The organism is Roseovarius salinarum (assembly GCF_002834145.1).
In the GTDB taxonomy this organism is placed as follows: Bacteria; Pseudomonadota; Alphaproteobacteria; order Rhodobacterales; family Rhodobacteraceae; genus Roseovarius; species Roseovarius salinarum.
The window spans coordinates 1-56,994 of sequence record NZ_PHNT01000010.1; the positions used below are offsets into that span (position 1 = coordinate 1).

Sequence of the window (56,994 nt, forward strand, 5' to 3'; positions counted from 1 at the left end):
CGCATCGCGCGCAGCGCGGGCCACTGCCCGCGGCGGCTGGCGCGCGCCATGCCGCGCCGGTCCGGCGGCGCGCCGGGCGGCCAGGCCTTCATGGCGAAGCTCGACGGCCTCGACGGGGTGGAGCGGGACCGTCACGTGTCGCGCCAGATCCTGCAGGGCAACATGCCCTCCTTCCTGCGTGACCTTGCCCCTGTCAGTTTCCAGGGCCGGACCCGCGACGGGAATGCCGTGCAGCTCACCATCTGCGTGACACCCGATTACCTGGCTCTTGGCAGCGACCGGGATTACGTGCGCGTCCCGCTCGGGCTGCGGGCCGCCACCCGGATCGGCGAACGGTTCGACATGCTGCTGCCGACCACCCAGATGGTCGATCTGATCTACCGGGCCGCGCGGGTGCGGCTGGCGCCGCAGCCCATGCAGCCGGGTCCGCAGATGACCTCGACGGATTACCTGCTGCGCCACAACGCGACCGTCCAAGCCCAGAGCCGGCGTGCCGGTGCGGCGCGCGGCACGCTGCTCTCGGGGCACAAGAAGGATCTCGTGCTGACCAACCGCATCACCGAGCGGCGCGGTCGCGTTGCGATCTACGGCTGGCACCGGCGCAACGGAACGCCGATCCAGCCGCTGAGCACCGTGCATGGCGCGGGCTACGCCGACTACAGCCATGGCGTCCGGCTGGTCAGCCGCACGGCGTTCCTCGATGGCCGTCCGATCGACTTGCGCGACCTGATGGCCAATCCGCGCTACGCGGGGCTGCTCAGCGACGAAGGCCCGATCGGCGGACCGCGCCTGCTGATGGCGTCGCTGGCCGGCAACTGATCGGCTGAGCCGGGGTCGTCGGCCGAGACGCCGGATGCATCACCGGGCGCCGGGCAGAGGCCCATGGCGCGCCGGACGCACTGACATGCCACGCCCCGCGTCTTGTTTTTGCGCAGCGCGGCATCACCGGCGACCCTGACAGGAAAACGCACAGAAAAAAAAGGCCGCGGCGTTCTGGCGCCGCGGCCGCATGTCGTGTCCCGGCGGGGCCGTGCCCCGGTCCGGTTTCACGCCATCACTTCACGTCCTTGAAGCAGCGGAAACCCAGGTGGTAGTTGCGGTGGCTGTGCCCCGCCATCACCCGGCTGCCGTGCCAGAAGGGCGCGCGCCAGCGGCTCCAGTGGGTGTGCGCGCGCACGGTGTCCCAGATGAACCAGCTTCCCTTCATCTCGGTCACGCCCAGCTTGCGGCTGCCGCGGCTGGCCATCTCGTCGGGCGCCATCGGCAGGTTCATGTGCTCGGCCGCATTGCCGTCGATGTCGTAGACGCCCAGCGGGCTGCGGCATTTGGGAAAGCTGCCGGCGGGGTAGGTGTTGGACCCGCACCCGTTGTAGCCGCCGCCGTTGCAGCTGGCGTTCTTGAAGCTGCCGGTGGCACAGACGCCCGCGCGCCACTGCTTTCCTATGCTGTAACGTGCCGAGGAACGGTATTTCGCGTTGTGGCGCTGCCGGGCGGCCTGGACGCTCATCCCGAAGAAATAGTCGGGATCGGTCAGCGCCCCGTGCGAGGCACCTTCCCACTCGTGCGCGTCGCCGATGCGCTTGCCCTCGGCCCAGCACAGTTCGGCGGCTTCCTTCGCGCGCACCCAGACGACGGGGTAGACCATCGGCACGTTGGGATACTCGAACATGTCGGCGCAGACTTCGGCATCCTCGGGCTGCTCCGTCGCCGGATCATAGAGAGGGACCATGTAGCGTTCGCCGCAGATCCGTTCGAACCGTGAATTCCGGTAGTATTTCAACGGATCGCCCGGCACCCGCTTGGCCGCTTCCTGCGGCGTCATCGGGTGGCGTGTGATCGCCGGGTTGCCCTGGCCGATGAAGCGCGAGCCGGCGAATACCTCGCGGATGCGGCGCATCTCCGCGTTGCTCAGGTTGCGGGCCGCCTGCATCTGCCGCAGCATCTTGTCGTTGTTTTCCTGCAGCGTGGCAGCCGCGCCCGGTGCGGGCGGTGCCATCACGGCCATCAGCGCCCCGAAAAGGGCACCCCTGAATAATACGCGCATTTTCATCCCCTCATTTCCTCAGCAGATAGAAAAAGTCCCGGTTGTCCGAAAAGCCCACGAAACGCGGGATCGGGGTGCCGTCGCGGCGGCGGTCATCGATCTGCGCCATCCCGCTGACCAGGTGGTGCGGCACCAGCCGGTCCTCTTCCTGCGTGTAGAGCGCCATGTAGGTATGTTCGAGCGAGTTCATGTCCAGCAGCATCGCGTAGTCGCAGCCGTAGGCCTGGAAGGTGCGCGCCATCGCCGAGGGCGTGGCCGTCGAGAAATAGGCGTAGATCAGGAACTGGCGCCCCTCGACCGTCTTCATGCAGGCGCCCGCGCGCAACGTGCGCAGGTCGGCGTTGGCCGAGCCCGACCAGTTGCCGCCGCCCCAGCTGCGCACGAACTGCCCCGGCACGCCCTCGCCGGTCTCTGGGTCGGGTGCGATCAGCGGCACGCCGTTCTGGCGCGCGAACAGGATCCGTGGCAGCAGGTCCTCGTCCTCTTCGCGCCATGTCCGCATGTGGATCGACCCGTCGTCGAGCACATAGAGCGTGGACAGGTTGGGTTGCAGCTTGCTCAGCACAACGCCGTTGGAGATGAACCCGTAGTGGTGCCCGTGGTTGAAGGTGGCGTAATTGCTGTACTTGAACGCCCCGTGGTCACGCTTGAACCCGCCGGTGAAGGTGGCCGCCACGCGGTCGGCCATCGCCGGGCTGAGCATGCCGGTGCGCACCAGCGGCGCGGCGCTGTCGATGCCGTCCGGGCCGGGAATGTTCCAGTTGCGGCCCGCCCCGTGCGGCCGCGACGACCAGCCCAGTCGCGGATGATCGGTGCCCACCTCGTAGCCGATCTCGAACTGCGACAGGTCGAAGGCCACCAGGTAGACGTCGGCGCGCCGCTCGATGTTGTCGAGCCAGTTGGTCTCGCCCTTGCGGTTCAGGATGTCGGGATGGATCATGCCCGGCTGCATGGCGCTGGCATAGATGCCGGGCGCGTCCTTGATCGCGTACCAGCTGCCCGCCTCCATGCGGCGCCCCTGGGCGCCCTCAAGCTCGAAGCCGAAATAGGTGTTGATGACCGGATGGCGGGACAGGGTCGCGCGGCCCAGCGATCGGGCCACCTGGCCGGCGTCGGCGTTGTCCACGACCTCGCCCGACTTCATGAAGGCGTCTTCGTAGAAGGCCCCCTTGATCAGCCCGACGATGCTGTCGCCGAAGGCGACGTTGTCACGCAGGAATTCAGCGACGGCCTCGCGGTTGGTGCGCGAGCCCCGCACGCGGTTGCGCAGGTAGGCGCGGCTGTCGCAGATCGGCGCATAGGGCAGGGCGGAGGACTGTGCTGCCTCCAGCGACGAGGAGTTCCCGGCCCAGGGGCGGCATTCGTGCCGCGTCTCGCCGCGCTCGAAGATCAGCGCCGGATCGTCGCCGCGCGCCAGCGTGAGCTTCCATTTCTCGGGGGATGCGGCCTCGATGTGGTAGCTGCGCGTGCGCTGCCGGCCTTCGCCCGGGGTGATGTCGAGCAGGAACCAGCGGCCGAAGTTCGGGTTCAGCGAGACCAGCTCGATACGCGTGCCATCGGCCCGTTCGGCCTGCGTGCTTTCGCGGAAAGGCTGCAGTTCGCGGATGCTCTTCGTCGCGACAACGTCGTACTGCTGCATCTGGCGCGCGAGCTCGCTGTCGCGCTCGCCCTCGGCCGCCGCAGCGGGCAGCCCGCCCAGAAACGCCGCCGCAACGCATGCGGCATGCCGGAAAATGCCGGCCGTGACACTGGTTCGGAAATCCAATTCCCCCTCCTCAAATCGCCGTGGCGGACGGGCAGCGCCCCCGGCACCGGGGGTGGGGCCGGCAACGCCCCGGAATCGTCCGCGTCTGGTAATGAGAGCCTATGTCGACCCCGCCCACATCTCAAGCGGTTGCGCAACGAACGGGGTGCATGAAGGTGCCGATGCGCACGATCCTTGTGCACCGCGCGCGGGTTGGCCGTGACATGCATGACCATTGGTGCCGTAACCCGCGTGATCGGGTCCGGAGGGCGTTGGCAATGCGACCTTGTTCGCCGCGCGTTCCACGAACCGCGACTTCGCTTCCTGTGCCTGCAAGACCCCTGCCGAGGCCGGCCCAGCGCGATGGCGCCGGGCCGGTGCGGGGCGTCAGGCGTTCGCTTCGCGGATCTTTTCGGCCGCCTGCTTGTCGTAGGCCACGCCGTTCTGGTCGAAAAGCTGGTCAAGCTCGCCCGAGAGCGTCATCTCGGTGATGATGTCGCAGCCGCCCACGAACTCGCCCTTGACGTAGAGCTGCGGGATCGTCGGCCAGTCGGAATAGTCCTTGATGCCCTGGCGGATGTCCTCGTCGTCCAGCACGTTGATGTCGGAGAACTCGACGCCCATGAAATTCAGCACGCCGGCCACGCGGCTGGAAAACCCGCACTGCGGCATGTCCTTCGTGCCCTTCATGTAGAGCACGACGTCGGAGTTCTTCACGGTTTCGTCGATCCGGGTCTTTGCGTCGGTCATTTGCGCTTTCCTTGCTCTTTCTCGTCCTGTTCGTCTTGCGTTGTGGAGGTGTCGGGCTCGGGTAGATCGTAACTAGGGGCTGTCGGGTCGATCGGAAAGGCCGCCCGCTTGTTTTTGGCCGGGCCGTAAATCCACCAGCGGCGGAATTCCAGCCATGCCGCCCACAGGAAAACCAGGATAAAGGGTGTGAGCACGGCAATCACCCAGGGATGGCTCGCGATCTCGACCGCCTCGGTCCTTTCGAAAGGATATCGCGTGGCGTCCTCCGCTGCCAAGTCGTGCTCCTTTCGCGCCTTGTGCCGTGCAGGATTGTCCTGCGGAGGTCAGCTTTCGTCACCGTCCTCGTTTTCGTCGCCGTCCTCGTTGTCGCGATCGGGTTGCGGCCTCTCGCGCGGGCGCCGCTTGCCGCCGGGTACGAAACCCTTGGCGTATTTCTGCGGATCACGCGGGATGCGGGTCACGCTGCTGTGGCCACCACCAAGGCCTCCGGCATGGTAGCCGCCGTCGATCAGCACGTCGCCCTCGCCGGGCTCGATGCCCCTGCGATCCTTGCGTTCGGTCTTGGCGCGCGCCCGGGCCAGAAGCACGACAAGCACCACGATCGCGACGACGCCGCCTATGGCATACGCCAGATCCATGCCTTATTCCGGCGCCTTGGTGGTCAGCGCCAGCGCGTGCAGGTCGCCGGCGGGGCCGTCCATCTTGCCCTTCAGCGCGGCGTAGACGGCGCGCTGCTGTTGCACGCGGTTCTTGCCGCGAAAGCTTTCGTCGATCACCTCGGCGGCGTAATGGTTCCCGTCGCCCGCGAGGTCGGTGATCGTGACCTTTGCTTCGGGAAAGGCGGCGCGGATCAGATCTTCGATTTCCTGGGCTTGCATGGCCATGCGGCATCTCCCTTTCTTGCGTTGAAGATGTAAAGCCGTTGGCCCGGTGCGGCAAGAGGCGCGGGCGACAGCGGCCGCCCGCGCCGTTTCCGCGGCGGCCTCAGCTTTCGGCCGGACGGACCGTGATCGGCCCGTGCATGCCCGCTTCGTAGTGGCCGGGCACGTTGCAGGCGAACCGGAGTTCCATCGGTGCTTCGAACGTCCAGGTCAGCGTGCCGGTCTCGCCGGGGTTGAGCAGGACGGAATTGCCCGCCCCGCCATGATGATGGCCGCCTTCGTCCATGTGGTGGGCCGACAAGGTGCCTTCCTCCATCATGTGCTGCATCTCGTCCTGATGCGCCTCGTGCATCTTCTTCGTGCCGATGTTGAATTCGTGCACGAGCGCGCCGTCGTTGCGGACCTCGAAGGTCACGGTTTCGCCGGCGCTGACCGTGAGGCTGTCGATGGAGTAGGCGGTGTCGGTCATCACCACCTTGACCGTCCGGTCGGCCTGCGCGGGCTTGGCGGGCGCGCCGATGTCGGCGGTTGCGTCGCTGTGGCCATGCCCGCCAGAATGGTCGCCGGCCGCCGATGCAGGCGCGGTGCCAAGGGCTGTCGCGAGCATCGCGGCAGCCCCCGTGGCCCGCACGATTTCGATGTATGTCATGGTATGTCTTCCGTGTCTGTTCCGTAGGTCGTTCGGCCGGGCCGGGCGGCCCGGCGGGGACGGGTTCACGGTTCAGGCCCGCGGCGGCGGTGTCGCCGGCTTGTCGTGCAGGGACCGCGCCGGGCTGCGCGCGCCGCGTGCTCTGTGAGCCAGCGGCGCCGGCCGTCCCGCAACTGCCGTTGCCACCGGGGCAAGGAACACGTCGCCCGTGTGGCAGCCGTGTGGTTCGCGACAGTCCGGGTCGGTGGCGTGACCGGCGCCGGGATGCCCCGGTTCGTGATGCACGTGATGGGCTTGCGGGGCAGGTGACGACGTGCCCGGGCTTTCCGCCGGGTGACTGGCCAGCGCGTGCCCGAGAAAGGCCAGCGTGACCGCGACGGCGTAGACGATGACCGTGGCCCGGCGCCCGGCGGCGCGCCATGTCGCAAGATGCTGCGTTTCCCGTGCCACGCCGATCCTTGGCCTGTTCGCGTCCGTGGCTGTCAGGCTACGGTGCCGCGTGGCAGGGCGTCAACGTCCGATGCCCGGACGGCGAGGCTCAGCCGAAGGTATTGCCGAAGGCGCCGCGGTAGAGTGCCGAAAGCTCGCTCAGCAGCGCTTCCGATCCACCGATTCGCACGGTCTCGCCGGTGAACCGGCCCACCGTCTCGATCGTCACGCCGGCCCGGCCCGCGGCGATCATCAGCGCCTCGGCGGAATCGAAGTTGCAGGCGATCAGGTAGCGACCCTGGTCCTCGCCGAACAGCGTCGCCGTGTCGTCGGTATCAAGCTGCACGCCCACGCCCGCGGCTTCGGCCATCTCGAAGGCTGCCAGCGCCAGCCCGCCGTCGGACAGGTCGGTGCAGGCGCGGATCCAGTCGCGGTTCTGGCGGATGAAATCGCCGTTGCGCCGCTCGGCGTCAAGATCCACCGCCGGCGCGGGGCCGTCGGCGCGGTTGAACACCTCGGCCAGCAGGGCGGAGCGGCCCAGGTGGCCGGTCGTCTCGCCAACCAGCACGGCGACATGGCCCTCGCGCGCCTCGCCCATGATCGCATCCTCGGAACGTGCGATCAGGCCTACGGCACCGATGGTCGGCGTGGGCAGGATCGCCTGGCCGTCGGTTTCGTTGTAAAGGCTCACGTTGCCCGACACGATCGGCATGTCCAGCGCCGCGACCGCTTCTCCGATGCCTTTCACGGCGCCCACGAACTGGCCCATGATCTGCGGTTTCTCGGGGTTGCCGAAGTTCATGTTGTCAGTGGTGGCCAGCGGCGTGGCGCCCACCGACGTCAGGTTCCTGTAAGCCTCGGCGACGGCCTGCTTGCCGCCCTCGACCGGGTCGGCCTGCACGTAGCGCGGGGTCACGTCCGCCGTGAAGGCCAGCAGCTTGTCGGTGCCGTGCACGCGCACGACGCCCGCGCCAGCGCCCGGCGGGCGCGCGGTGTCGGCCATGACCATGGTGTCGTATTGCTCGTAGACCCATTGGCGCGAGCAGTAGTTGGCGCTGCCGATCAGCGCGCGCAACCCGTCGACGGGGTCGATCTGCGGGATCTCGGTGCCCTCCAGCGGGGCGGGGGCGGGCGTTTCCTCCCACGGGCGGTCATACTCGGGCGCGTTGCCCGACAGCGCCTTGAGCGGCAGATCGGCCTTGCAGGTGTTGTGATGCATCACGACGAACCGGTCGTCGGCGATCGTCTCGCCCACGATGGCGAAGTCGAGGTCCCATTTCCGGAACACCGCCTTCGCCTCGGCCTCCTTTTCCGGCCGCAGGACCATGAGCATCCGCTCCTGGCTTTCGGACAGCATCATCTCGTAGGCGGTCATGCCCGCCTCGCGGCAGGGCACGTTCTCGAGGTTCAGCCGCACGCCCAGGTCGCCCTTGTCGCCCATCTCCACGGCCGAGCATGTCAGCCCGGCCGCGCCCATGTCCTGGATCGAGATCACCGCGCCGGTGGCCATCAGTTCCAGCGTGGCCTCCATCAGGCGCTTTTCCGTGAACGGGTCGCCGACCTGCACGGTCGGGCGCTTCTCGTCGATCGTCTCGTCGAACTCCGCGCTGGCCATGGTGGCCCCGCCCACGCCGTCGCGGCCCGTCTTGGCGCCGAGGTAGACGACCGGCATGCCCACGCCCGACGCGGCCGAATAGAAGATTCTGTCGGTCTCCACCAGGCCCGCGGCGAAGGCGTTGACCAGGCAGTTGCCGTTGTAGGCCGGGTCAAAGCGCACCTCGCCGCCCACGCATGGAACCCCGAAGCAGTTGCCATAGCCGCCGATGCCTTCCACCACGCCGTGGACGAGCTGCCGGGTCTTGGGGTGTTCGGGTTCGCCGAAACTCAGCGCGTTCATTGCCGCGATGGGGCGCGCGCCCATGGTGAAAACGTCGCGCAGGATGCCGCCCACACCGGTCGCCGCGCCCTGGTAGGGTTCGATGTAGGAGGGGTGGTTGTGGCTTTCCATCTTGAAGACCACCGCCTGCCCGTCGCCGATGTCCACGATGCCCGCGTTCTCGCCGGGCCCGCAGATCACCTGCGGGCCTTCCGTGGGCAGGGTGCGCAGCCATTTCTTGGAGGACTTGTAGGAACAGTGCTCGTTCCACATGGCCGAGAAGATGCCGAGTTCGGTGAAGCTGGGCTCGCGGCCGATGATCTCGAGGATGCGGTCGTATTCGTCGGGCTTGAGGCCGTGGGCCTCGATCAGTTCGGGCGTGATCGCCGGCTCCTGCATGTCAAGACGTTCCCCAAAGGTGATGTTGCGCGCCTCTTTAGGCCATCGGGGCGCGGGGTGAAAGAGGGGCAGGCATCTGCCGGGGCTTGACCCGCCCGGGCGAGCCGGCATTGTGCACGCACACGCGGGAGGCCGGATGGATATCCTCGAAAACCCCTGGGTCGGGACGGGCCTTGACGAAAGCGTGCTTGCCGGTGCGCCATGGCCAAGCACCGACGCGGCCGCGCCCGAGGCGCTGCTCGCCCGTTGCCCGGTGGCGGCGGAAACCCCGTTGCTGGCGCTGTCGGGGTTCGGGCCGGAGGTCCTGGCCAAGGACGAGCGCGCCCGCATGGGGCTGGGCAGTTTCAAGGCGCTCGGCGCGGCCTATGTCATCGCGCAAGAGGCGCTGGCGACGGGAACCGAGGACCTGTCGCGGGCGCTCTCGGGGCGGACTTACGTCACCGCCAGCGCGGGCAATCACGGGTTGTCGGTTGCCGCCGGCGCGCGCGTCTTCGGCGCGGCGGCCGAGGTCCACATCGCCGACACGGTGCCCGAGGGTTTCGCGGACCGGCTCCGCGCCAAGGGTGCGCGCGTGGTCCGTTCGGGCGCGGATTACGAGGCCGGCATGGAGGCCGCGCAACAGGCGGCCCATACCGAGGGCGCGATCCTTCTTTCCGACAGCTCCTGGCCGGGATATTTCGACCGGCCGCACCGGCTGATGGAGGGGTACCTTGCAATGGCGGCCGAGATCACGCGGCAGATGCCGCAGCCGCCCACAGTCATCTTGCTTCAGGCGGGCGTCGGCGGGCTGGCGGGCGCCTGCGCCGCCTTTTTCCGCGCCGCCTGGGGGGATGCGCCCCGTATCGTGGTGGTGGAGCCGGCGGCCGCGCCCGCGCTGGCGGAAAGCATCCGTGCCGGCCGGCCCGTGGCCACGACCGGGCCGGTGTCGGCGATGGGGCGGCTGGATTGCAAGGCGCCGTCGCTGATCGCGCTGAAGGGGCTGGCGCGCGACGCCGACGCCTTTGCCACGATCACCGAGGACGAGGCCGCCGCGGCCCTGCCGCGGCTGGCCGCCCGGGGCGCGGCGACGAGCGAATCGGGCGCCGCCGGGGTCGCGGCGCTGATGCAGATGGACCTGCCCGCCGACGCGCGGGTGCTGTGCATCCTGTCGGAGGAGGCGGAGACGGCGTGACGGAAGGCTTTGCCGACGCCGAGTACGATGCGCGCGTCGCGGCGGCACAGGCCCGCATGGCCGAAGAAGGCCTCGGCGCGCTGCTCCTGACCGACGCGGCGGATTTCCGGTATTTCTCGGGGTTTCTCACCGCGTTCTGGGAAAGCCCCTGCCGGCCGTGGTTCCTGGTCGTGCCGGCGGAGGGGGCGCCGGTCGCCGTGGTGCCGACGATCGGCGCGCCCGTGGTCGCGCGTTGCCGGGTGGGCGAGGTCCGCGACTGGGACGCGCCGGCCGGGGACGGCATCGGCCTTCTGGCCGACACGCTGCGCGAGTTGGCGGGCGGTGCCCCCGTGGGGCTGCCGGCCGGGCCGGGAACGAAGGTGCGCATGCCGCTGGCCGACCTGGACCGCCTGCGCGCGGCCTGGGGATTGGCCCTTGGCGACGACCGCGGCATCGTGGCCGCGTTGCGCGCGGTCAAGTCGCCCGCAGAGATCGACCGCATTGCCGCGGCCTGCACCATCGCCGGGCGCGCCTTCGACCGCGTGGGCGAGGTGGCGGCGGCCGGCGTTTCGCTGACCGAGGTGTTCCGCGGTTTCCAGCGGCTGCTGCTGGAGGAAGGGGCCGATGGCGTGCCCTACCTTGCCGGCGGTGCGGGACCGCATGGTTACGCCGATGTCATCTCGCCGGCCGCGGCGGTGCCGTTGCAACTGGGCGATGTGCTGATGCTCGACACCGGCGCGGTCAGCGGCGGGTATTTCTGCGACTTCGACCGGAACTTCGCGGTCGGCGCTGTGGCGTCGCACCTGCACGATGTGCACGCCCGCCTGGTCGAGGCCGCGCAGGCCGGGCTGGCGGCGGCGCGACCGGGTGCACGGGCCTGCGACGTCTGCGCGGCGATGGCGCGCGAGCTGGGCGGGTTCGATGGCGGCCGGCTGGGGCACGGGCTGGGCTTTCAACTGACCGAAGGCCTGTCGCTGATGCCGGGCGACGAGACGGTTCTGCGTCCCGGCATGGTTGTCACGTTGGAGCCGGTGACAGGGGTCACGCGCGGCCGGATCATGGTTCACGAGGAGGTCATCGCGATCACGGAGGATGCGCCGCGCGCCTTGTCGCCGCTTGCGGGGCCGCGGATGCCGGAAATCTGACGTCAGAACAAAAAAAGGCCGAGCACTAAGCCCGGCCATAGTCCAACAGGGAGGTATGATGGTAACCGCAGTGCTGCCGTTACCGTCACACCGGGCAAATATTAGGCATTTCGCGTGTATTCAAGAGAAACAATGCCGCACATGCAGCATGTCCGGTATGCGTGTCCTGCATGACACGGTTTCGCGTCAGCCGGCCGCGTCCTCGCGCAATTTGCGGCGGTAGGCGAAGATCTCTTCCTGCACGAAGTCGCGGAAGGCCGCGATGCGCTTGGAATGGCGCAATTCCTCGGGGTAGGCGAGAAATACCGGCACCTCGGAGGATTCGACATCGGGCAGCACGCGAACGAGGTCGGGAAAGTCGCGCGTCAGGTAGTCGGGCAGCACGCCGATCCCCAGGTCGTTGAGCACGGCCTGGAGGACGCCGAAGTAATTGTTCACCGTCAGCAGCGACGGGATGTCATGGGTCATCAGTTCGTTGACCAGTGTCGCGCCGGCGCCGACCTGCGCGGACCGCGGGTTCTGGCAGATCAGCCGGTGCGTGTGCAGCGCCGCGATGGCGTCGGGCATGCCCTTTTCCGACAGGTAACGGGGGCTTGCGTAAAGGCGCATGTGCACGCCCATCAACCGCTTTCGAATCAGGTCGGCCTGGCTGGGCTCCTTCATGCGGATGGCAACGTCGGCCTCGCGCATCGGCAGGTCGAGCACGCGTTCCTCGAGCATCAGGTCGATATTGAGGTCGGGATACTTCTCGTAGAGATGCGTGAGCCGCGGCGCGAGCCAAAGCGTGCCGAAGCCGATGGTCGTGGTTACCCTGAGTTCGCCGAAGACCTCTTCCTCGCTGTCGCGGATGCGCGCGGTCGCCGCGTCCAGCCGTTTGGCCATGGCGCGGGTGGCATCGAACAGCAACTCGCCCTGTTCGGTGAGAATCAGCCCCCGCGCATGGCGATGGAACAGCGTGACGTTGAGCGCCTCCTCCAGCGCGCGGATCTGACGGGACACCGCCGATTGCGACAGGTGCAGCAGGTCCCCGGCATGCGTCAGGCTGCCGGCGTCCGCGACCGCGTGGAATATTCTGAGCTTGTCCCAATCCATGACGGAAACTTTCGATTCAAGGGGGGCGCATGACCGCAATAGCAAAAAACCGACCGATATACAGCTTGTCGACGACGCCGGGACGCAAAAACGTGGGGTTAGGTCATAGAAATTGACCTATAATTGATATATATTTGATCCCATATTCCGCCACGAGGAGGAGCGCGCGCGATGAGCAAGCAGAAGATTTCGCTGAACGATCGCCTTGACCTGAGCAAATCCCCGGTTCTGCTCAACGGCACGCAGGCGCTGGTGCGGCTGATGATGATGCAGGCGGCGCGCGACCGGGCGGCTGGCCTGGACACCGCCGGCTACGTCACCGGTTATCGCGGTTCGCCCTTGGGCGCGGTGGACATGCAGATGAGCCGCGCCGAAAAACAGCTGGCCGAATCCAACATCAAGTTCGAACCGGGGCTGAACGAGGATCTTGCCGCCACCGCGCTGTGGGGCACGCAGCAGGCGGAACTGCGCGGCGAGGGCAGGTTCGACGGCGTGTTCGGCCTTTGGTATGGCAAGGGCCCCGGCGTTGACCGCTCGGGCGACGTGATGCGCCATGCCAACATGGCGGGCACCTCGCCCCACGGCGGCGTGCTGATGGCCATGGGGGACGACCACACGGGCGAATCCTCGACCACCTGTCACCAGTCGGACTGGGCGATGGTCGATGCCTACATCCCCGTGCTGTCGCCGGCGGGCGTTCAGGAAATCCTCGATTACGGTCTCTACGGTTTCGCCCTGTCGCGCTTCGCGGGCGTTTGGTGCGGACTCAAGACCATGAAGGACACCGTGGAGGTAACCAGCGTGGTCGATGGTCGTCCCGACCGGATGCAGTTCGTCACGCCCGACTTCGAGATGCCCGAGGGCGGGCTGAACATCCGCCTGAACGATCACTGGGTTCCGCAGGAAGCCCGGATGATCGACTACAAGCGCTATGCCGCCGAGGCCTTTTCGCGGGCCAATCGGATGGACAAACGTGTCTGGGGCAAGCCGGGTGCGAAGATCGGCTTCGTCGCCGCGGGCAAGAACTGGCTTGATCTCAGCCACGCGCTGGACCTTCTGGGCATCGATGCGCCGGAGGCCGAGCGGCTGGGGCTGACCACCTACAAGATCGGCCAGACCTTCCCGATGGACATGGCCAGCTTCCACGAATGGGCCGAGGGGCTCGACCTGATCGTGGTGGTCGAGGAAAAGCGCAAGCTGATCGAGATCCAGATCAAGGAGGCGATCTTCGACGACCGGCGGGGCCGCCGCGTTTACGGCTGGTACAAGGGCGGCGCCGGCGGCATGCACACCGAGGAGCTGTTCCCGACGCGCATGGCGCTCGACCCGGTGATGATCGCCGAGAAGATCGGCGGCATCCTCGTGGAAGAGGGACGCGGCACCGACAGCGTGAAGGCCGGCCTGCAAGAGATTGAAGAGGCGAAGAAAGCAGACAACGCCGAAGATATCGCCAAGCGGCTGCCGTATTTCTGCGCGGGTTGTCCGCACAACACGGCGACCAACCTGCCCGAGGGCTCGCGCGCTTATGCCGGGATCGGCTGCCACATCATGGCGATGTGGATGGACCGTGAAACCAGCGGTTACACCCACATGGGCGGCGAGGGCGCCAACTGGATCGGCGAGGCGCCGTTTTCCACCCGCGATCACGTGTTCCAGAATCTGGGTGACGGCACCTACAACCACTCCGGGCTGATGGCGATCCGGGCGGCCTTGGCCGCGGGCACCAACATCACCTACAAGATCCTCTACAACGACGCCGTGGCGATGACCGGCGGCCAGGGCAACGAGGGCGGCCTCGGCCCCGACCAGATCGCGCGCGAGATCCGCGCCGCGGGCGTGCGGCACATCGCGGTCGTCTACGACCCGAAGGAGGAACCCGCGCGCGAAGGTTTTCCCGGGGATGTGGAATGGCATGAACGCGACGACCTGCAGGATGTTCAGAGGAAGTTTCGCGAAATCAAGGGCGTATCGGCCATAATTTACGTGCAGACCTGCGCCGCCGAGAAGCGCCGCCGCCGCAAGCGCGGCAATTTCCCCGACCCGGACCGCCGCGTTTTCATTAACACCGATGTCTGCGAGGGCTGCGGCGATTGCGGCGTGCAGTCCAACTGCGTGGCGATCACGCCGGTCGAGACCGAACTCGGCCGAAAGCGCGCGATCGACCAGTCGGCGTGCAACAAGGATTTCAGCTGCCTCAAGGGGTTCTGCCCCAGTTTCGTGACGCTCGAAGGCGCCACGCCGAAAAAGGCTGCCACGGCCGAACTGGAGTTGCCCGACCTGCCCGAACCGGAGCTGCCGGGGATCGACGGCACCCACAACGTCGTCATCACGGGCGTCGGTGGCACCGGCGTGGTCACCATCGGCGCGGTGATGGCGCAGGCCGCCCAGATCGACGGCAAGGGCGCGGGCATGATGGAGATGGCGGGGCTGGCCCAGAAGGGCGGCGCGGTGCACATCCATTGCCGGATTGCCGAAAAACCGGAGGACATCAGCGCGATCCGCGTCGCCACCGGCGAAGCCGACGCCCTGATCGGCGGCGACCTCGTGGTCAGCGCCGGTGCGAACACGCTTGGTCTGACGCGGCGCGGCCGCACCGGCGCGGTGGTCAACAGCCACGAGATCATGACAGGCGACTTCACCCGCGACCCGGAGTTCCGGATCCCGAGCGAGCGGCTCGACCAGGCGCTGCACGCGCGAATCGGCGAGGCGGTACAGTTGTTCGACGCCTCGGACCTCGCGCAGGCGACGCTGGGCGATTCGATCTATTCCAACATGATGGTGTTCGGTGCGGCCTGGCAGCGCGGGCTGGTGCCGCTGAGCCGCGAGTCCATCGCGCAGGCGGTCGAGCTCAACGGCGCCGCGGTGGAGCGCAACCTGCGCGCCTTCGACATCGGCCGCTGGGCGGCCGCTTTCCCCGATGAGGCCGAGAAGCTGCTGCGCCCGGCCCAGGTGGTCGAGATGCCCAGGAGCATTGAGGAAAAGATCGCCTACCGCGCCGATCATCTGGAGGCCTACCAGGGCAAGGGGCTGGCGCGCCGCTACCGCAAGCTGGTCGACGGGATCGCGGATGACACGGTGAAGGCGGCCGCCGCCGAGGGCTATCACAAGCTGCTGTCCTACAAGGATGAATACGAGGTCGCCCGCCTGTTGCTGAAAAGCCGCGACAAGGCGGCGGAGGAATTCGACGGCGATTTCCGGATGTCCTTTCACCTTGCCCCGCCGCTCCTGGCCAGGACTGGGCCGGACGGGCGGCCGCAGAAGCGCGCGTTCGGCCCGTGGCTCGAGCGGCCGCTGCGCTGGATCGCCAAGATGCGCAAGCTGCGCGGCACGCCCTTCGATCCCTTCGGCTACACCGCCGAGCGGCGCATGGAGCGCAAGCTGATCAAGCAGTACGAGCAGGACATGGCCGAGGTGCTGCCCAAGCTCGACGACAATACGCGTGACGTCATCGTGGCGCTCGCGCGGTTGCCGCTCGAGATCCGCGGCTTCGGCCCCGTCAAGGCCGGGAACGAGGCCAAGGCGGCCAAGCAGCGCGAGGCGCTTCTGGCGACGATCCGCGCGGGCGGCACCCAACCCGCCCAGGCCGCCGAGTGAACGGCGAAAGGGGGCTGCGGCGACGGGACTTCATGAAACTGTCACGAAAGCTGGTCAGACCCGTCGCACACCCGTAAAAGGCGCGCGAATCGCAGAGCAGGAGCCCCCATGCGCCCCGAACGTCACATTGCCCGTGACATCAGTTATTCACACTCCGCGGAAACCCGGGGCGGCCGGGCGATGATCCGCACGATGGAGAACCTCACGGGCCGCATCGGGCTGATCAAGCGGGCCCGCGGCTACGAGCACGAGGTCGCCAGCGGCCGCAGCTTCTGGCAGGTGATGGTGGAACGTTACGGGCTGACGCTCGACGTGATCGGCGGCAGCCTGGCCAGCATCCCGCGCGAGGGGCCGCTGATCCTGATCGCCAACCATCCCTACGGCATACTCGACGGCCTGATGATGGGCCACATTCTCAGCCAGACGCGGGGCGATTTCCGTATCCTCGCGCATCACGTGTTCCGCAAGGCCGAGGATCTCAACCGCGTGATCCTGCCGATCAATTTCGACGGCACCAAGGAGGCGTTGAAGCTCAACCTCGAAACCCGCAGGGAATCGCTGCGCTACCTCGGGTCTGGCGGGGCTGTGGGCATCTTCCCGGGCGGCGCGGTGTCGACGGCGGCCAAGCCGCTGGCTCAGCCGATGGACCCCGGCTGGCGCGGGTTCACGGCGCGCATGGTCGCCAAGTCGGACGCGACCGTGGTCCCGGTTTTCTTCGACGGTCACACCAGCCGCCTGTTCCAGATCGCCAGTCACCTGCACTACACCCTGCGCATGGGGCTTCTGATCAAGGAGTTCCGCAAGCGGGTGGACACCTCCGTGCGCGTCGTGGTGGGCGCGCCGCTGGGTCGCGGCGCGCTCGACGCGCACGCCGGTGATACCAAATCGCTCATGGATTTCCTGCGCCACAAGACGTATGAGCTCAGCCCGAGGCCGGTGAACCCGCGGGAAATCGGCTTCGAGTTCGAGTGATCTTCGCGGACGGGCGCACGGCGACATGGCAGTTGGAATCTTCGACAGCGGGCTGGGCGGCCTGACCGTGCTCGAGGCGGTGCGCAAGCGCCTGCCGCACGTGCCGTTCGTCTACTACGGCGACAACGCGCATGCACCTTACGGCGTGCGCGATGCCGAAGACGTCTACGAGCTGACCAAGGCTGGGGTCGAACGGCTCTGGGCGGCGGGGTGCGACCTTGTGATCCTGGCGTGCAACACCGCCTCGGCGGCGGCGCTGCGGCGGATGCAGGAAAGCTGGGTGCCCGCCGACAAGCGTGTTCTCGGTGTCTTCGTGCCGCTGATCGAGGCGCTGACCGAACGCCAGTGGGGCGACAACAGCCCGCCGCGCGAGGTCGCGGTCAAGCATGTCGCGCTGTTCGCCACGCCGGCCACCGTCTCCAGCCGCGCCTTCCAGCGCGAACTGGCGTTCCGCGCTATCGGCGTGGATGTCGAGGCGCAGGCCTGTGGCGGCGTCGTCGACGCCATCGAGGAAGGCGACATGATCCTCGCCGAGGCACTGGTGCGGTCCCATGTCGACGCGCTCAGGCGCAAGATGCCCGCCCCCGAGGCGGCGATCCTGGGGTGCACGCATTACCCGCTTCTCGAAGGCGCGTTCCAGGCGGCGTTGGGGACGGGCGTGCAGGTCTATTCGCAGGCCAACCTCGTGGCGGAAAGCCTCGCCGATTATCTCGAGCGGCACCCGAACATGCTGGGGCCGGGGCAGAAGAGCCTTTTCCTGACCACCGGCGACCCCGCGCGGGTTTCGGATCGGGCGACGCAGTTCATGCACCGTCCGATCGCGTTCGAGGCCGCCTGAGCCCCCTTGGCGGCGGGCCGCGTGCGGCATAGAAGGGCGGCAAACCGCAGAAGGGGCACAGATGACCCAGAAGATCGCTATCCTCGGCGCGTCGGGCTACACCGGTGCCGAACTCGTCCGGCTTGTCGCCACCCACCCGGCGATGGAGATCGCGGCCCTCGGGGCCAATGCCAGGGCCGGCCAGAGCATGGCGCAGGTGTTTCCGCACCTGCGTCACCTCGACCTGCCGGTGCTGGCCAAGGTGGACGAGATCGATTTCTCGGGGATCGACCTTTGCTTCTGCGCGTTGCCGCACAAGACCAGCCAGGAGGTGATCCGGGCGTTGCCCCGCGATCTGAAGATCGTGGATCTCAGCGCGGATTTCCGGCTGCGTGATCCGGCGGATTACGAAACGTGGTATGGTAACCCGCATTCGGCGGTGGAGATGCAGAAGGAAGCGGTTTACGGGCTGACCGAGTTCTACCGCGAAGAGATCAGGCAGGCGCGGTTGGTGGCGGGCACGGGGTGCAACGCGGCGACCGGCCAATACCTGCTGCGCCCGTTGATCTCGGAACGCGCGATCGACCTCGACGAGATCATCCTGGACCTCAAGTGCGGTGTTTCGGGCGCGGGGCGCAGCCTGAAGGAGATGCTTCTGCACGCGGAGCTGAGCGAGGGCTACCATGCCTATGCCGTCGGTGGCACGCACAGGCACCTGGGCGAGTTCGACCAGGAGTTCAGCAAGCTGGCCGGGCGCGAGGTGCGCATCCAGTTCACGCCGCACCTGATCCCAGCCAACCGCGGGATTCTCGCCACCGGCTACGTCAAGGGCGCGGCGGACACCATTCATGCCGCGCTGTCCGGGGCTTACGCGGGCGAGCCCTTCGTCGAGGTCCTGCCTTTCGGCGAGGTGCCCAGCACACGGCATGTTCGCGGCTCGAACTTCTGCCACATCGGCGCCGTGGCCGACCGGCGGCCGGGCCGCACGATCGTCGTGGCCGCGCTGGATAACCTGACAAAAGGTAGCAGCGGGCAGGCCTTGCAGAACGCGAACCTGATGTTAGGTAATTGCGAGACGACAGGCCTGATGCTGGCGCCGTGTTTCCCGTAGGCAAGCAAGATTTTTCCACAAAAATCTTGCCAAAACTTTCGGGAAAAGTTTTGGCCCGGCACATCGGGGAGGGACGAGACCGATGAAATCGCTCAAGAAGAAACGCCGGATCCAGGTCATCGCGCTGGCGGCCGTCGCGCTCGTGGCCTCCACGGCGTTGATCGGCTATGCCATGCGCGACGGGATCAACTTTTTCCGCTCTCCGAGCCAGGTGCTGGAAGAGCCGCCCCAGCCCACGGAGGTGTTCCGTATCGGCGGGCTGGTCGAGGACGGCAGCCTGGTGCGCGGCGAGAGCGAGGTCATCCGTTTCAACGTGACCGATGGCGGCGCGGCCGTGCCCGTGACCTACCGCGGCGTGCTGCCCGACCTGTTCGAGGAAAACCAGGGCATGGTCGGCACCGGCACCTATCAGGACGGCGTTTTCAAGGCCACCGAGATCCTTGCCAAGCACGACGAGGATTACATGCCCAAGGAGGTCGTGGACAGCCTGAAGGAGCAGGGTGTCTACCAGGATCCCGAGGGAGACTACGACGGCCACGCGCCGGCGAACGGTAGCTGAGCCCCGCGTTAACCATTGCGCCACAGGCTTGCCCGCGGAGTTCAACCGCGTCGGGCAGGTGGCATGACCAGAGAAACCCCGAGTGTAGACGACATCGCGCGTGACATCGTCGCGCGCGAGGGCGGCTTCGTGAACGACCCCGACGATCCGGGCGGGGCGACCAACCACGGCGTGACGATCGGCACGATGCGGCGTCTGGGCCTGGACCTCGACCGCGACGGCGACGTTGACGTGGCAGACGTGCGTGCGCTCAGCCGGGACGACGCGGTGCGCGTCTTCGTCGAGCACTACTTCCACCGTCCGCGGATCACCGAATTGCCCTCCGTTCTGCGGCCGAGCGTCTTTGACATGTACGTCAACGCCGGCTCCAACGCGGTGCGCATCCTGCAGCGGCTGCTGCGGCGCATGGGGCAGACGGTCGCCGTGGATGGCGTGATCGGCCCGCAGACCGCGCAGGCCACCCGGGCGGCGGCACGCGCCGCGCCGGATCACATCGCCGACGCCTACGGCATCGCGCGGCGCAACTACTACCTCCGGCTGGCCGACGCGCGGCCCAAGCTGCGCAAGTTCGCCCGCACCCGCGCGGGCGGCAAGGGCGGGTGGATCAAGCGCGCCGAAAGCTTCATCGCGCCGCACTACCACCTGAGCGCGGCGGAATTCGAGGAAAGGGTCGCGGCATGGGACTGATCGCGAAGGCACTGGATTTCCTGTTCGGCGGCGGCCGCAACGTGGTGGCTGAAACCGCAGAGGTGTTCCGAGAGAATGCCGAGGCCGGCGCGGCGCGCGCGGCCGCGCTGCGCGGCGAGACGCTGGAACAGTTCGCCGCCGAATTCGCAGGGGCACGCCGCGGCCGCTTCGACAGGCTGATCGACGCGCTCAACCGGTTGCCGCGCCCTGCAATGGCCTTCGGCACGCTGGCCCTGTTCGCGACGGCAATGGCCGACCCGGCATGGTTCGCGGCGCGCATGCAGGGGCTGGCCTTGGTGCCCGAACCGCTGTGGTGGCTTCTGGGCGCGGTCGTGTCCTTCTATTTCGGCGCGCGCCACCAGTTCAAGGGACAGCAGTTCCAGCGTGAGATCGCGGCGACCATGACGCGCACACCGCGGGTGATCGACAACATCGCCCGTCTCGAGGCCCTGCGCCACGACAGCCCCGGCGCGGCCGACACCGGCCATGACGCGCGCGTGTCCGCCCGTGCCACCGCCCCCGAGGACAACGCGGCCCTCAACGCGTGGCGCGCGCGCCGCGGCTGAGGGACGCGGCGGGCCACAGCGTCGCGCAACTGTGATCCTCCGCCGCAGGTGGCGGTTGTCGAATCCCGTTGGCGCCGAGCGGACAAAGCTCTATAAAACTCTCATGATTACAGAGCTTGGCCACTTCGCCCTGATCCTCGCGTTCCTCGTCGCCTGTTTCCAGTCGCTCGTGCCCCTGGTCGGTGCGCAGCGAAGATGGCCGGGCTGGATGGCCTCGGCCGAGCCCGCGGCCAGCGTTCAGTTCATGCTGGTCGCGGTCTCCTTCGCCGCGTTGACATGGGCCTTCGTGACATCGGACTTCTCGCTGCGTCTGGTCGTGCTCAACAGCCATTCGGCCAAGCCGCTTCTCTACAAGATCACCGGCGTCTGGGGGAACCACGAGGGCTCCATGCTTCTGTGGGTGCTGATCGTGTCGCTCTTCGGTGCCTTCGCCGCGTGGTTCGGTGGCAATCTGCCGCCGGGGCTGAGGGCGCGCGTCCTGTCCGTGCAGGGCATGATCGGGGCGGCCTTCCTGGCGTTCATCCTGTTCACCTCCAACCCCTTCCTGCGCGTGGGCACGCCGCCTTTCGACGGGCAGGATCTCAACCCGCTGCTGCAGGACCCGGGTCTCGCCTTTCATCCGCCGTTCCTCTACCTCGGTTACGTCGGGCTCTCGATGACCTTCTCGTTCGCCGTGGCCGCCCTGATCGAGGGGCGCGTCGATGCCGCGTGGGGCCGCTGGGTGCGCCCCTACACGCTGGCCGCCTGGATCTTCCTGACCATCGGCATCGGGCTGGGCAGCTGGTGGGCCTATTACGAACTCGGCTGGGGCGGCTTCTGGTTCTGGGACCCGGTCGAGAACGCGTCCTTCATGCCGTGGCTGATCGCCGCCGCTCTGCTTCATTCGGCGATCGTGGTGGAAAAGCGCGAGGCGCTGAAAAGCTGGACGGTCCTGCTGGCCATCGTCGCCTTCGGCTTCTCCATGATCGGGGCCTTCATCACCCGCTCGGGCATCATCACCTCCGTCCACGCCTTCGCCAGCGACCCCGACCGGGGCGTGTTCCTGCTGTTGATCCTCGCGGTCTTCATGATGGGGGCGCTGACGCTTTTCGCCGCGCGGTCACAGGCCATGCAGGCGCGCGGCGTCTTCTCGCTGGTCAGCCGCGAATCGGCGCTGGTGACGAACAACATCCTGCTGGGCGTTTCGGCCTTCGTCGTCTTCGTGGGCACGATCTGGCCGCTGGTGGCCGAGATGGCCTTCGACCGCAAGCTGTCGGTGGGCGCGCCGTTCTTCAACATGGCCTTCACGCCCTTCATGGTGGTGCTGGGGCTGATCCTGCCGGTGGGCGCGATGCTTCCGTGGAAACGCGCCCGGCTGGGCCGCACGATCCACGGGCTCCGGTATGCCGCGGTGCTGGCGCTGGCCGTGGCGGCGCTCACCTGGGCGGTGCAGACCGGGCGCAGCGCGCTGGGCCCGGTGGGCCTGTTCCTCGGGACCTGGCTGATCGCCGGTGCGGCGGTGGATCTCTGGTCGCGGACGGGCCGGGCCGGCGGCCGTGCCTGGCGGCTGCTGCGCCTGCCGCGCGCCGACTGGGGCAAGGCGGTGGCGCACGGTGGTCTCGGTATCGTGATCGCGGGCATCGCCGGGCTCAAGGCCTGGGAGGTCGAGGACATTCGCACCGTCCAGGTCGGCGAAAGCTTCGAGGTCGCCGGATTCACGCTGACGCTCAACGACGTGCGCGAAGTCGCGGGCCCCAATTACAACGCCACCCGTGCCGACATCACGCTGGCCCGCGATGGCAGCGTGATCGGCACGATGGAGCCCGAGAAACGGTTCTATCCCGTGGCCAAGATGCCCACGACGGAAGCGGCGCTGAACAACGGCTTCCTGCGCGACGTCTATGTCGTGATCGGCGACCCGCAGAACAACGGTGGCTGGGCCGTGCGCACCTATTACAAGCCGCTGGCCAACTGGATCTGGGGTGGCGCGATCCTGATGGCCTTCGGCGGTGCGCTCAGCCTGAGCGACCGCCGATACCGCGTGGCCGCCGGTGCGCGCAAGGCGCCGGCCGCGGCGCCCGGGGTGCCCGCGGAATGAAACGCCTGGCGCTGATCCTTTGCCTGCTTGCCGCCCCCGGATGGGCGGTGCAGCCCGACGAGATCCTCGACGACCCCGAGCTCGAACAGCGCGCGCGCGACATCTCGGCGGGCCTACGCTGTCTCGTGTGCCGCAACGAATCCATCGACGACTCGAATGCCGAGCTGGCCAGGGACCTCCGCCTTCTGGTGCGCGAACGCCTCGAGGCCGGGGACACGAACGAAGAGGTGGTGGATTTCGTCGTCGATCGCTACGGCGAATACGTGCTGCTGCAGCCCCGCACCGACGGGTGGAACCTCGTCCTCTGGGCAGCCGGGCCGGCGATGCTGTTCCTTGGCGGCGGTATCGCGGCCGTCTACCTGCGGCGACGTGCCCGCGCACAGGAGGCGGGCGGCGCGCAGACGGATCACCTGAGCGCCGAGGAACAGGCGCGCCTGCGCGAAATCATGAACGAGTGACGCGCCGTCGCCGTTTGACACCGGCGCGTTTCCGGGTTTGATGCGGCCCGCGCCTTTTTGCACATCACCGGGAGGGCCCCCCGTGAAGGACTACCAGACGATATCGGTCGAGATCGCCGACGACATCGCGGTGCTGCGCCTCGACCGCGCCGACAAGATGAACGCGCTCAATACCCAGATGCGCGCCGAGATCACCGATGCCGTGCCGGCCGCGGCGCGCGAGGCGCGCGTCGTGGTGATGACCGGCAACGGGTCGGCCTTCTGCTCGGGGCAGGATCTCAGCGATGCCGGCTCCGCCGATGCGCTGGATCTCGAACGGGTGCTGCGCGACGAATACGTGCCGATGCTGCGGGCGATCGGCGAATGCGCGGTGCCCACGATCAGTGCCGTCAACGGCCCCGCGGCCGGGGCGGGGGCCAACCTCGCGCTCGCGGCCGACGTGGTGATCGCGACCGAGAGCGCCTATTTCATGCAGGCGTTCACGCGCATCGGGCTGATGCCGGATGCCGGCGGCACCTATTGGCTGCCCCGCCAGATGGGCGGGGCCAAGGCGATGGGCGCGGCGCTGTTTGCCGACCCGATCGGCGCCCGTCAGGCAAGCGACTGGGGCATGATCTGGGAAGCTGTGGAGGACGACGCCTTCGACAACCGCTGGCGCGCGCGCGCGGCGCACCTGGCGGCCGGGCCGACGCAGGCCTATGCCAACCTCAAGACGGCGATCCGGCACAGCTGGGACAACGGGCTGGATCGTCAACTCGATCTCGAGGCCCGTCTGCAGGGCGCCTGCGGCAACACGCGCGACTTCCGCGAGGGGCTGGTGGCCTTCACCGAAAAGCGCCCCCCGCACTTCGAGGGGCGCTGAGGGCCGTCGAGAAGGGGCGCGCGACGCTGGCGGCGCCGTTGCGCCCGCGGGCGTGCTTCATCTTGCCCGAAATACTCCCGCCGGAGGCACGCGCCCGCAAGGGCGCCAACAAGAAATGCCGCGCCCGGAGGGCGCGACATTCCGATAGCGGCTCCGCCAAGGACGGCGGGATCAGCGGTTCTCGATGTCGACGTAGTCGCGCGCGGTTTCCCCGTGGTAGAGTTGGCGCGGCCGGCCGATCTTGAGCTGCGGATCGGCGATCATCTCCTTCCACTGCGAGATCCAGCCGACGGTGCGCGAGACCGCGAAGATCGGCGTGAACATCGACATCGGAAAGCCCATCGCCTCGAGTATGATGCCCGAGTAGAAATCCACGTTCGGGAACAGCTTCTTGTCCGCGAAATACGGGTCCTCGAGCGCCTGCCTCTCCAGTTCCTTGGCGACCTGGAGCGTCGGGTTGTTCTCGATGCCCATCAGGTCGAGCACCTCGTCGGCCGATTGCTTCATCACCCGCGCGCGGGGGTCGAAGTTCTTGTAGACGCGGTGGCCGAACCCCATCAGGCGGAAGGGGTCGTTCTTGTCCTTGGCGCGCTCGATGTATTCGGGGATCTTGTCGGGCGTGCCGATCTGCTTGAGCATCTCCAGGCAGGCCTGGTTGGCACCGCCGTGCGCCGGCCCCCACAGGCAGGCGATGCCGGCGGCGATGCATGCGAAGGGGTTGGCGCCCGAGGACGAGGCCAGCCGCACCGTCGAGGTCGAGGCGTTCTGCTCGTGGTCGGCGTGCAGGGTGAAGATCCGGTCCATCGCGCGGCTCAGGATCGGGTTCACCTGGTAGTCCTCTGCCGGCACGGCGAAGCACATGCGCAGGAAGTTGGAGGCATAGTCGATGTCGTTGCGCGGATACACGAACGGCTGGCCGATGGTGTACTTGTAGGCCATCGCCGCGATCGTCGGCATCTTGGCGATCATGCGGATCGAGGCGACCTCGCGCTGCCACGGGTCGTTGATGTCGGTGCTGTCGTGGTAGAAGGCCGACAGCGCGCCGACCACGCCCACCATGATCGCCATCGGGTGCGCGTCCCGGCGGTAGCCCCGGAACAGGTACATCATCTGCTCGTGCAGCATGGTGTGGCGCGTCACCCGGGTCTCGAAATCCTCCAGCTGCGCGGGCGAGGGCAGCTCGCCGTAAAGCAGCAGGTAGCAGACCTCGAGGTAATGCGACTTCTCGGCCAGCTGGTCGATCGGGTAACCACGGTGCAGCAGTTCGCCCTTGTCGCCGTCGATGAAGGTGATCGTGCTGTCGCAGCTTGCCGTGGAGGTGAAGCCGGGATCGTAGGTGAAGACGCCCGCCTGCGCGTAGAGCTTGCGAATGTCGATGACATCCGGCCCGGCCGTGGGCGAGAACATCGGCAGGTCGTGGCTTTCGCCGTCGATGGTCAGTTTCGCGGATTTGGTCGAGTCTGCCATTGCGTGTCCTTCCTCGGTTGCCTGTGCGCGGCGCGCCCAAGGCGGCTTGTTGAAGTCGGCCTTGCAGGGGGGTCAGCCCTCTCCTGAGGCGGCGTCGGAGAGCCGGGCGATGGTTTCCTCCCGCCCGAGCAAAAGCATCATGTCAAAGACGCTCGGCGTTGCGGATCGCCCCGCCAGCGCGGCCCGCATGGGCCCCGCCAGCTTACCGAATTTCACGCCTTTCGTCTTGGCAAACCGGTTGGCAACAGCCTCCAGATTGTCCCGCGTCCAATTAGCATTTTGCAACTGCGGCGTCAATTCGCCCAGTATACTACGGGATACAGAATCCAGCGCCTTGGCCGCCTTCCCGTCCGGCTCGATCGGGCGTTCATCCAGAATAAAATTCGCCTTTTCAAGAAGGTCTGGAAAGGTCTTCACCCTGTCTTTCAGGCAGTAGAGGGCTGCCCGAAGCTGCTGCCTTTTTTCCTGGCTCAGGGCCGGGCGGTCGGTCGCCGCGAGGAAACCGTCGAGTTCTTGCAGCAGCGCAGCATCGTCGGTCGCGGCCATGTGACGACCGCTGAGATTCTCCAGCTTCTTGAAATCGAAGCGCGCGGGCGCCTTGTTGATGCCGTCGAGGTCGAACCATTCCAGCGCCTGCGCATCGGTGAAGAACTCGGCGTCACCGTGGCTCCAGCCCAGCCGTGCGAGGTAGTTGCGCATGCCCGCCGCCGGGTAGCCCATCGCCCGGTACTCTTCCACCGAAAGCGCCCCGTGACGCTTGGACAGCTTCTTGCCGTCGGGCCCGTGGATCAGCGGGATGTGGGCGTACTCGGGCAGGGGCCACCCCATCGCCCGGTAGATCAGCGACTGGCGCGCGGCATTGTTGAGGTGGTCGTCGCCGCGGATCACGTGGGTGACACCCATGTCGTGATCGTCCACCGCCACCGCGAGCATGTAGACCGGCGAGCCGTCCGAGCGCAGCAGCACCATGTCGTCGAGCTGGTCGCTGCGCACGGTCACCTTGCCCTGCACGTGGTCGGCTATGACGGTGTTGCCCTCGCGCGGGGCCTTCAGGCGGACCACGTGGGGCGCGTCGGGGTGCGTGGACGGGTCGGCGTCGCGCCACGGGCTGCGGTATAGGGTCGAGCGCCCGGCGGCACGCGCCTCCTCGCGGAAGGCCTGGATTTCCTCGGGCGTGGCGAAGCACTTGTAGGCGGTGCCCTCGCCCAGCATCCGGTGCGCGACCTCGCGGTGCCGCTCGGCGCGCGCCGCCTGGCTGATGACCTCGCCGTCGTAGTCGAGCCCCAGCCACGCCAGCCCGTCCAGGATCGCCTGCATGGCCTCGGGGGTGGAACGCTCGCGGTCGGTGTCCTCGATGCGCAGCAGGAATGTGCCGCCGCGGCCGCGCGCGTAAAGCCAGTTGAACAACGCGGTCCGCGCCCCGCCGATATGCAGGAAGCCGGTGGGCGAGGGGGCGAAACGGGTCACGACCTGCTGGGACATGCGCGAATTAACCTTTCGGTAACCATGCGGAAATAGCCTCCGCGCCTGTCTATCGGCCCGCCGGAAGGGAGACAAGACTTGGGCGTTCGGCAATGGCTCGCGGCCGGCTGGCTCGCGCAGCGCGGCCACCTTTTCCCCTGGGTGCCCGTCTTCGTGGCCGCCGGCGTGGGCCTCTATTTCGCGCTGAAGGTCGAGCCGCCGGCCGTGCTTTACCTTTACGTCGCGGCCGGGGTGCTCGGCCTCGGGGTCGTGGCCGCACGCGCCGGGCCGGTCGCCGGCCCCGTTCTCTGGGCGCTCGCGCTTTGCGGGGCGGGGCTTTGCCTTGCGGGGTTGCGCGCGCAGATGGTGGCCGAACCGGTGCTGGGGTGGCGCTACTATGGCCCCGTCACGGGGCGGGTCGTGGACATCGACCGCTCCGCCTCGGACGCGGTGCGGCTGACGCTCGACCGGGTCGTGCTGCGCGACGTCGCGCCGGCGCGGACACCCGCGCGCGTGCGCGTGTCGCTCCACGGCGAACAGGGGTTCGTGGACCCGCGGCCCGGGCTGCGCGTCACACTGACCGGCCACCTGTCGCCGCCCGGCGGGCCGGTGGAGCCCGGCGGCTTCGATTTCCAGCGCCATGCCTGGTTCGACCGATTGGGCGCGGTGGGCTATACGCGCACCCCGGTTCTTGCGCTGGCCCCGCCCGAGCCCGGCGCGCTGCCCGTGTTTTCCGCGCGCATGGCGCTATCGGACCGTGTCCGGGCCGGCCTGCCGGGCGAGGCAGGGGCCTTCGCCGCGGCGATCATGACCGGCGACCGCGCCGCGATCGGCCAGGAAACGCTGCGCGCGCTCCGGGTGTCGAACCTTGCCCACCTGCTCGCGATCTCGGGTCTGCACATGGGGTTGCTGGCCGGTTTCGTCTTCGCGCTTTTCCGGCTGGGGTTTGCCGCGGTGCCCACCCTCGGCCTGCGGGTGCCCGCCAAGAAGCTGTCCGCGGCGATGGCGCTGGCGGTCGCGGCGGGCTACCTTGCGCTGTCGGGTGGCAACGTGGCGACGGAGCGGGCCTTCGTGATGGCCGCGGTCGCGCTGGTCGCGGTGATGCTCGACCGGCGCGTGCTCAGCCTGCGGGCGGTCGCGCTCGCGGCCACGTTGATGCTGGCCTGGCGGCCCGAGGCGCTGCTTGGCCCCGGATTCCAGATGTCCTTCGCGGCGACCACCGCGCTGGTGGTGGTGTTCGGGCTGATCCGCGATCACGGTCTCTCTCTGGGACCGGTCTGGCTGAAACCGGTGTCGGCGGTGGTGATCTCTTCGGCGGTGGCCGGGCTGGCCACGGCGCCCGTGGCGGCCGCGCATTTCAACCAGTTCGCGCACTACGGGCTGCTGGCCAACCTGCTCAGCGTGCCGCTGATGGGGGCGCTGGTGATGCCGGCGGCGGTGCTTTCGGCCTGCCTGATGCCGTTCGGGCTTGAGGCCGCGGGGCTCTGGGTGATGGGGTTGGGGCTGCGCTGGATTCTCGGCGTGGCCCATTGGGTTGCGGGCCTGGACGGTGCACGCGGCACCGTGGTCAGCCCCGACTGGCCCGTGCTGCCGCTGATGGCGTTCGGTGCGCTGGTGCTCGCGCTGTGGCAGGGGCGGGGCCGGCTGGCGGGGGGCGTGCCCGTGGCGGTGGCGCTGCTGCTCTGGGCCCGGACCGAGCGCCCCGATGTCCTGATCGCCGACACCGGCCGGCTGGTGGGCGTGATGACCGAGTCGGGCCGCGCCCTGAGCCATCCGCGCGGCGCCGGCTTCGTGGCGGCCAACTGGTTGGAGAACGACGGCGACGCGGCGGCGCAGGAGGGTGCGGCCGCCCGCTGGTCGGAACGGTCCGCTGTCGCCATGCCGGTGGTGGCGTTGCGCGGCAAGCGCGCGGCCCGTGATTTCGAGGGTTGCACGGCGGGGAAATGGGTGGTGCTGACCGTGGCGCCGCCCGAGGCGCTGGCGCCTGGCGCGGCCTGCCGGGTCGTGCACCCCGGCACGTTGCGCGAAACGGGGGCGTTGGCGCTGTATCGTCGGGGGAAGGGGATGCGCGTTGTTTCGGCCCGCGACGTGACAGGCCGGCGGCTGTGGAACACGCCGCCCGACGGCTGATGCCGCGGGCGCACGGCTCAGTACGTGCGGATCAGCCCGACCAGCCGCCCCTGGATGCGCACCTTGTCCTCTGGCAGAACCCGGGTTTCGTAAGCCGGGTTCGCCGCCTCCAGCGCGATGGCGTGGCCACGGTGGTGGAACCGCTTGAGCGTCGCCTCCTGGTCCTCGATAAGCGCCACCACGATGTCGCCGTTGTCGGCGGTGGCGGTTTCGCGGATCACCACGATGTCGCCGTCGTTGATGCCCGCGTCGATCATCGAGTCGCCCTTGACCTCAAGCGCGTAGTGTTCGCCGGGGCCTGCGACCATCGCGCCTGGCACGGCGACGTTGTGACTGGCGTGCGCGATCGCGTCGATCGGCACCCCGGCGGCGATGCGGCCCATCACGGGAAGTTCCAGTGCCGGGGCCTCCGCCACCGGTTGCGCGTTGGCGGGGCGTGGCGACTCGGGCTTGTCGCCCTCGATCACGCGGGGCGTGAAGCCGCCGGCGGGGTCGCCCGACATGCTTTCGGGAAGCTTGACGATTTCCAGCGCCCGCGCGCGGTGGGCCAGCCGCCGGATGAAGCCGCGCTCCTCCAGCGCGCTGATCAACCGGTGAATGCCGGACTTGGAACGCAGGTTGAGCGCCTCCTTCATCTCGTCGAAACTGGGGGGCACGCCGTCGCGCTGGATTCGGGAATTGATGAAATCCAGCAGATCCAGTTGCTTCCGGGTCAACATGCGGCGACTCCTTTCCGCGCGGCGGTTTGGTTTGTTCTACGCATGTTCCCGTTTTGTGTCAAGCCGAAGCCGGCAAATGGGCGGCGGGCGGCTCATACGGCGAGGTAGGCGACCGTGTCGCCGGCCGTGCGGGGCGGGTCGTGTGGCGGGCGGATCATCAGCGCGTTGGCGCCTGCGAGAACGGTCAGCAGGGCGCTGTCCTGCCGGTCGGCCGGCCTGATGGCATCCCCGTCAAGGGTCGCGCGCATGTAATGTTCGCGCGGGCCGTTCGCGCCGACGTCCACCGCCAGCCGCGCCGTGTGCCGCGGCGCCGGGGCCGCGCCGAGCCCCAGCATCTTGCGCAGCACCGGCACCAGGAAGACGTGACCGCAGACGATGGCCGACACGGGATTGCCCGGCAGGCCGATCATCGCCGCGCCGCCCATGCGCCCGGCCATCAGCGGCTTGCCGGGACGCATGGCAACCTTGTAGAACGCGCGGTCCATCCCGAGCTCGGCGGCCACGGGCCCCACGAGGTCGTGGTCGCCCACCGACGCGCCGCCGATCGTGACCACCAGGTCGGCGCCCTCGGCCAACCCGAAGGCGGTGCGCAGGGCGGCCGGATCGTCGGCGGCGATGGGCAGGATGCGCGCCTCGGCGCCGTGCGCCTCCAGCAGCGCCTTCAGTCCGAAGGTGTTCGACGCGATGATCTGGTCGTCGCCGGGGTCGTCGCCGGGCATCACGAGTTCGTCGCCCGTGGAAATCAGTGCCACCTCGGGCTTGCGCGTCACGGCAACCCGGGGGAGGTTCATGGCCGCGAGCAATGCCACGTCGGCCGGTGTCAGAACGCGCGGGGCGGGCAGCCGAGCCCCGCGGGCGAAATCCGCGCCTGCTGGACGGATGTGCGCGCCGGTCCCCGGCACCTCGTCGAGGGTGACCATGTCACCCGTGCGCGTCGCGTCCTCCTGGATCACGATGCGGTCGGCGCCCTCTGGCACGGGCGCGCCGGTGAAGATGCGGACCGCCGTACCGGGCCGCAGGCGCGGGTCGTGACGGTGGCCGGCCGCCGCCGTGCCCACGACGGCCAGCCGCGCGCCGGGGCGCGCGTCGGCGGAGGTCACGGCATAACCGTCCATCGCGGAGGCCGCGAAAGGCGGCTGTGCCCGCGCCGCCACCGCCGCCTCGGCCAGCACGCGTCCGCCGGCACTGGCCAGCGGCACGGTTTCCGCCGGCAGCGGGCCGACCAGCGTGAAGAGTTGCGAAAGGGCCTCTTCGACCGTGATCATTCCGCCTCGTAACGGCCCGATTTTCCGCCCTCTTTCAGCTTCAGCCGGATGCCGCCGATTTCCATCGCGCGGTCCACCGCCTTTGCCATGTCGTAGACGGTCAGCGCCGCGGTGCTGACCGCCGTGAGCGCCTCCATCTCCACGCCGGTGCGCCCCGTGGTCCGCACGGTGGCCTCGATGCGCAGGCCGGGCAGCGCGCGGTCGGGTGTCAGTTCGACGGCGACCTTGCTCAGCGACAGCGGGTGGCACAGCGGAACAAGATCGGCGGTCTTCTTGGCGCCCATGATGCCCGCCAGCCGGGCAACGCCGGTGACATCACCTTTCTCGGAACGGCCTTCCTCAATGATATCAAGGGTTTCCGGGGCCATCCTGATGTGTCCCTCGGCCACCGCGGTACGCGCGGACTCTTCCTTGGCCGAAACGTCGACCATGTGCGCGCGGCCCTCGGCGTCGAAATGCGTCAGCCCGGCCACCGGTCACATGCCCCCGGGCGTGAGCGGGTTGGCCAGCAGGTCACGGGTGGCCTGCGCCACGTCATCGGCGCGCATCAGCGTCTCGCCGATCAGGAAGCTCCGCGCGCCGTAGCGGGCCATCTCGGCCAGGTCGTCCGGCGTGGACAGCCCGCTTTCGCAGACGATCACGCGGTCGGCCGGCACCCGCTTCGCCAGTTGCCGCGTGGTATCAAGAGAGGTCTCGAAGGTGTTGAGATCGCGGTTGTTTATCCCGATCATGTGCGATTTCAGCTTCTCGGCGCGTTCCAGTTCGCGGGCGTCGTGCACCTCGACAAGCGCGTCCATGCCCCATTGATGGGCCGCGTCCTCCAGCTCGGCGGCGAGGCTGTCGTCGACACTGGCCATGATGATAAGGATGCAGTCGGCCCCCAGCGCGCGCGCCTCGGCCACCTGGTAGGGGTCGTACATGAAGTCCTTGCGCAGCACCGGCAGGTCGCAGGCGTCGCGGGCCTGCGTCAGGAACTCGGGCGCGCCCCGGAAGCTTGGTCCGTCGGTCAAAACGCTCAGGCAGGCGGCGCCCCCCGCGGCATAGGCCCCGGCCAGCGCGGCGGGGTCGAAATCCTCGCGGATCAGGCCCTTCGACGGGCTGGCCTTCTTGATCTCGGCGATCAGGCCATAGCCCAGCTTGCTGGCCTGCAGCAGCGACTCGTCGAAGCCACGCACGGGGCCGGCGTCCCGCGCGCGTGCCTCCATGTCGGCCGGAGGCGTCTCGGCCTTGGCGGCCGCGATCTCGTCCAGCTTGTAGGCCTTGATCTTCTCGAGGATGCTCGGGGTGCTCATGCCGCCTCCGATGTGATACGCGCCAGCGCCTCGGCCTTGCCGCGCGCCGCGCCGGTGTCGATGCTTTCGGCGGCCATTTCCGCGCCCTCGCGCGGGTCGCCCGCGCGCCCCGCGACCACCAGCGCGGCGCCGGCGTTCAGGATCACCGCGTCGCGGTAGGCACTTCGTTCGCCGGCAAGAAGCTCCCGCAGCGCGCGGCCGTTCTGCTCCGGCGTGCCGCCGAGGATCTCTTCGAAGGGGTGGACGGGCAGCCCGAATTCATCCGGGTGGACCTCGCGATCGTGCACAAGGCCATCCTCCTCGAGCGCGGCGACGGTGCTGGGGCCGGTGATCGTCAACTCGTCGGTGCCGTCGCTGCCGTGCACCAGCCACGCCCGCTCAGACCCGAGCGCGCCCAGGGTTTCGGCCATGGGACGCAGCAGGTCGGGGGCGAAGGCGCCGGTCAGCTGGCGCTTGACCCCCGCCGGGTTGGTCAGCGGGCCGAGGATGTTGAAGATGGTGCGCGTGCCCAGCTCCTGCCGAACGGGGCCGACATGGGCCATCGCCGGGTGGTGCATGGGCGCCATCATGAAGGCGATGCCGACCTTTTCCAGCGCCTCCTCGACGTGGCGGGCGCCGATCATCACGTTGATGCCCAGCTGCCCCAGCGCGTCCGCCGCGCCGGAACGGGAGCTGAGGTTGCGGTTGCCGTGCTTGGCCACCGGCACGCCGGCGCCCGCGACCACCAGCGCCGCCCCGGTCGAGATGTTCAGCGTGCCCTTGCCGTCGCCGCCGGTGCCCACGATGTCCATCGCGCCGGCAGGTGCGGTCACCGCGTGGCACTTGGCGCGCATCACCGCGGCCGCGGCGGCGTACTCGGCGACAGTCTCTCCGCGCGTGCGCAAGGCCATCAGGAATCCGCCGACCTGTGCCGGTGTCGCCTCGCCCTCGAACAGGATCCGGAAGGCGGTCTCGGCCTCCTTGCGGTCGAGCGGGCCGTCGGCGGCGGCCCCGATCAGGGGTTTGAGCGCATCGCTCATGCGGGCACCTTGAGCGTGTCGAGGAAGTTCTTAAGCAGCGCGTGACCGTGCTGCGAGGCGATGGATTCGGGGTGGAACTGCACGCCGTGAACGGGCAGTTCCCGGTGCTGCAGGCCCATGATGGTGCCATCGTCGAGCGCGGCGGTGATCTTGAGGCTGTCGGGGAACCCCTCGCGCGCGACGACCAGCGAATGATACCGCGTCGCCTCGAAGGGCGAGGGCAGGCCGGCGAACACCCCGTCTCCGGTGTGATCGATCCGGCCCATCTTGCCATGGACGATGTCGTGATGGCGCACGACCTTGCCGCCGAAGGCCTGGCCGATGGCCTGGTGGCCCAGGCAGACGCCCAGCAGCGGGATGCCCGCCTCGGCCGACGCCCGCACGAGGTCGAGGCAGATGCCCGCCTGGTCGGGGTCGCAAGGCCCCGGCGAGAGCAGGATGCCGGCCGGTCGCATGGCCATGGCCGCGGCGACATCGAGCGCGTCGTTGCGGCGCACGGTCACCTCGGTGCCCAGTTCGCCGACATAGTGCACGAGGTTGTAGGTGAAGCTGTCGTAGTTGTCGATCAGCAGCAGCATGCCGCCTGTCCTTGCGCTTCGGGGGCTGGAGGCCCGGTGGGGGGTCGCGGTATACTTGTTCAGGCTTGCACGGCACCGTCAAGGGGCGCATAGCTGAGAAAACGGGCAAATCAGGAGGCCGAGGCAGTGGCACGCGGGTTCATAGGCGGGATCGTCACGGGGGTGCTGGTTGCAGGGATCGCGGGCGGGACCGCGTCACTTCTGACCGAGATTCCGCAGACCGCGTCACCCGAGGCAGGGGTGCCCGAGGTGCCGGCGGGCTCGGAATTCGACCGCCCGCGCGATGACGAGGCGGCGGATTTGCCGACGCCCGAGGACGCCCCGGAGCCGGGACAGGCGCCGGCGGTGGCCCCGCCCGAGCCCGACGACCTCGCCGCGCTCGAAGGGGCCGACACCGACCCCGCAGCGCGGCCCGAGACCGCCGAGCCCGAGGCCGAGATGGCCCCGGCCACCGGTGGAGAGGCCGAGTCGGGCGTCGCCGTCGAAGGCGAAAGCCCGGTGCTGCCCAGTCCGCAGGCCGCCGCTCCCGAGGTCCCCGAGGAGGAGGGCGAACTGTCGATCTCCACCGACCCGGCGCAGCCGCCGATGCCCGACGAGACCGGCGAGCCATCCGCATTCCCCGACCGCGGCACCGGGGACGCCGGCCAGGAGGCGGACGCCACGCCGCCGGAACGCGATGCCGAGGGTCAGCCGGATGACACGGGCGACGAGGCGGCCGCGGCCCAACGGGACACGGCGCCGGACGCCGCCGCGCCGGAGGTGGAAACCGAGGCGCCGAGCGGCACCATCGGCGATCTGGCCGCCGACGTCGAAACCGACCGCCTGCCGTCGGTCACCGACGACGACGCGGTGGTCGACCCGGCCGAGGACACGAAGGACGCGGGCGCGCTGACCCGGCATGCCGCCGACTTCTCGAACCCTGCCGGCAAACCCTTGATGTCCATCGTGCTGATCGATGACGGCGACAGCCCGATCGGCCTGGAGGCGCTGGAAAGCTTCCCCTACGCGGTGAGCTTCGCGCTCGACCCGACGGACGAGGGCGCGCAACAGGCAATGCGGCGCTATCGTGACGCGGGGTTCGAGGTGCTGGCACTGGCCGACCTGCCGCAGGGCGCCTCGGCCCGCGACGTCGAGGTGGCGATGCAGAGCCTGCTGTCGGACCTGCCCGAGGCGGTGGCGGTGATGGAGGGCACCGGCACCGGGCTGGACGTGTCGCAGGCCGCGCGCAAGCAGCTGGCCCCGATCCTGCGCGAGACGGGCCACGGTCTCGTGATGTTCCCGGAGGGGCTCGATACCGCGGCCAAGCTGATCGCGCGTGACGGCGTGCCCACCGCCACGGTGTTCCGCGATTTCGACTCCAAGGGGCAGGAGGCCGACGTGATCCGCCGGTTCCTCGACCAGGCGGCATTCAAGGCGCGGCAGGAGAACGGCGTCATCATGGTCGGGCGGCTGCGCGCCGAAACCGTGAGCGCGCTGCTGCTGTGGGGGTTGCAGGACCGCGCCAGCCAGGTGGCGCTGGCGCCGATCTCGGCGGTGCTGCGCGCCCGGGCGGAGTAGGGCGCGCGGCGCCGCGCACGCCCCGGCCCGGCGGCGGCGCCGGGATGCCTCCGGCGGGAGTATTTCGGGCAAGATGAAGCGGCGGGGTGCACGCGGGTGGCCGCCGCGGCTCAGGCCTCGCGCCAGTCGCCCGGCGCCAGCCCGTCGAGCGTCCATTTGCCCACGCGCCAGCGGATCAGCCGCAGGGTGGGGTGGCCCACATGGGCGGTCATGCGGCGGACCTGCCGGTTGCGCCCCTCGGTGATGGTGATTTCCAGCCAGCGGTCGGGCACCGACTTGCGAAAGCGCACGGGCGGGTCGCGGTCCCAGACATCGGGCGCGGCGGTCGCCTGCACGCCAGCGGGGCGCGTGGGGCCGTCCTTCAGCGTGATCCCGCGCCGCAGCGCGTCGAGCGCGCGGTCGCTTGGGATGCCTTCCACCTGCACGAGGTAGGTCTTTTCGGTCTTGTGGCGGGGGTTGGCAAGGCGGGCCTGCAGCTTGCCGTCGTCGGTCAGAAGCAGCAGGCCCTCGCTGTCGCGGTCGAGCCGCCCGGCGGGGTAGACGCCGGGCACGGCGATGTAGTCCGACAACGTGGCCCGCGGGGGACCGGCGGTGCCGCGGTCGGTGAACTGCGACAGCACGCCGTGCGGCTTGTTGAACAGGATGAGCCGGGCCATGATCCCCTGATGGACGAGCCACGCCCCGGCTTGCAAGCCTTACTGCACCGCGGCCGGCCAGAACCCTTCGCGGACCTTGTAGGTCCATTCGCCGCCCACGTTCTTCCAGCCGTTGACGGTGCGCTTGCCCGCGTCGCTCTTGTCGCCCTCGAAGCCGTCCACGACCGTGTAGGCCGGCGTCTCGACACCGGCCTCGGCCAGTGCGTCGACGGCACGCGCGCTGCGCCCGCCCGAGCGGCAGATGATCAGCAGCGCCGCCGGATCATGGTCGTCGATGAAGGCCTTCATGCCGGCCATGAAGTTCGGGTTGGCCTTCATCTTGTAGCGGCCCTTCTTGGCGTTGAACGGGTATTCGGGGTCGATCATCTTGAAGGGAATGTTGACGTCGGCTGCCGTGGGGTAGCCCACCAGCATGGTTTCCGCCGGGCTGCGCACATCCACCAGCGCGACGTCCTCGCGCTCGTCCAGAAGGGCGATTGATTCGGCGGCGGTGATGTAGCGGCCGGGCTTGTTGACCTTTTTCTCGGCCAGCTCGGATTCGACGACCGAGGTCTCGATCGCCATGCCGTGGCTTCCGGCGTGGCCCGGGACGGGCAGGGTGACGGCCAGCCCCAGCGCAAGGGCCGGTGCGGCGAAAAGACGGGTGAGAGATGTCATCGGGGGCCTCCTTCGGCAGATATTCCGTGGTCAGAATGTGTTCTGCCTAAAGGTTGGCACGCGGGGCATCATTGACCTGCATCAAACGGCGGTCATCCGTTGCCGTCCTCGGTGAACCGCGCGGCGTCGGCGGCGGCCCGGCGGATGGCGTTGGATTTGTGCACCGTCTCCTGGTACTCGGCCTCGGGATCGCTGTCGTGGACGACACCGCCGCCCGCCTGGATGTAGAGCGTGCCGTCCTTCACCACCGCGGTGCGCAGCGCGATACAGACATCCATGTCGCCGCCCGAGCTGAAATAGCCCACGCCGCCGCCGTAGACGCCGCGCTTTTCCGGCTCCAGCTCGTCGATGATCTCCATCGCGCGCACCTTCGGCGCGCCCGAGACCGTGCCGGCGGGCAGCCCCGCCAGCAGGGCCGACAGCGCGTCCTCGCCCGCGGCCAGTTCGCCCACCACGTTCGAGACGATGTGCATGACGTGGCTGTAGCGCTCGATCACGAATTCCTCGGTCGGGCGAACGGTGCCCACGCGCGCCACGCGGCCCACGTCGTTGCGGCCCAGATCGAGCAGCATCAGGTGCTCGGCACGTTCCTTGGTGTCGGCCAGCAACTCGGCCTCGAGCGCGCGGTCTTCCTCGGGCGTCTTGCCGCGGGGACGGGTGCCCGCGATGGGGCGGATGGTCACCTGCCCGTCCATCACCCGCACGAGGATCTCGGGGCTGGCGCCGACGACCTGGAACGCCCCGAAATTGAAATAGAACATGAAGGGAGAGGGATTGGTGCGCCGCAGGCTGCGGTAGAGCGCGAAGGGCGGCTGCACGAAGGGCTGCGCCCAGCGCTGGCTGGGCACCACCTGGAAGATGTCGCCGGCGCGGATGTAGTCGCGCGCGCGCGCCACCGCCTGCTTGTAGCCGTCGTGCGTGAAGTTCGAGGTGGGCGCGACGTCGTCGCCCGCGGCCACGGCCATCTCGCGGCTGGCGCGCGGCAGGGCGCGGTCGAGGTCGCGCACCGCGTCCATCACCCGCTCGGCCGCCTGTGCGTAGGCCGCGCGCGCGGACATCGCCCCGCCCGCCCAGGCGGGGGCCACGACGATCACCTCGCCCTTGACGCCGTCGAGCACCGCGACGACCGAAGGGCGCATCATCACCGCGTCGGGCAGGCCCAGCGGGTCGGGGTTGACGTCGGGCAGATGCTCGACCAGGCGGATCATGTCGTAGCCCAGGTAGCCGAACAGCCCCGCGCTGGCCGCGGGCAGGTCCCCGGGCAGCTCGATCCGGCTTTCGGCGATCAACTCGCGCAGGGTGTCCAACGGGGCGCCGGGCAGGTCCTCGAAGCTGTCGGGGTCGAACCGCGCCTGCCTGTTGATGCGGCTCGTCTTGCCGTGGCACAGCCAGATCACGTCGGGCTTCATCCCGATGATCGAATACCGCCCGCGCACCTCGCCGCCGGTGACCGATTCCAGGACGAAGGAATCGCGGGATGCCCCGGCGAGCTTGAGCATGAGCGAAACCGGCGTGTCCAGGTCGGCGGCCAGCCGGGTGAAGACAACCTGGTTGTGCCCCGCCTCGAAAGCGCGCGCGAAATCGTCGAACCCTGGTGTCAGCTCCACCCGCCTGATCCCTTACTGGAAGTTCGCATGCACGGCGTTGAGCGCGGCCTGGTCGATCTGGATGCCCGCGCGGGACCGGATGTCGCGGGCCACCGCCTGGTAATAGTCCTGCGCCAGGCTGCCGGATGCCTGGTCGCGCAGGCGGCTGCGCAGTTCGTCAAGGTCCGGGCTGTCGGGATCGGGGCCGCGAACCGCCTCGACCCGGGCCACGATGATCCCGTCGCCGTCGTCCATCGTGGCGACCTCGCCTTCCCCGACGGAAAAGATGCGGTCGGTGAACTGGGGCGGGGCGCCGGGCACGAAGTCGCGGCGCGTCAGCCCGGCCTCGCGCGCGGGCTCGGCGCCCAGGTCGGACAGGGCCGCACCGGTTTCCAGCCGCGCGATCTCGTCCTCGACCTGGTCGCGCAGGGCCTCGCGCGTGGCCTGCGCGCTCCAGCCCCGGCGCACGGCGTCGCGCACCTCCGACAACGGCTGCACCCGGGGCGGAATGACTTCTTCGAGGCGCAGAGCGAAGACGCCGCCGTCGCGCAGGTTTTCCAGCTCGGGGTAGTCGTCGGGGGAGGCGGCCGCGGCGGCCTCGCGGAAGGCGGCATAGGCCGCGATGCCCTCGCGCATGCCCTCGTGCCAGTCGATCCGGCCGGTGCGCATCGGTGTTTCCTCGGCCAGCTCCTCGAGCGTCGCGCCGGCGGCAAGCATGTCGTCGATCGCCTGCACGCGGTTGTCGATGAGCCGCCGGGCACGGTCCGCGGCGAGCTCCGCGCGCAGCTCGGCCCTGGCGTCTTCGAAGCTGGTCTCCTGCGCCTGCAACACGCCGTTGACACGGAACAGCGCCGGTCCGACGTTGCTTTGCACCGGGCCGGCGACGGCGCCGGCGCCCGCGTCGAACACGGCCTCGGCGGCCGGGCCGAGGTCGTCGCGGGTCACGTCGCCCAGGTCGATGTCCGACAGCTCCAGCCCGCGCGCCTCGACGAGGCTCTCGAAGCTCGCCTCGCCGGCATCAAGCTTCTCGCGCGCGGCACGGGCGGCCTCCATGGTTTCGAAGGCCAGCCGTTCCACCAGCCGCCGCTCGGGGCGCTGGAATTCCTCGATGCGTGCCTCGTAGGCGTCGCGCAGCGCATCCTCGGACACCTCGACCTCGTCGGCCATCATCTCGGGGGTGAGCCACGCGTAGGTGATGCGCCGCTTCTCGGGTTCGGTGAACCGGTCCTCGTTGGCCGCGTGATACTCCTTCAGGTCGGCCTCCGTCGGCGCCGGCGGCTCCGTCTCGAGCGCCGACGGCCCCAGCCGGAGCCAGGCGACGTCGCGGCGCGTGCCGAGGTAGTCGATCAGAAGCCCGGTGAACGCCTGCGGCACGCGCACGCCCGACACCAGCGCGCCCTGCAGCAGGCTGCGGGCGGTCTCGGCGCGGATGTCGGCCTCGAACTCGGCCTCGGTCATCCCCGCCTGATCCAGCGCGAAGCGGTAGGCCTCGCGGTCGAACTCGCCGTCGGGACCCTGGAAATTGGGGATGGACAGCAGCTGTTCGCGCAGGTTCTCGTCGCCGACCGAGATGCCCAGCCGGCGCGCTTCCTCGTCCAGCGCGGCGGTCGCGATCAGCTGGCTGAGTACCCGCTGGTCGACCCCCGCTTCGCGGGCCTCGGCAAAGGTGACGGAGCCGCCGCGCTCGGCCTCCAGCGCGCGGATCTCGTTGCGCAGGGCGCGCGCGTATTCCTGCACGGTGATCTCGGTCTCGCCGACCGACCCGATGGTCTGGACCCGGCCCGACAGGTTGGTCACGCCGAAGCCGCCCAAGCCCAGGATCAGCAGGCCCATCAGGATCCAGACCAGAGTTTTCGAGATCTTTCCGCTTGCCATGTCCGGCCCCCCGAGCCCTGCCGATACCGCGTCTCCGCCGGCCCGTGTCTACGCGCTGTCCCCACCGGGGGCAAGGGGCCAGCCGAGCCCTTCCAACCGGTCGAAAAGCTGGCCGATCGCGGGCCGGTCGACATTGGCAAAGGCAATGCGCACCTGGCGTGCGCCGCTGGTGTCGCCCCGGGGCATGAACATCGTCCCCGGCAGCAACAGCACGCCCGCCGCGCGCACCAGCTCTGGCGCGAGCGCGTCGGAGGCCATGGCGAACGGATGTTGCAGGTAGGCGAAATAGGCGCCGCACCCCAGCAGGCGCCAGCCGCGTGCCTCGAGCCGCGGCATCGCCTCCTGGATCGCCGCGCGCCGGTCGAGGATCCCGGCGCGTTCGCCGGCCAGCCACTGGCCCAGGTTGCGCATCCCCCACAGCGCCCCGATCTGGCCCAGCTGGTTGGGGCAGATGTTGACCGTGTCGAGGAACTTCTCGGCCTCGGCCAGCCGTGCGCGATCCGCCACCATCGCGCCGACGCGGTGCCCGGTCAGCCGGTAGGCCTTGGAGAAGGAATAGAGATGGATCAGCGTGCCCGGCCAGTCGGGATCGGTGAACAGGTCATGCGGCGCGCCGGAGCGCGCGTCGAAATCGCGGTAGGTCTCGTCGATCACCAGCGCCAGCCTGTGCGCCTGCGCGAGGTCGTGGAACGCGCGCACCAGCTCGGCGGGGTATTCCACGCCGCCCGGATTGTTGGGCGTGACAAGCACGATGGCGCGGGTGCGGTCTGTGATCAGGCCCGCGGCTTCTTCGGGGTCGGGCAGAAGGCCCGTGCGCGCGGGCAGGGGCATCGCCTCAACGCCGGCCATGTCCAGCCACATCTTGTGATTGAAATACCACGGCGTGGGCAGCAGCACCGCGTCGCCCGGCCCCGCCAGCGTGGCCATCGCCGCGCAGAACGCCTGGTTGCAGCCCGAGGTGATCGCCACCTGGTCGGGGCCGATCGCGCCGCCGTAGGCGGCCTGCCACCGCGTGGCGAGTTCCGCGCGCAGATCCGCGCGGCCCAGGACGGGACCGTAGAGGTGCGCCTGCGGCTCGGTCATAGCGGCCTCGGCCAGGGCCCGCCGCAGTCCTTCCGGCGGGGGATCAACCGGGGCGGCCTGGCTGACGTTGATGAGCGGCCGGCCGGGCGGGAATTCCACGCCGTCGAGCCAGCGCCGCGCCTCCATGACGGGGGGCGTGAAGGTCGATTGCGCGGGGGGAGGGGACATCATGCGCGCGCCGGCGGTCTAGTCGTGGCCGCGGTAGGGTTCGACATACTGCAATGCCATGTCCCAGGGGAAGAAGATCCAGGTGTCCTGGCTGACCTCGGTGATATAGGTATCGACCTGGTCGCGGCCCTGCGGCTTGGCGTAGACGGTGGCGACATGCGCCCTGGGCATGTGGCTGCGCACGACCTCGAGCGTGCGGCCCGTGTCCACGAGGTCGTCCACGATCAGCACGCCGGTGCCGTCGCCCACCACCTCCATGTCGGGATGCTTGATGATCCGCGGCTCGCCTTGCGTCTGGTGGTGGTAGGATTTCACGCTGATGGTGTCCACCATGCGGATGTCGAGCTCGCGCGCGACGATCATCGCGGGGGCCATGCCGCCGCGGGTGATCGCCACCACCGCGCGCCAGGATCCGTCGTCGGGGCCGTGCCCGTCAAGACGCCATGCCAGCGCGCGCGCATCGCGGTGCAGCTGGTCCCAGCTGACGTGGAACCCTTTCTCGTGCGGCAGCCGGACGCTCATGCCGGCGCCTCAGCGGGTTGCGTCGATGTCGGGGGCGTCCACGGCCTTCATGCCCACGACATGATAGCCCGCGTCGACGTGCAGCACTTCGCCCGTGGTGCCGGAGCCGAGGTCGCTGAGCAGGTAGAGTGCCGACTTGCCCACGTCGTCGATTGTCACGTTGCGGCGCAGGGGCGAGTTCAGTTCGTTCCACTTCAGGATGTAGCGGAAATCGCCGATGCCGCTGGCGGCCAGCGTCTTGATCGGGCCGGCGCTGATCGCGTTCACGCGGATACCGTCCTTGCCCAGATCCTCGGCCAGGTACATAACGCTGGCCTCGAGCGCGGCCTTGGCCACGCCCATGACGTTGTAATGGGGCATCACCTGCTCGGCACCGTAGTACGTCAGCGTGAGCATCGACCCGCCCGCGTCCATCAGCTTCTCGGCGCGCCGCGCCACGGCGGTGAAGGAATAGACGGAGACATCCATCGTGTTGGCGAAGTTCTCGCGGCTGGTGTCGATGTAACGGCCGCGCAGCTCGCTCTTGTCGGAATAGCCGATGGCATGGACGATGAAATCCAGCTTGCCCCAGGCCTTCTCGATCTCGGCGAAGGTGGCGTCGATCGAGTCGGGCTGCGAGACGTCGCAGTTGTAGAGCTGCGTCGCGCCGAGTTGTTCGGCCAGCGGCGCCACCCGTTTCTTGAACGCCTCGCCCATGTAGGTGAAGGCCAGCTCCGCCCCCGCGTCGGCGCAGGCCTTGGCGATGCCCCACGCGATCGACTTTTCGTTCGCAAGGCCCATGATCAGCCCGCGCTTGCCGGCCATCAATTCGTTTGACATTTTCGGTCCCCGACCCACTGTGTTTCCCGACCGTTTAGGCGATCGGTCCTGATGCATCAAGGCCTGCCGACACGCCGCGGCCGGGCGGTGGAACTGGCATGGCAGGGCCCGCGCGGGCCGGTCGGGCCGCGAACGGGCGGCATGGAAACTGGCACACAGCAGGAGCGGCATGGCAGAGCGCAGGGGCATATTCGCAGGCGACAACCCGTTCGAGATCGCGCGGCAGTGGCTGGGCGAGGCCGAGACAACAGAGCCGAACGACCCCAACGCCATGGCGCTGGCCACGGTGGACGCCCACGGCCTGCCCAATGCCCGGATGGTGCTGCTCAAGCAGATCGATGACGATGGCTTCGTCTTCTACACCAACTACGAGAGTGCCAAGGGCCGGGAACTCGCGGACACCGGAAAGGCCGCGCTGGGCATGCACTGGAAATCGCTGCGCCGCCAGGTGCGCGCGCGGGGCATGGTGGAGCGGGTCGAGGGGCCGGACGCCGACGCCTACTTCGCCTCGCGGTCGCTGAAGAGCCGGCTCGGCGCATGGGCGTCGCAGCAGTCGCGGCCGCTGGCATCGCGCACGGCGCTGATGGCCGAGGTCGCCCGCGTCACGGCCGAGCACGGCACCGATCCGCCGCGTCCGCCGTTCTGGGGCGGTTTCCGGATCGAGCCCGTGGAAATCGAGTTCTGGGCCGACGGCGCCTTCCGGCTGCACGACCGGTTCGTGTGGCGCCGGGCCACGCCGGCGGACAGATGGGAGGTCATGCGTCTCAATCCCTGACGTGCCCCTGACGCGGCGTGGCTCCTGCCGTGTGACGGGAAATGGCACAGTGCTTTGCAACTCACGCGACGTGAATTGCAAGACATTGAAAATAAACAGGTTTTGGGGCTTGCATGTGCAGGGGTCTTTGCAAATGGTAAAAGGGGATGGAAGCAGCCGACGGAAAGATGACGCGTGGCGCAGGAGAACGACAAATTTCGCCGGGTTACCGGTCACGTGAAGTGGTTCGACCCGGGAAAGGGATTCGGCTTCGTGATCGCGGATGAGGGCGGCCCGGACATCCTGCTGCACGCAAATGTCCTGCGCAATTTCGGCCAGAGCTCGGTGGCCGACCAGGCGGGGATCGAGGTCGACGTTCAAGACACCGACCGGGGCATGCAGGCGGTGGCCGTGCATGCCATCGTGCCCCCGCCGGACGCGGACACCGCCGGGCTGTTCGATTTCGAGGAGATCGACCCCGAGGAGCTGCGGGCCGTTCCGCTGGAACCGGCGCGAGTGAAATGGTTCGACAAGGCCAAGGGCTTCGGGTTCGCGAACACATTCGGTCGGCCCGAGGACGTTTTCATTCACATCGAGGTGTTGCGCCGTTCGGGTTTGTCGGATCTCCTGCCGGGCGAGGCGCTGGCGGTGCGCGTGATCGAGGGCAAGCGCGGCCGCATGGCCATGGAGGTGAGCGGATGGGATTCCGCGCTCAAGGACTCGGACTAGCGATTCTCGCGGTGCTGGCGTTGGCCGGTGCGGCGGCGGCCGCGCCGGCGTGCCGCCCGGACACCGTGCACCTGCGGGGTGAGTGGGGGCAGGCGCGGTTCTCCGTCGAGCTGGCGGATGACGCGGGCGAGCGCAGCCGCGGTCTGATGCATCGCGAGAACCTGCCGCGCAGCGCGGGCATGCTGTTCGTGTACAAGCACCCGCACCGCGTCGGGTTCTGGATGAAGAACACGCTGATTCCCCTCGACATGCTGTTTCTCGACGAAACCGGCACCGTCCGGCATATCCACCACGAGGCGCGGCCTTTGGACGAAACGCCGATCTTCGGCGGCGACGATACGTTGGCGGTGCTCGAGATCAATGGCGGCCTCGCCCGTCAGATCGGCATCACCGAGGGAAGCGAGCTGCGCCATCCGGCGTTCGAGCCGGACGAGGCCGCCTGGCCCTGCCCGGAAGATTGAGCGACACGACGTCTTTTCAATCCTGCGCGGCGGGGTTAGATACTGGGCTGGTTCGGGACGTGGCGCAGTCTGGTAGCGCACCTGTTTTGGGTACAGGGGGTCGCAAGTTCGAATCTTGCCGTCCCGACCAACGGCGGATTTCCTGCCGCCCCCGCCGTGCAACCCCAGCGTGTTGCGTTTGCGCAAGAGTGTCATTTCGGGGGTGCAAATCCGGCCGGCAGGCACGCGCGGCCCGGCGCGTGCTTAAGCCGCTCTGTGAATAACTTTTGCCAAATCGCTGTGGCCAAAGCGGTTTCCGGTGCCAGCCGCCTGTGGGCATTTCCCCGTGTTGCGCGGTGGCGGAATCGCGCACCTCGGACGCGTCGTTGCGCGCGGGCAGGGTCAATAAAAATTTTGCGGCGGAAACGTAAAAATTGCGTTGACCGGAGCGCCCCTGATACGCAACTTTGTGGGCGTCGGTTCGGAAGCCACAACATATAGTGCGGCCGGGCGACAGCAGGGACAGACACCTCCACAACAGCCGGCGCGGTGACGCCGGAGTGCCGCCGCGGCGCGTGCCTGCGCCATGGTGCGGCGCCGTGTCGGGGTCTGATCCCGTGATGCGGGCAACCGCGAAGGATCGGGGGTGGGCCGGTCGCAACATGGAACGTCGAAGTAATGGGGCAGCAATGAAGATCGAAAGACGATTCACCAAGGCAGGGCAGGACGCATACGCCGATCTGGAATTCGTCACCACGAGTTCCGAGATCCGCAACCCGGACGGGACCGTCGTGTTCCGTCTCGACGCGGTCGAGGTGCCGAGCCACTGGAGCCAGGTGGCCAGCGACGTCATCGCGCAGAAGTATTTCCGCAAGGCGGGCGTGCCCGCGAAGCTCAAGAAGGTGCGCGAGAAAGGCGTGCCCGAGTTCCTGTGGCGCTCCGTTCCGGCCGCGAAGGACACCGAGACGGGCGGCGAGACCAGCGCCCGCCAGGTCTTCGACCGGCTCGCCGGCGCCTGGGCCTACTGGGGTTGGAAGGGCGGCTATTTCTCGACAGAGGAGGACGCGCGCGCCTACTACGACGAGATGCGTTTCATGCTGGCCCGGCAAATGGCCGCGCCCAACAGCCCGCAGTGGTTCAACACGGGCCTGCACTGGGCCTACGGCATCGACGGGCCGAGCCAGGGCCATTACTACGTCGATCCCGAGACAGAGGAGCTGACGCGCTCGACCAGCGCCTATGAACACCCGCAGCCCCACGCCTGTTTCATCCAGTCGATCGGCGACGATCTGGTGGGCGACGGCGGCATCATGGACCTGTGGGTGCGCGAAGCGCGGCTGTTCAAGTACGGCTCCGGCACCGGCACCAACTTCAGCGCGCTTCGTGCCGAGGGCGAACGCCTGTCGGGCGGGGGCAAGTCCTCGGGCCTGATGGGGTTCCTGAAGATCGGGGACCGCGCGGCGGGCGCCATCAAGTCGGGCGGCACGACGCGGCGCGCGGCCAAGATGGTGATCTGCGACGCCGATCACCCTGACATCCAAGAATTCATCAACTGGAAGGTGGTCGAGGAACAGAAGGTCGCCAGCCTCGTCGCCGGGTCGAAGATGCACGAGGCCAGGCTCAACGACATCTTCGCGGCGATCCGCGGCTGGGACGGCGCGAGCGAGGACGCGGTCGACCCGGCGAAGAACCCGGCGCTGAAAACCGCGATCCGCGGTGCCAAGAAGGCGTCCATCCCCGAGACCTACGTCAAGCGGGTGCTGGACTACGCCAGGCAGGGCTATGACAGCATCGAGTTCCCGACCTACGATACCGACTGGGATTCGGAGGCGTACAACTCGGTCTCGGGCCAGAATTCCAACAACTCGATCCGGGTCACCGACGCCTTCCTCGAGGCGGTCAAGAACGATGACGACTGGGCGCTCGTCAACCGCGTCGACGGCACGGTGGCCAAGACCGTCAAGGCGCGCGAGCTGTGGGAGGACGTGGGCCATGCCGCATGGGCCTGCGCGGATCCGGGCATCCAGTACCACGACACCGTGAACGCCTGGCACACCTGCCCCGAGGACGGCGAGATCCGCGGCTCCAACCCGTGCTCGGAATACATGTTCCTCGACGACACGGCCTGCAACCTGGCCTCGATGAACCTGCTGGCGTTCTACGAAGGCGGCCGGTTCGACGCCGAGGGCTACATGCACGCCACCCGGCTGTGGACGCTGACGCTGGAGATCAGCGTGATGATGGCGCAGTTCCCGTCGAAGGAGATCGCGCAGCTCAGCTACGAATTCCGCACGCTGGGGCTGGGCTACGCCAACATCGGCGGGCTGCTGATGCAGATGGGCCTGGGCTATGACAGCGACGAGGGCCGCGCGCTCTGCGGTGCGCTGACCGCTCTGATGACCGGCGTGTCCTATGCCACCTCGGCCGAGATCGCGGGCGAGCTGGGCGCCTTCAAGGGCTACGCGCGCAACGCCGAGCACATGCTGCGCGTGATCCGCAACCACCGCCGCGCGGCGCGTGGCGAGGCCGAGGGTTACGAGGGGCTGTCGGTGCCGCCGGTGCCGCTGGATCATGCCAGTTGCCCCGACGCGCGGCTGCTGTCGCTGGCCGTGGAAAGCTGGGAGGAGGCGCTGAAGCTGGGCGAGGCGCACGGCTACCGCAACGCGCAGGCCACCGTGATCGCGCCCACCGGCACCATCGGGCTGGTGATGGACTGCGACACCACCGGCATCGAGCCCGACTTCGCGCTGGTGAAATTCAAGAAGCTGGCCGGCGGCGGCTATTTCAAGATCATCAACCAGTCGGTTCCGGCGGCACTCGAGAAGCTGGGCTACACGCCCGCGCAGATCGAGGAGATCGTGACCTACGCGGTGGGCCACGGCACCATCGGCAACGCGCCGGGCATCAACCACACCACGCTGGCCGGCCACGGCTTCGGACCCGAGGAACTGGCCAGGGTGGACGCGGCGCTGGCGCAGGCCTTCGACATCCGCTTCGTCTTCAACCAGTGGACGCTGGGGGCGGAATTCTGCACCCGCGTCCTGGGTATCCCGCAGGACAAGCTCAACGATCCGGCCTTCGACCTGCTGGCGCATCTCGGCTACAGCCGCGCGCAGATCGAGGCGGCCAACGACCACGTCTGCGGAACGATGACGCTGGAGGGCGCACCGCATCTCGACCCGGCGCACCACCACGTCTTCGACTGCGCCAACCCCTGCGGCAAGAAGGGCACCCGCGCGCTGAACGTGGAAAGCCACATCCGCATGATGGCCGCCGCGCAGAGCTTCATCTCGGGCGCGATCTCCAAGACGATCAACATGCCCAATGATGCCACGATCGAGGATTGCCAGGCGGCCTACGAGCTTTCCTGGCGGCTGGGCTGCAAGGCCAACGCGCTCTATCGCGATGGCTCCAAGCTCAGTCAGCCGCTGGCCGCCGCGCTGGTGGAGGACGACGAGGAGGCCGAGGAAACGCTCGAATCCGGCAGCCCGCAGGAAAAGGCGGCGACGCTGGCCGAGAAGATCGTCGAGAAGGTCGTCGTCAAGGAAGTGGTCAGATCCCACCGCGAGAAGATGCCCGAGCGCCGCAAGGGTTATACCCAGAAGGCGATCGTGGGCGGGCACAAGGTCTACCTGCGCACGGGCGAATACGCCGATGGCGCCCTGGGCGAGATCTTCATCGACATGCACAAGGAGGGCGCGGGTTTCCGCGCGATGATGAACAACTTCGCCATCGCGGTGTCGGTGGGCCTGCAGTACGGCGTGCCGCTGGAGGAGTTCGTGGATGCCTTCACCTTCACCAAGTTCGAACCGGCGGGCATGGTGCAGGGCAACGACTCCATCAAGAACGCCACCTCGATCCTCGACTACATCTTCCGCGAGCTGGCGGTCAGCTACCTCGACCGCACCGATCTGGCGCATGTGAAACCCGAGGGCGCGAGCTTCGACGACCTCGGCCGCGGCGAGGAAGAGGGCGTGTCGAACATCACAGAGATGTCCGAGGCCGGGGCCAACCGTTCGCTCGAGGTGCTCAAGCAGATCAGCTCGTCGGGCTACCTGCGCAAGCGCCTGCCGCAGGATCTGGTGGTGCTGCAGGGCGGCCAGGACGATGGCACGATGCACATGGAGGCGCGCCAGGCCACCACCAGCAGCCACGCCGAGGCGGTGATGCGCGACGGCTCCGGCGGCACCGTCACGGCCGAGCGCACGACCAGCACCGCCTCGGCCAGCATGACGGTGGATGCCTCCACCCGCGCGCGCATGCAGGGCTACGAGGGCGAGGCCTGCGGCGAATGCGGCAACTACACCCTTGTGCGCAACGGCACCTGCATGAAGTGCAACACCTGCGGCTCCACGAGCGGGTGCAGCTGAGACGGATCGGCGGGGGTGCGCGGCGCCCCCGCGCCGGAACACGGGGCGGGTGCGCCCGCCCCGGGCGGATCAGGCCGCAGGCGGAAACCGAGCGGCGAACGATGAGCCTGATCAGCGAAACTCGGGGCGCCCGGCGGGCGCCCCTTTTTCGCGGGTGCCGCCGTTTTCGGCGCCCTGCCGGCGCAATGGGCCGCTCATAAGGCCAAATCCCCGGCACCGTTATGACCAGATGTCCCTTCCTGTTGCCACGGCGCAGCGGTTGTTTCTACGCTTTTCCCGTTGCGGAAGGCCACCGGGGCGGGTCGGCCCCGTCCCCGGGGCCCTTCGGCGCACACGAAGCGCGAAAAATTGGCGGGCCGGCCGCGTGCCGGTTCAGCCAAGCGACAAACAACGGGGAGCATCTTCATGACACTCAGAACGAAAACCGCAGCAGCCGTCGCGGGCCTCGCGCTTGCCGCCGGCGCGCAGGCGGCCGCGGCCGCCGAGGACGTGACCGTCGCCTATTTCCTCGAATGGCCCACCGCAAACCAGGTCGCCCAGGCCGAGGACACCTATTCCGATGCGCTTGGGGCGAACGTGGAATGGCGCGCTTTCGGCAACGGCAACGAGATGACGCAGGCGATGGTCTCGGGCGACGTGGACATCGCCTACAGCCAGGGCTTCGTGCCCTTCGTCGTGGGCGTGTCGAACGGTGCGCCGCTCAAGCTGGTGGGCATCGCGGTCACCTACTCGGAGAACGACCTGTGCATCGTGCGCGACGATTCCGGCATCACGCAGGAAAACGCGGCCGAGACCCTGCCGGGCCAGAAGATCGCCACGCCGATCGGCAATGTCACCCACTACAAGCTTCTCAAGACGCTCGAACACCTGGAGGTGGATCCCGATTCCGTTGACCTGACGCAGATGAACCCGGCCGACGCGGCCGTTGCGCTGGTGCGCGGCGACGTGCCCATGGCCTGCGCCTTCGGCGGCGCGCTGGACCGGATGAAGACGGTGGGCGCGCCGCTGATGACCGGCGCCGAGCAGGAGGCGATCGGAATTTCCACCTTCGACGTGGTCACGGTGACGGAAAGCTTCGCCGAGGAAAACCCTGAGATGGTGCGCACGTTCATGGACGTCACCGCGGAGGCGAACGCGGCCTACAAGGACGACCCGAAAGGTGCCTACGAGGCGATCGCCGGGCAGGCGGGCATGGACCTCGACGCCGCCAAGGCAATGCTCGCCAACTTCGGCTTCCCGTCCGAGGAGGTGCAGCTTCAGGACAACTGGATGGGCGGCGGTGTCGCCGAGATGGCCAAGGGCGTGGCCGATGTCATGGTCGAAGCCGGCGGCATGGAAGAATCGCTGGACGACTATTCGCCCTACATCGACGCCAGCTTCCTGAAGTGAGCTGACGAATCCGGGCCGGCCACGCCCCCGGGGGCGTGGCCGGCCCGGGTCTGTCCCCGCGACCCTCGACTCCGGAGGCAAAGCCGTGAGCGGAATCCGCATCGACGACCTTTCGATGATCTACGAGGTGCCGGGCGGCGCGCCCGTCGAGGCCCTCTCCCACGTTTCCATCGACATAAAGGAAGGCGAGATCATGACCGTCCTGGGCCCTTCGGGCTGCGGGAAGACGACGCTGCTCAACATCCTCGCCGGGTTCCTGTCGCCGACGCGGGGGCAGGTTCTGGTGGGCGACCACCGGGTGACCGGCCCGGGCGCCGAACGCGGCGTGGTGTTCCAGCAGGGCGCGCTGTTCGAATGGCTCAGCGTCGCGCAGAACGTGGCCTTCGGCCCCGAGATGGCAGGCCGGCCGCGCGCCGAGATCCGCAAGCGGGTCGAGGAGCTTCTTGATATCGTGGGGCTTTCCGGCTTCGGCGACAAGCCGGTCTATGCCCTGTCGGGCGGCATGCAACAGCGCGTCGCGCTGGCGCGCTGCCTTGCCAACGACCCCGAGCTGATCCTGATGGACGAGCCCCTGGGCGCGCTGGACGCGCTGACGCGGGAGAAGATGCAAGGGCTGGTGCTGCAGCTCTGGAAGGAATTCGGCAAGACCATCGTGCTCATTACCCACTCGGTCGAGGAGGCGCTGTTCCTGGGCGAGCGGCTGATCGTGATGGCGCCGCGCCCGGGGCGCATCGAGAAGGAATACCGGCTGCCCTTCGCGGACCGCGGGCTGGTCGAGGACGCGCGCGACATCAAGGCGTCGCAGGAATTCGTGGAAACCCGCGAGGAGGTGCTTTCGATGATCTGGTCCATGGAAGAGGAAATCATGGGCCGCGGCGACGGCCAGAGCTGAGGGAGGACCCCGGAGATGAGCGACAGGAAACCGTCTTCGCTGACGATATGGCTGGGGTTGGCCGACAATGCCTTCACGCGGCAGAAAACCGTCAAGTTCGGCGATTCCACCGCCGTCAACAGCGGCCGCTTCTGGTCGATCCTGATCGTGGTGGTGCTGGCCTTGCTGTGGATAACGGGCTCGATCCTCAACTGGATCGAACCGTTCTACTGGCCCACCATCGGCGGCACCTGGGAGCGGATCGTCAAGCTTCTGTCCGAAGGGTTCCGCAACACCTCGCTCTGGGAACACCTGGGGCTGAGCGTCTACCGGGTGCTGTCGGGCGTGATCTACGGCGCGCTGGTGGGCATCCCGCTGGGCTTCGCGATGGGGCTTTCGTCCTTCGCGCGCGGGCTGTTCGACCCGATCGTCGAATTCATGCGCCCGATCCCGCCGCTGGCGCTGATCCCGCTGATCATCCTGTGGTTCGGCATCGACGAGACGGCGAAGATCTTCCTGCTTTTCCTGGCGGCGCTGTTCATCATGACAATCGCGGCGCGCTCGGGCGTCAATTCGGTGCGTATCTCCAAGGTGCACGCGGCCTATTCGCTCGGTGCCTCGCGGCTGCAGGTGCTGCGCCGGGTGATCCTGCCAAACGCGCTGCCCGAGATCTTCACCGGCCTGCGCACCTCGATGGGGGTGTGCTGGGGCACGGTGGTCGCGGCCGAGCTGGTGGCCGCGGAGAAGGGGCTCGGCTCGATGATCATGATCGCCAAGAACTTCCTGCAGACCGACACGGTGGTCATCGGCATCATCCTGATCGGCATCGTCGGCTATGCCATCGAGATGATCATGCGCCTGCTGGAGCGCTGGCTGATCCCCTGGAAGGGCAAGGGCTGATTCCGGCGGGCGCCCGGGCGGCGCCCGCCTGTGGATAACTGTCACATCACCGTCACGGAATCGCGGTAGCCAATCGTCAAAATATCGCGGTTCAGGCAGGTCTTGCCAGCGCGGACACGCGAGATATAGTGAAATTGCGCAGGGGCGGGCCGTCCCGCCCCGGGGATCGCCAGAGACCGCCAGGGCAGGAGTTCGTGCTGACGATGGATGCCGATTTCAGAACCGAATTCGTGCGGGAGCCCGCTGCGCTCAAGCAGCATCCCGCGCTCGTGCTCAACGCGGATTACCGGCCCTTGTCCTACTATCCCCTTTCGCTGTGGCCCTGGCAGGACGCGATCAAGGCGGCGTTTCTCGATCGGGTGGACATCGTTGCCGAGTACGACGAGTTCGTGCGAAGCCCCAGCACCGAGATACGCATACCCTCGGTCGTGGTGCTCAAGGATTATGTCAGACCCCAGAAGCGCGTGGCCTTCACGCGCTTCAATCTTTTCCTGAGAGATGAATTTTCCTGCCAGTACTGCGGATCCAAGGGCGACCTGACCTTCGATCACGTGGTGCCGCGCGCGCGGGGTGGGCGGACCAGCTGGGAAAACGTCGTCGCCGCCTGCAGCCGCTGCAACCTGCGCAAGGGGTCGCGCAGCCTGCGCCGGTCCGGGCTGAGCCTGCGCAAGCCGCCCCGGGCACCGGGGGCCGAGGAACTGCGCAACCTCGGGCGGCGGTTCCCGCCCAACTACCTGCACGACAGCTGGCTGGACTTCCTGTATTGGGACGTCGAGCTGGAGGACTGACCGGAGCCGGCCCGCCGGCTGTTCCGACGCAACGGGCGCCGCGCAACCGCGCCGGCGCCCCCTTTTCTTCGGTGCCGTGGCGGTCCGCGCGACAGCGGACCGGGCCGTCCGCGTTTATTCCGATTTCTGCGCGGCGGCCTGCTGAGGCTGCTTTTGCTGCTGCTGCTGCGACTTTTGCTGGGCCTGCTGCTGCTGGGCCTGCTGTTGCTGGGGCTTTTGCTGCTGGCTGCCGCCGGCGTTGAGCGGATCGTCCTGGCGCTGAACCGAGCCTTCGAAATGCGCACCGGACTCGATGGCGATCGTCTTGTGGATGATGTCGCCCTCGACACGGGCGGTCGAGGTCAGCCGCACCTTGAGGCCACGCACGCGGCCCACGACGCGGCCGTTGACCACGACGTCGTCGGCGATGGTTTCGCCGTGGATCGTGGCGCCTTCGCCGATGGTCAGCAGGTGGGCGCGGATGTCGCCCTCGACGGTGCCTTCGACCTGGATGTCACCGGTCGACCGCAGGTTGCCCTTGATCTGAAGATCGGACGACAGGACCGACGCCGGCGGCTTGGCCTTGGCGCTGGCGGGCGCGGAGTAACCACCCTGCTGCGGCTGGTCGGCCTTGGGCGCCTCGGATTTCTTCTCGGGCGCGGCGGGCTGCTTGCTCTCGTCCGCCTTCGGGCCCGGTTCGTTGATCTTGCTCTTAGAAAACATCTCTTGCAGCCTTGATGTAGGTCATTGGGTTGACGGGCTTGCCGTCGACACGGACCTCGTAGTGCAGGTGCGTGCCGGTGGAACGTCCGGTATTCCCCATATCACCGATCCGCTGTCCGCGCGAGACCCTTTGCCCTTCGTTCACGCGGATTTTCGCCATGTGGGCGTAACGCGTTTCGACACCGAAGGCGTGCTCGATCTTCACCATGCGGCCGTATCCCGACTGCCAGCCGGCGTGCGTGACGACGCCGTCCGCGGTGGCATGGATGGGTGTGCCGTGGGGCGCGGCGAAGTCGCTGCCGTTGTGCATCCGGCCCCAGCGCATCCCGAAGCCCGAGGTGAAGCGGTAGCTCTGCAGCACGGGCACCGCGAAGGGCGCCTTCTGCGCCGCGATGCGGTAGAGGTTGAGCTCGTCCAGCTGGCCCAGGATCTGGTTCGCGCGCAGCGCGTCGGCCGTGGGTTCCTCGCCGCGGGTCGAGAATGACAGCGGCATCAGCGGGCCACCCTGGCCGGAATAGCCCTGGCGGACCGTCTCGAGCAGCCGGTCCGTATCCATGCCGGCGGCGCGGAACATCTTGTCGAGCGGTTCGACCGAGATCGACATGGCCTCTTCGAGCTGGCGGAAGATCTGGTCGTTCTGGTCCTGCATCAGCCGGATTTCGAGCGCCATCTCGTCGGCCTGCTCCAGCGCGGCCTGGGCATCTTCGGCGATGCGGTCGCGTTCCGCGGCGGTGTCCTCCAGCGCGGCGGTCAGGTAATCGAGCGTGTCACCGTCGGGGGCCTCGCCGTCGCCGGCGCCCGGGCCGGTGTCGCCCGTCTCGGCAAGCGCAAGCTTGAGCTTTTCGGCCTTGCGGCGGGCCGTATCGCGTTCGGTCATGGTGCGCCGCAGGGTGGTCTGGATCACCTCGATGCCGGTTTCCAGTTCGCGCCGCCGCGTCTCGGAGGCCAGAAGCTGCGATTGCATCACCGAGATCTGTTCGAGCGCGGAGTTGAAGCGTTTCTGCGCGGCGCGTGCCTCCTTGGCGCGCTTGTCGCGTTCCTCAGCCACCTCGTTGAGGCGCAACTCGTAGGTGCGCTGGTCGCGCTTGGCCAGTTCGCGGAAGTTGCCGGCGCCGATGCTGTCCATGATCAGGATCGCGGTGGCGACGATGGACCACGCGACGATCGCCGTGGCCCCCGTGATTGCCAGAAGCTGCGCCCCGGGGCGAAGCCGGATGAAGCGCGTGTCCTCGTCCGAGCGCAGGAAAACCCGTCGTTCGGGGAAGTAGTGTTCGAGAATGCCGTGAAGCCTGATCGCGAGTCGTGTACGCACGAAACCCCGTCCTCTTGTGTCCCGTCCCTTTTCGACGCTCTGGTTATCGGCCTCGCGGCGGCGTTCTCGCGCCACCGGGTGCCCGATGCGGCGCCCTGTCATGGTGATTAACGGGCAAGCGCCTGTTGGGCAAGGCTTTTGACCGCGGCCATGCCGCAAACGGGCCGCGACATGTCGCTACGGCGAAAATTCGCCGACACGCGCGGGCACGCCCTATCCTTTCGGAGAGGGCTCTTCGGCCAGCGGCCAGTAGAAATCAGGTGGCAGGCCGGCCTCGGCCCGCTTTTCCTCGTTGAAGGGCGGTTTCAGCGGGCCGTGGAAATAACGGCGCACAAGGTCGTGGAACACGTCGCGCGGGTCGAGATCATGGCGGCCGCACAGGAAGTGGAACCACTTGGAGCCGTAGGCGACGTGGCTCACCTCCTCGGCGTAGATCACCTCCATCGCCTCGACCGCGCGCGCGTTGCCCGCCTTGCGGAAGTGCTCGATCATACCCGGCGTCACGTCGAGCCCGCGGGCCTCCAGAACCATCGGCACCACCGCCAGCCGGCCCATCAGGTCCTCCGCGGTATCCTCGGCCGCGCGCCACATGCCCGCGTGGGCGGGCAGGGCGCCGTAGTGGCTGTCGAGGGCCTCGAGGCAATCGGATATCAGGTTGAAATGCTTGGATTCCTCGTCCGCAGCCTTGACCCAGTCGTCGTAGAACCCACGGGGCATGGGCACATGCGCGAACCGTGCGATCACGTCCCAGTGCAGGTCCACCGCGTTCAGTTCGATATGGGCCACCGCGTGCAGCATGGCGAGCCGGCCTTGCGGGCTGCCCGGGCGGCGGCGCGGCACGTCGCGCGGGTGCAGCAGGTCCGGCCGGTCGGGCCGTGCGGGCCGCAGGGGCGGCCGGGCGGTGCCCACCGGCAGCGCCTCGCCGGCCTCGCGCGCGGCGAACCAGGCCGCGGCATGGGCCCGCGACAGGCGCGTCTTCTCGCGGCCGTCGGCGGTGGTCAGCACCTCGACGGCGCGCTCGGCAAGGCTCGCCGCGGTCACAGCGCCCTCGCGGCGTTCAGGACCTCATCGGCGTGGCCGGGGACCTTCACCTTGCGCCAGGTGCGGGCGATCCGGCCCGCGCCGTCGATCAGGAAGGTGGACCGTTCGATCCCGTGAAAGGTCTTGCCGTACATCTTCTTTTCCACCCAGACGCCGTAGCGTTCGCAGACATCGCCATCGGCGTCCGACAGCAACGGCACGCCCAGCCCGTGCTTGTCCCGGAACTTGTCGTGCTTGGCAACGCTGTCCTTGGAAATGCCGTAGACCTGCACGCCGGCCGCCGCGAAATCGTCGGCAAGCTCGGTGAAGGCCAGCGCCTCCTTCGTGCAGCCCGAGGTGTCGTCGCGCGGATAGAAATAGAGCACCACCGGCGCGGGCCGCAGGGCCGAAAGGGTGACGTCGCCGCCCCCGTCGCGGGGCAGGGTGAAATCGGGTGCGGTCTCGCCGGTCTGGGGCATGCGGCCTCCTTGTCGTTGTGCGCTGCGACCGTCATATTAGGCCGCGAACGTTGGGGGTAAAGCGAGCTATAGCAGGGAACGGCACATTGAAAACCGGCTTGACGGCATGACGCAGCCGCGCGGTCCGGCGCCGCGCCGCTGGAGGCGTGGCGGCCTTTTCGTATTGCTCGGCGGTGCCGGCATCGCGCTGGCCGCCGCGGTGGCACTGGTGGCCACGCTGGGGCGGCCCATGACAGCCCCCGACTGGGTGCGCGACCACCTGCGCGGGCGTCTGCAATCCGTGCTGCCGGGGCTTTCGGTCGAGGTCGGCGAAGTCGCCGTGGTCATCGAGGAGGGTTGGCAGCCACGTCTTCTGGCCCGGGACGTTGCCTTGCGCGAGGCGGATGGCGGACGTCGGCTGCTGCGCCTGTCGCAGGTGGAGGGCGCGGTGGCGGCCTGGCCCTTGCTGCAGGGCCGCCTTCAGCCCGGCGAGATCCGTCTTTCGGGCGCGCACCTGCGCCTGCAGCGCGCCAAGGACGGGCAGG

Annotated in this window: 52 protein-coding genes, 1 tRNA gene and 1 pseudogene (1 of these 54 only partly in view); 25 read left to right on the plus strand and 29 right to left on the minus strand. The window is 68.4% G+C overall.

Annotated elements, in window-relative coordinates:
- Window positions 1-819: hypothetical protein (locus CEF10_RS10240; protein ID WP_198586178.1), on the plus strand; the 819-nt coding region annotated here is incomplete at its 5' end.
- A 235-nt stretch (window positions 820-1,054) separates the two neighbouring features.
- Here the strand turns inward: CEF10_RS10240 and CEF10_RS10245 are convergent.
- The 9 genes from CEF10_RS10245 to purL all read right to left on the minus strand — a co-directional run bounded on the left by CEF10_RS10245 (window position 1,055) and on the right by purL (window position 8,772).
- Window positions 1,055-2,044: an SUMF1/EgtB/PvdO family nonheme iron enzyme gene (locus CEF10_RS10245; RefSeq protein WP_108723461.1), complete on the minus strand. Its 990-nt coding sequence runs from the start codon at window positions 2,042-2,044 to the stop codon at window positions 1,055-1,057.
- A 10-nt stretch (window positions 2,045-2,054) separates the two neighbouring features.
- Window positions 2,055-3,809, minus strand: a complete 1,755-nt coding sequence (locus CEF10_RS10250; RefSeq protein WP_101068085.1) for a hypothetical protein — start codon at window positions 3,807-3,809, stop codon at window positions 2,055-2,057.
- A 366-nt stretch (window positions 3,810-4,175) separates the two neighbouring features.
- Entirely contained in the window at window positions 4,176-4,538 is a 363-nt protein-coding gene (grxD, locus tag CEF10_RS10255) for a Grx4 family monothiol glutaredoxin (RefSeq protein ID WP_101068086.1), read from the minus strand.
- Window positions 4,535-4,813 carry a hypothetical protein gene (locus CEF10_RS10260; RefSeq protein WP_101068087.1) on the minus strand — a complete coding sequence of 93 codons (279 nt, stop codon included), beginning with the start codon at window positions 4,811-4,813 and terminating at the stop codon, window positions 4,535-4,537. The genes grxD and CEF10_RS10260 overlap by 4 nt, the downstream gene beginning before the upstream one ends.
- A gap of 48 nt (window positions 4,814-4,861) precedes the next feature.
- Entirely contained in the window at window positions 4,862-5,176 is a 315-nt protein-coding gene (locus CEF10_RS10265; protein ID WP_101068088.1) for a hypothetical protein, read from the minus strand.
- A 3-nt stretch (window positions 5,177-5,179) separates the two neighbouring features.
- Window positions 5,180-5,422, minus strand: a complete 243-nt coding sequence (locus tag CEF10_RS10270; RefSeq protein ID WP_101068089.1) for a BolA/IbaG family iron-sulfur metabolism protein — start codon at window positions 5,420-5,422, stop codon at window positions 5,180-5,182.
- Window positions 5,423-5,522: 100 nt separating this feature from the next.
- On the minus strand, window positions 5,523-6,068 hold the full coding sequence (locus CEF10_RS10275; RefSeq protein ID WP_198586179.1) for a cupredoxin domain-containing protein: 546 nt from the start codon (window positions 6,066-6,068) through the stop codon (window positions 5,523-5,525).
- 72 nt (window positions 6,069-6,140) lie between these two features.
- Complete coding sequence (locus tag CEF10_RS16890; RefSeq protein ID WP_157933004.1) at window positions 6,141-6,518, minus strand: hypothetical protein; 378 nt, start codon at window positions 6,516-6,518, stop codon at window positions 6,141-6,143.
- Between the two features lie 88 nt (window positions 6,519-6,606).
- Window positions 6,607-8,772, minus strand: coding sequence for a phosphoribosylformylglycinamidine synthase subunit PurL (gene purL / locus CEF10_RS10280; protein WP_101068090.1), 2,166 nt, complete (start codon window positions 8,770-8,772; stop codon window positions 6,607-6,609).
- Between the two features lie 136 nt (window positions 8,773-8,908).
- On the opposite strand from purL, the gene CEF10_RS10285 reads away from it, so the two are divergent.
- The gene (locus CEF10_RS10285; RefSeq protein WP_101068091.1) at window positions 8,909-9,943 is read left to right on the plus strand and encodes a pyridoxal-phosphate dependent enzyme; all 1,035 of its coding nucleotides are present in this window, start codon (window positions 8,909-8,911) and stop codon (window positions 9,941-9,943) included.
- Window positions 9,940-11,067, plus strand: a complete 1,128-nt coding sequence (locus tag CEF10_RS10290; protein WP_101068092.1) for a M24 family metallopeptidase — start codon at window positions 9,940-9,942, stop codon at window positions 11,065-11,067. Before CEF10_RS10285 ends, CEF10_RS10290 begins: the two co-directional genes overlap by 4 nt.
- 186 nt (window positions 11,068-11,253) lie before the next feature.
- On the opposite strand, the gene CEF10_RS10295 is transcribed toward CEF10_RS10290, so the two are convergent.
- Window positions 11,254-12,159, minus strand: coding sequence for a LysR family transcriptional regulator (locus tag CEF10_RS10295; RefSeq protein WP_101068093.1), 906 nt, complete (start codon window positions 12,157-12,159; stop codon window positions 11,254-11,256).
- Window positions 12,160-12,330: 171 nt separating this feature from the next.
- Here CEF10_RS10295 and CEF10_RS10300 point away from each other — a divergent pair, with 171 nt between their 5' ends.
- The 10 genes from CEF10_RS10300 (at window position 12,331) to CEF10_RS10345 (ending at window position 23,862) form a co-directional block, all read left to right on the plus strand.
- Window positions 12,331-15,753 (plus strand): indolepyruvate ferredoxin oxidoreductase family protein, encoded by a 3,423-nt coding sequence (locus CEF10_RS10300; protein ID WP_101068094.1) that lies wholly within the window; start codon window positions 12,331-12,333, stop codon window positions 15,751-15,753.
- Between the two features lie 108 nt (window positions 15,754-15,861).
- The gene (locus tag CEF10_RS10305; protein WP_101068095.1) at window positions 15,862-16,725 is read left to right on the plus strand and encodes a lysophospholipid acyltransferase family protein; all 864 of its coding nucleotides are present in this window, start codon (window positions 15,862-15,864) and stop codon (window positions 16,723-16,725) included.
- 25 nt (window positions 16,726-16,750) lie between these two features.
- Window positions 16,751-17,563 (plus strand): glutamate racemase, encoded by an 813-nt coding sequence (locus tag CEF10_RS10310; RefSeq protein ID WP_101068096.1) that lies wholly within the window; start codon window positions 16,751-16,753, stop codon window positions 17,561-17,563.
- Between the two features lie 61 nt (window positions 17,564-17,624).
- On the plus strand, window positions 17,625-18,653 hold the full coding sequence (gene argC, locus CEF10_RS10315; RefSeq protein WP_101068097.1) for an N-acetyl-gamma-glutamyl-phosphate reductase: 1,029 nt from the start codon (window positions 17,625-17,627) through the stop codon (window positions 18,651-18,653).
- Between the two features lie 82 nt (window positions 18,654-18,735).
- Window positions 18,736-19,212: a cytochrome c maturation protein CcmE gene (gene ccmE / locus CEF10_RS10320; RefSeq protein WP_101068098.1), complete on the plus strand. Its 477-nt coding sequence runs from the start codon at window positions 18,736-18,738 to the stop codon at window positions 19,210-19,212.
- Between the two features lie 63 nt (window positions 19,213-19,275).
- The gene (locus CEF10_RS10325) at window positions 19,276-19,899 is read left to right on the plus strand and encodes a holin-associated N-acetylmuramidase (RefSeq protein WP_101068099.1); all 624 of its coding nucleotides are present in this window, start codon (window positions 19,276-19,278) and stop codon (window positions 19,897-19,899) included.
- On the plus strand, window positions 19,890-20,465 hold the full coding sequence (locus tag CEF10_RS10330; protein WP_101068100.1) for a holin family protein: 576 nt from the start codon (window positions 19,890-19,892) through the stop codon (window positions 20,463-20,465). Before CEF10_RS10325 ends, CEF10_RS10330 begins: the two co-directional genes overlap by 10 nt.
- 103 nt (window positions 20,466-20,568) lie before the next feature.
- Window positions 20,569-22,542 carry a heme lyase CcmF/NrfE family subunit gene (locus CEF10_RS10335; RefSeq protein ID WP_101068101.1) on the plus strand — a complete coding sequence of 658 codons (1,974 nt, stop codon included), beginning with the start codon at window positions 20,569-20,571 and terminating at the stop codon, window positions 22,540-22,542.
- Window positions 22,539-23,000 (plus strand): cytochrome c-type biogenesis protein, encoded by a 462-nt coding sequence (locus CEF10_RS10340; RefSeq protein WP_101068102.1) that lies wholly within the window; start codon window positions 22,539-22,541, stop codon window positions 22,998-23,000. Before CEF10_RS10335 ends, CEF10_RS10340 begins: the two co-directional genes overlap by 4 nt.
- A gap of 40 nt (window positions 23,001-23,040) precedes the next feature.
- Window positions 23,041-23,862 (plus strand): enoyl-CoA hydratase-related protein, encoded by an 822-nt coding sequence (locus CEF10_RS10345; protein ID WP_101068103.1) that lies wholly within the window; start codon window positions 23,041-23,043, stop codon window positions 23,860-23,862.
- Between the two features lie 171 nt (window positions 23,863-24,033).
- Here CEF10_RS10345 and gltA read toward each other — a convergent pair whose 3' ends face one another.
- Window positions 24,034-25,329 carry a citrate synthase gene (gene gltA / locus CEF10_RS10350; RefSeq protein ID WP_101068104.1) on the minus strand — a complete coding sequence of 432 codons (1,296 nt, stop codon included), beginning with the start codon at window positions 25,327-25,329 and terminating at the stop codon, window positions 24,034-24,036.
- Between the two features lie 72 nt (window positions 25,330-25,401).
- A complete protein-coding gene (gene gltX / locus CEF10_RS10355) occupies window positions 25,402-26,811 on the minus strand; it encodes a glutamate--tRNA ligase (RefSeq protein ID WP_101068105.1) in 1,410 nt (469 codons plus the stop codon).
- 78 nt (window positions 26,812-26,889) lie between these two features.
- On the opposite strand from gltX, the gene CEF10_RS10360 reads away from it, so the two are divergent.
- Window positions 26,890-28,920, plus strand: coding sequence for a ComEC/Rec2 family competence protein (locus tag CEF10_RS10360; protein ID WP_101068106.1), 2,031 nt, complete (start codon window positions 26,890-26,892; stop codon window positions 28,918-28,920).
- Between the two features lie 17 nt (window positions 28,921-28,937).
- On the opposite strand, the gene lexA is transcribed toward CEF10_RS10360, so the two are convergent.
- The 6 genes from lexA to CEF10_RS10390 all read right to left on the minus strand — a co-directional run bounded on the left by lexA (window position 28,938) and on the right by CEF10_RS10390 (window position 33,793).
- Window positions 28,938-29,639, minus strand: a complete 702-nt coding sequence (gene lexA / locus CEF10_RS10365; RefSeq protein ID WP_101068107.1) for a transcriptional repressor LexA — start codon at window positions 29,637-29,639, stop codon at window positions 28,938-28,940.
- A gap of 92 nt (window positions 29,640-29,731) precedes the next feature.
- Window positions 29,732-30,904 carry a molybdopterin molybdotransferase MoeA gene (locus CEF10_RS10370; protein ID WP_101068108.1) on the minus strand — a complete coding sequence of 391 codons (1,173 nt, stop codon included), beginning with the start codon at window positions 30,902-30,904 and terminating at the stop codon, window positions 29,732-29,734.
- Window positions 30,901-31,377 carry a cyclic pyranopterin monophosphate synthase MoaC gene (gene moaC / locus CEF10_RS10375; protein WP_101068109.1) on the minus strand — a complete coding sequence of 159 codons (477 nt, stop codon included), beginning with the start codon at window positions 31,375-31,377 and terminating at the stop codon, window positions 30,901-30,903. The genes CEF10_RS10370 and moaC overlap by 4 nt, the downstream gene beginning before the upstream one ends.
- Window positions 31,378-31,380: 3 nt before the next feature.
- The gene (gene trpC, locus CEF10_RS10380) at window positions 31,381-32,196 is read right to left on the minus strand and encodes an indole-3-glycerol phosphate synthase TrpC (protein WP_101068110.1); all 816 of its coding nucleotides are present in this window, start codon (window positions 32,194-32,196) and stop codon (window positions 31,381-31,383) included.
- A complete protein-coding gene (gene trpD, locus CEF10_RS10385) occupies window positions 32,193-33,215 on the minus strand; it encodes an anthranilate phosphoribosyltransferase (protein WP_101068111.1) in 1,023 nt (340 codons plus the stop codon). The genes trpC and trpD overlap by 4 nt, the downstream gene beginning before the upstream one ends.
- On the minus strand, window positions 33,212-33,793 hold the full coding sequence (locus CEF10_RS10390) for an anthranilate synthase component II (protein WP_101068112.1): 582 nt from the start codon (window positions 33,791-33,793) through the stop codon (window positions 33,212-33,214). Before CEF10_RS10390 ends, trpD begins: the two co-directional genes overlap by 4 nt.
- Before the next feature lie 126 nt (window positions 33,794-33,919).
- On the opposite strand from CEF10_RS10390, the gene CEF10_RS10395 reads away from it, so the two are divergent.
- Entirely contained in the window at window positions 33,920-35,350 is a 1,431-nt protein-coding gene (locus CEF10_RS10395; protein ID WP_232796469.1) for a divergent polysaccharide deacetylase family protein, read from the plus strand.
- Between the two features lie 110 nt (window positions 35,351-35,460).
- Here the strand turns inward: CEF10_RS10395 and CEF10_RS10400 are convergent, their stop codons facing one another.
- The 7 genes from CEF10_RS10400 to fabI all read right to left on the minus strand — a co-directional run bounded on the left by CEF10_RS10400 (window position 35,461) and on the right by fabI (window position 42,716).
- Window positions 35,461-36,006, minus strand: a complete 546-nt coding sequence (locus tag CEF10_RS10400) for a pseudouridine synthase (RefSeq protein WP_101068113.1) — start codon at window positions 36,004-36,006, stop codon at window positions 35,461-35,463.
- Between the two features lie 39 nt (window positions 36,007-36,045).
- Window positions 36,046-36,663: a rhodanese-like domain-containing protein gene (locus CEF10_RS10405; RefSeq protein ID WP_101068114.1), complete on the minus strand. Its 618-nt coding sequence runs from the start codon at window positions 36,661-36,663 to the stop codon at window positions 36,046-36,048.
- 92 nt (window positions 36,664-36,755) lie between these two features.
- Window positions 36,756-38,270, minus strand: a complete 1,515-nt coding sequence (gene trpE / locus CEF10_RS10410) for an anthranilate synthase component I (RefSeq protein ID WP_101068115.1) — start codon at window positions 38,268-38,270, stop codon at window positions 36,756-36,758.
- 12 nt (window positions 38,271-38,282) lie between these two features.
- The gene (locus tag CEF10_RS10415) at window positions 38,283-40,124 is read right to left on the minus strand and encodes a peptidylprolyl isomerase (protein ID WP_101068116.1); all 1,842 of its coding nucleotides are present in this window, start codon (window positions 40,122-40,124) and stop codon (window positions 38,283-38,285) included.
- A gap of 48 nt (window positions 40,125-40,172) precedes the next feature.
- Entirely contained in the window at window positions 40,173-41,378 is a 1,206-nt protein-coding gene (locus CEF10_RS10420) for an aminotransferase (protein WP_408638454.1), read from the minus strand.
- Between the two features lie 15 nt (window positions 41,379-41,393).
- Window positions 41,394-41,897 carry a xanthine phosphoribosyltransferase gene (gpt, locus tag CEF10_RS10425; protein WP_101068117.1) on the minus strand — a complete coding sequence of 168 codons (504 nt, stop codon included), beginning with the start codon at window positions 41,895-41,897 and terminating at the stop codon, window positions 41,394-41,396.
- 9 nt (window positions 41,898-41,906) lie between these two features.
- The gene (gene fabI / locus CEF10_RS10430) at window positions 41,907-42,716 is read right to left on the minus strand and encodes an enoyl-ACP reductase FabI (protein ID WP_101068118.1); all 810 of its coding nucleotides are present in this window, start codon (window positions 42,714-42,716) and stop codon (window positions 41,907-41,909) included.
- Between the two features lie 169 nt (window positions 42,717-42,885).
- On the opposite strand from fabI, the gene pdxH reads away from it, so the two are divergent.
- The 9 genes and pseudogenes from pdxH to CEF10_RS10475 all read left to right on the plus strand — a co-directional run bounded on the left by pdxH (window position 42,886) and on the right by CEF10_RS10475 (window position 52,957).
- Entirely contained in the window at window positions 42,886-43,491 is a 606-nt protein-coding gene (gene pdxH, locus CEF10_RS10435) for a pyridoxamine 5'-phosphate oxidase (protein WP_101068119.1), read from the plus strand.
- Between the two features lie 216 nt (window positions 43,492-43,707).
- A complete protein-coding gene (locus CEF10_RS10440; protein WP_232796470.1) occupies window positions 43,708-44,199 on the plus strand; it encodes a cold-shock protein in 492 nt (163 codons plus the stop codon).
- Complete coding sequence (locus tag CEF10_RS10445) at window positions 44,169-44,660, plus strand: DUF192 domain-containing protein (RefSeq protein ID WP_101068121.1); 492 nt, start codon at window positions 44,169-44,171, stop codon at window positions 44,658-44,660. The genes CEF10_RS10440 and CEF10_RS10445 overlap by 31 nt, the downstream gene beginning before the upstream one ends.
- Window positions 44,661-44,713: 53 nt before the next feature.
- Window positions 44,714-44,790: transfer RNA gene (locus tag CEF10_RS10450), tRNA-Pro, on the plus strand.
- 538 nt (window positions 44,791-45,328) lie between these two features.
- A complete protein-coding gene (locus tag CEF10_RS10455) occupies window positions 45,329-49,009 on the plus strand; it encodes a vitamin B12-dependent ribonucleotide reductase (protein WP_101068122.1) in 3,681 nt (1,226 codons plus the stop codon).
- 405 nt (window positions 49,010-49,414) lie between these two features.
- The gene (locus tag CEF10_RS10460; RefSeq protein ID WP_101068123.1) at window positions 49,415-50,398 is read left to right on the plus strand and encodes a taurine ABC transporter substrate-binding protein; all 984 of its coding nucleotides are present in this window, start codon (window positions 49,415-49,417) and stop codon (window positions 50,396-50,398) included.
- A gap of 85 nt (window positions 50,399-50,483) precedes the next feature.
- Window positions 50,484-51,290, plus strand: coding sequence for a taurine ABC transporter ATP-binding protein (locus CEF10_RS10465; RefSeq protein ID WP_198586180.1), 807 nt, complete (start codon window positions 50,484-50,486; stop codon window positions 51,288-51,290).
- A 195-nt stretch (window positions 51,291-51,485) separates the two neighbouring features.
- Window positions 51,486-52,169 (plus strand): annotated as a pseudogene (locus tag CEF10_RS10470) (ABC transporter permease); the annotation flags it as partial.
- Between the two features lie 203 nt (window positions 52,170-52,372).
- Entirely contained in the window at window positions 52,373-52,957 is a 585-nt protein-coding gene (locus CEF10_RS10475) for an HNH endonuclease (protein ID WP_101068125.1), read from the plus strand.
- A 114-nt stretch (window positions 52,958-53,071) separates the two neighbouring features.
- Here CEF10_RS10475 and CEF10_RS10480 read toward each other — a convergent pair whose 3' ends face one another.
- From CEF10_RS10480 to CEF10_RS10495, 4 genes are all read right to left on the minus strand, one after another.
- Entirely contained in the window at window positions 53,072-53,659 is a 588-nt protein-coding gene (locus CEF10_RS10480; protein WP_101068126.1) for a bactofilin family protein, read from the minus strand.
- Complete coding sequence (locus CEF10_RS10485; protein ID WP_198586181.1) at window positions 53,649-54,971, minus strand: M23 family metallopeptidase; 1,323 nt, start codon at window positions 54,969-54,971, stop codon at window positions 53,649-53,651. Before CEF10_RS10485 ends, CEF10_RS10480 begins: the two co-directional genes overlap by 11 nt.
- Before the next feature lie 213 nt (window positions 54,972-55,184).
- On the minus strand, window positions 55,185-56,012 hold the full coding sequence (locus tag CEF10_RS10490; protein WP_101068127.1) for a ferritin-like domain-containing protein: 828 nt from the start codon (window positions 56,010-56,012) through the stop codon (window positions 55,185-55,187).
- On the minus strand, window positions 56,009-56,470 hold the full coding sequence (locus tag CEF10_RS10495; RefSeq protein WP_101068128.1) for a peroxiredoxin: 462 nt from the start codon (window positions 56,468-56,470) through the stop codon (window positions 56,009-56,011). Before CEF10_RS10495 ends, CEF10_RS10490 begins: the two co-directional genes overlap by 4 nt.
- 106 nt (window positions 56,471-56,576) lie before the next feature.
- Between CEF10_RS10495 and CEF10_RS10500 the strand changes: the two genes are divergently transcribed.
- Window positions 56,577-56,994: the beginning of an AsmA-like C-terminal region-containing protein gene (locus tag CEF10_RS10500; RefSeq protein ID WP_101068129.1), read on the plus strand. 2,885 nt of this gene lie beyond the right edge of the window; 418 of the gene's 3,303 nt are visible here — the first part of the coding sequence; the start codon lies at window positions 56,577-56,579; its stop codon lies beyond the right edge, outside the window.

Bases quoted from the DNA above. Each gene is read 5' to 3' on its own strand.
- CEF10_RS10285 (WP_101068091.1), top strand. From the start codon at position 8,909: ATGGATATCCTCGAAAACCCCTGGGTCGGGACGGGCCTTGACGAAAGC.
- lexA (WP_101068107.1), bottom strand. From the start codon at position 29,639: ATGTTGACCCGGAAGCAACTGGATCTGCTGGATTTCATCAATTCCCGA.
- CEF10_RS10330 (WP_101068100.1), top strand. From the start codon at position 19,890: ATGGGACTGATCGCGAAGGCACTGGATTTCCTGTTCGGCGGCGGCCGC.
- CEF10_RS10345 (WP_101068103.1), top strand. From the start codon at position 23,041: ATGCGGCCCGCGCCTTTTTGCACATCACCGGGAGGGCCCCCCGTGAAG.
- CEF10_RS10405 (WP_101068114.1), bottom strand. From the start codon at position 36,663: ATGACATCTCTCACCCGTCTTTTCGCCGCACCGGCCCTTGCGCTGGGG.
- CEF10_RS10480 (WP_101068126.1), bottom strand. From the start codon at position 53,659: ATGTTTTCTAAGAGCAAGATCAACGAACCGGGCCCGAAGGCGGACGAG.
- CEF10_RS10370 (WP_101068108.1), bottom strand. From the start codon at position 30,904: ATGATCACGGTCGAAGAGGCCCTTTCGCAACTCTTCACGCTGGTCGGC.
- CEF10_RS10335 (WP_101068101.1), top strand. From the start codon at position 20,569: ATGATTACAGAGCTTGGCCACTTCGCCCTGATCCTCGCGTTCCTCGTC.
- CEF10_RS10305 (WP_101068095.1), top strand. From the start codon at position 15,862: ATGCGCCCCGAACGTCACATTGCCCGTGACATCAGTTATTCACACTCC.
- CEF10_RS10275 (WP_198586179.1), bottom strand. From the start codon at position 6,068: ATGACATACATCGAAATCGTGCGGGCCACGGGGGCTGCCGCGATGCTC.
- CEF10_RS10310 (WP_101068096.1), top strand. From the start codon at position 16,751: ATGGCAGTTGGAATCTTCGACAGCGGGCTGGGCGGCCTGACCGTGCTC.
- gltX (WP_101068105.1), bottom strand. From the start codon at position 26,811: ATGTCCCAGCAGGTCGTGACCCGTTTCGCCCCCTCGCCCACCGGCTTC.
- CEF10_RS10400 (WP_101068113.1), bottom strand. From the start codon at position 36,006: ATGGCCCGGCTCATCCTGTTCAACAAGCCGCACGGCGTGCTGTCGCAG.
- ccmE (WP_101068098.1), top strand. From the start codon at position 18,736: ATGAAATCGCTCAAGAAGAAACGCCGGATCCAGGTCATCGCGCTGGCG.
- CEF10_RS10340 (WP_101068102.1), top strand. From the start codon at position 22,539: ATGAAACGCCTGGCGCTGATCCTTTGCCTGCTTGCCGCCCCCGGATGG.
- CEF10_RS10300 (WP_101068094.1), top strand. From the start codon at position 12,331: ATGAGCAAGCAGAAGATTTCGCTGAACGATCGCCTTGACCTGAGCAAA.
- CEF10_RS10415 (WP_101068116.1), bottom strand. From the start codon at position 40,124: ATGGCAAGCGGAAAGATCTCGAAAACTCTGGTCTGGATCCTGATGGGC.
- gltA (WP_101068104.1), bottom strand. From the start codon at position 25,329: ATGGCAGACTCGACCAAATCCGCGAAACTGACCATCGACGGCGAAAGC.
- CEF10_RS10245 (WP_108723461.1), bottom strand. From the start codon at position 2,044: ATGCGCGTATTATTCAGGGGTGCCCTTTTCGGGGCGCTGATGGCCGTG.
- argC (WP_101068097.1), top strand. From the start codon at position 17,625: ATGACCCAGAAGATCGCTATCCTCGGCGCGTCGGGCTACACCGGTGCC.
- CEF10_RS10475 (WP_101068125.1), top strand. From the start codon at position 52,373: ATGGATGCCGATTTCAGAACCGAATTCGTGCGGGAGCCCGCTGCGCTC.
- CEF10_RS10295 (WP_101068093.1), bottom strand. From the start codon at position 12,159: ATGGATTGGGACAAGCTCAGAATATTCCACGCGGTCGCGGACGCCGGC.
- CEF10_RS10265 (WP_101068088.1), bottom strand. From the start codon at position 5,176: ATGGATCTGGCGTATGCCATAGGCGGCGTCGTCGCGATCGTGGTGCTT.
- CEF10_RS10325 (WP_101068099.1), top strand. From the start codon at position 19,276: ATGACCAGAGAAACCCCGAGTGTAGACGACATCGCGCGTGACATCGTC.
- grxD (WP_101068086.1), bottom strand. From the start codon at position 4,538: ATGACCGACGCAAAGACCCGGATCGACGAAACCGTGAAGAACTCCGAC.
- gpt (WP_101068117.1), bottom strand. From the start codon at position 41,897: ATGAGCGTCCGGCTGCCGCACGAGAAAGGGTTCCACGTCAGCTGGGAC.
- CEF10_RS10445 (WP_101068121.1), top strand. From the start codon at position 44,169: ATGGGATTCCGCGCTCAAGGACTCGGACTAGCGATTCTCGCGGTGCTG.
- CEF10_RS10455 (WP_101068122.1), top strand. From the start codon at position 45,329: ATGAAGATCGAAAGACGATTCACCAAGGCAGGGCAGGACGCATACGCC.
- pdxH (WP_101068119.1), top strand. From the start codon at position 42,886: ATGGCAGAGCGCAGGGGCATATTCGCAGGCGACAACCCGTTCGAGATC.
- trpD (WP_101068111.1), bottom strand. From the start codon at position 33,215: ATGAGCGATGCGCTCAAACCCCTGATCGGGGCCGCCGCCGACGGCCCG.
- fabI (WP_101068118.1), bottom strand. From the start codon at position 42,716: ATGTCAAACGAATTGATGGCCGGCAAGCGCGGGCTGATCATGGGCCTT.
- CEF10_RS10460 (WP_101068123.1), top strand. From the start codon at position 49,415: ATGACACTCAGAACGAAAACCGCAGCAGCCGTCGCGGGCCTCGCGCTT.
- CEF10_RS10390 (WP_101068112.1), bottom strand. From the start codon at position 33,793: ATGCTGCTGCTGATCGACAACTACGACAGCTTCACCTACAACCTCGTG.
- trpC (WP_101068110.1), bottom strand. From the start codon at position 32,196: ATGAGCACCCCGAGCATCCTCGAGAAGATCAAGGCCTACAAGCTGGAC.
- CEF10_RS10420 (WP_408638454.1), bottom strand. From the start codon at position 41,378: ATGATGTCCCCTCCCCCCGCGCAATCGACCTTCACGCCCCCCGTCATG.
- CEF10_RS10495 (WP_101068128.1), bottom strand. From the start codon at position 56,470: ATGCCCCAGACCGGCGAGACCGCACCCGATTTCACCCTGCCCCGCGAC.
- purL (WP_101068090.1), bottom strand. From the start codon at position 8,772: ATGCAGGAGCCGGCGATCACGCCCGAACTGATCGAGGCCCACGGCCTC.
- CEF10_RS10270 (WP_101068089.1), bottom strand. From the start codon at position 5,422: ATGGCCATGCAAGCCCAGGAAATCGAAGATCTGATCCGCGCCGCCTTT.